This window comes from Brucella anthropi ATCC 49188 (assembly GCF_000017405.1).
Taxonomy (GTDB): Bacteria; Pseudomonadota; Alphaproteobacteria; order Rhizobiales; family Rhizobiaceae; genus Brucella; species Brucella anthropi.
On the sequence record NC_009668.1, the window covers coordinates 1,372,578 to 1,429,958 of the forward strand.

The window sequence follows — 57,381 nt, forward strand, 5'->3', positions numbered from 1 at the left end:
ACCTGCCTGCCGTGTTCGTGCCTGCCGGTCCGATGACCAGCGGCCTGCCGAACGATGAAAAGGCCAAGACCCGCCAGCTCTATGCCGAAGGCAAGGTCGGGCGTGCCGAGCTTCTGGAATCGGAATCGAAGTCCTATCACGGTCCCGGCACCTGCACTTTCTACGGCACGGCCAATTCCAACCAGATGCTGATGGAAATCATGGGCCTGCATCTGCCGGGCGCATCCTTCATCAATCCGGGCACGCCGCTCCGCGACGCCTTGACCCGCGAGGCTGCCAAGCGCGCGCTGGCGATCACTGCCTGCGGCAATGAATATACGCCAGTCGGCGAGATACTGGACGAGCGTTCCTTCGTCAATGGCGTCATCGGTCTGAATGCGACCGGCGGTTCGACCAACCATACCATCCACCTGATCGCCATGGCAGCTGCGGCCGGTATCAAGCTGACATGGCACGATATTTCCGAGATTTCGGATGTGGTTCCGCTTCTGGCACGCGTCTATCCGAATGGCCTTGCCGATGTGAACCATTTCCATGCCGCTGGCGGCATGGGCTTCCTGATCCGCGAACTGCTCGATGGCGGCATCCTGCATGAGGATGTGCGCACCGTGTTCGGCGAAGGTCTGCGTCCTTACGCGATCGAACCGAAGCTGGGTGCTGACGGTACAGTCGTGCGTGAGCCGGTGCCGGAGAAAAGCGGCGACGACAAGGTTCTGGCCAAGATCCATGCGCCATTCCAGCCGACCGGCGGCCTCAAGGTTCTGACCGGCAATATCGGCAATGCGATCATCAAGGTTTCCGCCGTGAAGCCGGAGCGTCAGGTCATCGAAGCGCCCGCCAAGGTCTTCAACGATCAGGCAGAAATGCAGGCCGCGTTCAAGGCTGGCGAGCTGACCGGTGATTTCATCGCGGTGGTTCGCTATCAGGGGCCGAAAGCCAATGGTATGCCCGAGCTGCACAAGCTGATGACGGTTCTGGGCATTCTGCAGGATCGCGGCCAGCGTGTTGCTCTTGTTACCGACGGTCGCCTGTCCGGTGCATCAGGCAAGGTGCCCTCCGCTATCCACGTCACGCCGGAAGCTCTCGATGGCGGCGCCATCGGAAAAATCCGCGACGGCGATGTCATTCGTCTGGATGCCGTGAATGGCACTCTGGAAGTTCTGGTCAATGTGGCCTTGCTGAATGATCGTGGCGAAGACCGTCCCGATCTTTCAGGCAACGAACATGGCATGGGACGTGAATTGTTCCGCGCTTTCCGCCAAATCGCCGGACGGGCCGACGAAGGCGCTTCGGTGTTCTGAAAACAGTCCGAATGAAATTAAGGCAAAACAGCGATTTCAGCTGTTTTGCCTCTCAAACCATCAAAACCGGAATAAAACCGCGCGAAAAGCGCGGTTCAATTGTGTCAAAAAACTGGCTTTTTCACGCCAGCAGTGCGGCAGGCCGCAGTCAGCGTGTTGGCCATCAGCATGGCGATGGTCATCGGACCGACGCCACCTGGAACTGGCGTGATCGCTCCGGCAACTTTTTCGGCTTCCACGAAATCGACATCGCCGACCAGCCGTGTCCTGCCTTCGCCCCGTTCCGGTGCCGGAATGCGATTGATACCGACGTCGATCACCGTTGCGCCCGGCTTGACCCAATCGCCCTTGACCATTTGCGGGCGTCCGACCGCCGCCACCAGAATATCCGCCGTGCGGGCAATCGCGGGCAGATCTTTCGTGCGGCTGTGCGCAACCGTAACGGTTGCATTGGCAGCGAGCAGAAGATTGAACATCGGCTTGCCAACAATGTTGGAGCGACCGATTACCACGGCATTGAGACCCGAAAGATCACGGCCATGGATGCGCTCAATCATGATCATCGCGCCCGCGGGCGTGCAGGGAACGAAAGCCGTTTCAACTTCGCCGGTGCCAAGCTTGCCGACATTGATAAAGTGAAAGCCATCGACATCCTTGTCGGGCGAAATGGTCTGGATCACCCGGCCTGAGTCGATGTGCTTCGGCAGCGGCAACTGCACCAGAATGCCATGAATGGCGGGATCGTTGTTCAAGCTTTCGATCAGGTCGAGAAGCTCCTGCTCCGACGCCGTTTCCGGCAGATCGTGCTGCACCGAGTGGAAACCGCATTCCTTGGCCTTCTTGCTCTTGGAAGCGACATAGACCTGACTTGCCGGGTCTTCACCGACAATCACCACCGCAATGCCGGGCACGATGCCGGTTGCGGCCACGAGCTTTTCGGTTTCGGTCTTCACCGTGGAAACCACATCCTCGGCGAGCTTCTTGCCATCAATCAATTGAGCCATAGCGAGCGCTCCGTTCTTTTGTGATATCGGGCTTAAGTGTCTGGGAGATACACGACATCTTTTTCGTACACATGCCCATAAGCGTCATGATGCCCAATGACAATTGGCGAATGCGCGACAATGCAGGATTTTATGAAGTTTCAGAACGGAAAGTCCTGCGAGAACCGGTCAGGACTTTGCAACACGGGATGAGCGCACATCATCGATGGCACGACCGAGGGCGGCATTTTCCGTGGTGCTGTTGGTGCCTTCATTCTCGGCTTCCCAGCGCGCATTGGCTTCGCGGATAACGGCAGCAAGCCGGGTTTCGCCATAGGGTTCCAGAACCTCGTCCGGCTCGACTTCGCTTCTGACCGACGATCGGGGCTTGCGACCGGCCAGCATCATCGCAAGAAGGCCAAGCAAAAACCCGCCCAGCAATCCAAGGGCGATAATCCCTTGTGGAGAGAGAGTGCGCGGGCTCGGTTCCGCCATCGCTGGCGTAACGATCCGCACTGTCGCAGCAGACCCCGCCGAGGCAGGTTCGCCCCGTGCCGCACGCATCTGCAAATCTTCAAACAGCGCCTGCTTTGCCGCCGCATCGCGTTCCAGCATCTGCAGGCGTGCTTTGTCTTCGTCCGTGGCAGGCGTCGAGCCGAAACCGGCAATGGCAGCTGCTGCCTTTTGCTCGCGTTCGACTGCATTCTTAAGATCGGCCTGTAACACACTACGCTGGCTGGAAATCTCCTTGTCGATTTCCGCTTCGATCTGGTTCGCGTCAGCCCCCTGCCCTGCAGCGCGATAACGTTCCACCAGAACACCCAACGCTCCAGATCGCATGGTTTCAGGCACGCCCTTACCGGCGAGGCTCTCCGCAGTCGCGCCGTTCAGGCTGTTGGCCTCCGCTGCGATGCGCGCTGTCTCGGCCTTGCTGTCGGCGAATTCACGTTGAAGTGCGGCCTTGTTGTCGTCGTCGCCAAAATCCCGACTGACGCGAAAAGCAGTTGCCGCCTGCTGCGCCGCTTCGGCATCCGCCTCCAGACTTTGCAGGCGCGCCGGAAGATCACCATCAGACCCATTCAGTTCCGCGCCACCCTGCAGATGATCGCGAAATGCCTGCACAACGGCATTGGCCAAAAGTGCTGCCATTTCTGGCCTGTCAGCCATAGCCTCGACATTGACCGTGCCGCTGTCGAGTGCCTGTGTAAAATCAAGACGCTGGCGCAGCAATTGCGCACCCGACATCTTTTTGTGTCCGTCCAGGGCCGGAGATTGCTGGTCTTCGGGCAACAATAGGGTCAAGCGAAAGTGCAATTCCTCCAGAAATGAAGGGGCGCCGAGATCGGCTGCACGTTCAATGCGCGCCATCTGTGCGGCGCGCTCAAGCACAGCATTCGAGGCAATTTCACTCCGCCGCTCCGGCGGGAAAACCTGCAAGGATGCTGTCGCGCTATATTGGGGCGGCTCCAGAACAGCATATGCGGTTCCGATAATTCCGCCCAGCATTGTGAAACCCGCCAGAAGCCCCCAGCGACGCTTGCGGCGTGGCAATTGTAGCGGCTTTTCAAGTTTCGGGACGATGGTTGATGTGGGGGCAGCTGGCGCGGGTTGCGTCTTGATCGGTGCACCGTCGAGATTGGCTTGCAGCGCCTCCCGCACGGCATTCATCCGGCCCTGCATATCCGCCTTCGGATCAACTCGCTCGCTCGCTTCAGCGTCTAACAAATCCTGTTTGCGGCGGAGCAACTCCTCGCGGCGCCTTTGATGTTCGCGCTCTTCGTCATTGTCTTCGGTCGCGCGAGCGGATGGCACAGGCACAAGGAATTCCGGCGCATAGGCCAGAAGTGGGCGCGCAGCAGCACGTCTCCTTTCTCCGTCCCTTTCCACCATCGCTCCGTCCCGTTTTTCACCCGTGGCTATTAATCCAGATTAGTATTCATCATGGCAAATAAATCGTTAAAATTGCAATTATATGTATTGATTCATACAGATAAATCAGGAGGCCGTTGTGAGCACCGAAACGGAATACCCGATCGATCCAGAGCGGCTGAGTGGCATAATCCAGTTTATCCAGAATGCAGAGCGGCTGAAAAGCACTTTGCGATCCGGTCATACCTCACAGGGCCGACCGGAAAGCACAGCCGAACATAGCTGGCGGCTATGCCTTCTGGTTACGCTGTTCCACCGTGAGCTGGGCGATTGCGACCGGCTGAAACTCATCAAGATGTGCATCGTCCACGATCTGGGCGAGGCGATTTCCGGCGATGTGCCCGCAATCCACCAATCTGCCGATGACGGGCGAGCCGAGCGCGAAAAAGCGGACCTCATGACGCTGTGTGCCCCGCTGCCGGACGATCTGCGCGCAGAAATCATGGAGCTGTGGGCGGATTACAGCGAAGGCAAATCGACGGAAGCTATTTTTGCCAAGGGCTTCGACAAGCTCGAAACCATGATGCAGCATAATATCGGGCTCAATCCGCCGGATTTTGATTATGCATTCAATCTCGACTACGGCGTCAAGCAGACGGCGCGCCACCCGCTGCTACGCCAGTTCCGCGAAATCGTGGACGCGGAAACCCGGCGCAATGCCGAAAAGCGTTAGAGCATTTCCTGTTTTGATTGCACCATCGGAAATACTCTATCTCTTTGTTTCTACGCATGTCTTTATCCTATCGTTGCGGGATAAAGACATGCTCTAACTCAACGTCGCGAAGTGGCGCAGTGTGAAGGTGATCTGGTAAATCAGCGCGGCGGCGGCGAAAATCGCATGATAGCGCCGGTTATCCCAGAACACCGCAATCAGACTGAACAGGATAAAGCCTGCAACCTGAATCGGATATTCAGTGCCATAGAGTCGGTAGTGATCGGCTCCCTTCAACAACGTATCGATGAAATCGGCCACATAGACCAGCGCCAGAATGCCGAAAAACCACTTGCGCCGGGAAATGAAGTAATCGCGGTAGCCGGTATATTCTTCCATACTGTCGGGGAAGAGCAGCGTGCAGAGCAGGAAATACAATCCGGCATAGAAGATTACGAACAGATACTTCTCGAAAGTCCAGAGCGGAATGGTTCGCAAGCTGAACTCGAACCACCAGAAATGGATGACCGAAAGCAGGATGAAACCCACCCAAGCCAGATGGACCGGGTAAATTTTCTGCTTGCCGGGATGCTGGATAAAGCGTGCCAATCCAGTCAAAAGGCGTGAAACACACAGGCCGAGGATCATGCCTATGATGATGCGGACATGGCCAAAGGCTTCGGCTGGCGGCACACCCGTTGTCAAAGCCGGATCCATTCTTCCCCTCCGAAGCTTCACTCAACTTTGGTTCATATTGGTCGATATATTTTGGGCGATCAATGATTTAACCTCAGAAATTCGTGGATACGCCGCATATACTTGCGCAGCGTAATAAGGCGGGGCTATACCATCGCGGGCCATGTCCAAATGAAATCCAAAGGTGGAACAATCAATATGCATGACACGGTAATTCTGGTCGGTTGCGGCAATATGGGCTTCGCCATGCTGAAAGGCTGGCTCGATAGCGGTATTCTCAAGGCAAAAGACGTTTATGTCGTGGAGCCCACCGAAGCACTTCGCGATCGCGCCGCTGGTGCTGGCGTCCATGCCTTTGCCGATGCTGAAGCCCTGCCCGGCGATCTGAAGCCGCGCATGGTTCTCGTGGCGGTCAAGCCACAGGTCATGGCACAGGTTCTGCCAGCCTATAAGCGCTTCGCACCCGCTGCCACTTTCGTCAGCGTTGCAGCCGGTATTCCGGTCGCCCTTTTTGAAAGCAAGCTTGGTCACGATGCAGCCGTGCTTCGCTGTATGCCGAACACGCCTGCCGCCATCGGCAAGGGGATGCTCGTCACCTACAAGAACACCAATGTGAGCGACGAGAACGAAGTCTTCGTAGGCCGCCTGCTTGAGACATCCGGCAAGGTCGCAAGTGTGGACGATGAAGCGCTGATGGACGTTGTAACCGCCGTTTCGGGTTCCGGGCCTGCCTATGTGTTCCACTTCATCGAGGCGCTGACCGATGCCGGTGTGACCGCCGGTCTGCCGCAGGAAACGGCAGCTTTGCTGGCCATGCAGACGGTGATGGGTGCAGGCGCGCTGGCCGATGCCAGCACGGACACGCCTTCAAAGCTGCGCGAACAGGTGACAAGCCCGAACGGCACCACCGCTGCCGCGCTCGAAGTTCTGATGGGCGGCGACCGCCTCAAGACGCTGGTGGCCGAAGCCGTGGAAGCGGCTCGCAAGCGTTCGGTGGAACTGGGCAAGGCTTAAACCAGAATTCTAGAGCGGTTCCAGTTAAAACGGAGTCGCTGCAACCGCTCTATCTCTTTTTTTTTCGCATGTCTTTATCCCAAAACCGGTTCCCACTTTTGGGGACATGCTCTAGGCACAGCCTCGATAAGCGCTTTGGTAACAGGCGCTTGCGGTGCCGTTATCAGCTCCCGCGTCGGGCGGCATTCAACAATCTGCCCGCGTTCCATCACCGCGATACGGTCCGCCATCTGCGCTGCCACTGCGAGATCATGCGTGATGAAGAGATAGGCTGTCTGTTCGGCTGTCTGTATGTCCCGCAACAGGTTGAGAATGGCGTCGCGCACGGTGACGTCGAGCGCCGAAACAGCCTCGTCCAGCACGATCAGCGACGGAGTAGTTGCAAGCGCCCGCGCAATCGCGACGCGCTGGCGCTGCCCACCGGAAATTTCATGGACGCCGCGCCGTGCCAGTGCTGGATCAAGCCCGACCGTTTGCAAAAGGCTGGCAATATCGCGCTTGAGCCCATGAATGCGTAGCGGTTCGCGTAAGAGATCATAGACGCTCGCACGTGGATTGAAGGCCGAGAGCGGGTCCTGAAACACCATCTGCATGCGCGCACGCTGCTTGCGGAGAACGGCTCGTTTGAGCGCCAGCCAGTCCTCGCCCTCAAAACGGATTGTACCGCTTGCAAGCGAGTGAAGCCGCAAAAGTGCCCGCGCCAGCGTGGACTTGCCGCTGCCAGACGGACCGACCAGCGCCAACGTCTCGCCCGGCTGGATCGTGAGGCTGACACCGTCGAGCGCAAGGGCGTCGCCATAGCGCAAAATGAGATTGTCGGCCTTCAAAAGCGGATCAGCCATGGGCCGCCTCCAGCACCGGCACGGCGGTGATCAGCGCTTTCGTGTAATCTGTTTGTGGGTCTGAAATGATCGTTCGAGCGGGTCCAAACTCCACTAGTTCACCTCGCCGGAAAACCGCGATGCGGTCAGCCAGTCCCGATGCCAGTGCGATGTCATGGGTGATGAAGATCAGCGTCATTCCGTCTGCGCGCACCAGTTCCTGCAGAAGAGAGACAATCTCCTTCTGCACAATGGTGTCGAGTGCGCTTGTCGGCTCATCCGCAATCAGCAGGCGCGGACCGGCAGCAATGGCGAGCGCAATTGCGATGCGCTGTTTCTGCCCGCCCGAAAACTGGTGCGGATAGCGCGAAAAACTTGCTTCGGGTTGCGGAATGTGAACGCGCTGTAAAAGGCTGACTGCCTTGGTTTTCGCTGCTGCTTTGTCGATTTTCGCATGGGCGCGAATGGTCTCGACAAGTTGCGCGCCGACCGTCATCAGCGGATCGAAGCTCGATGCCGGGTCCTGAAACACGAAGCCTATATCGCTTCCCGGTCGCGGCTTTCCATCTGCCCATTCCATATTGCCCGAAATGCGAGCATTGCCCGGCAGGAGCGAGGCCAGCGCCAGTGCCAGCGTGCTTTTGCCCGAGCCGCTTTCGCCAATGATCGCCAGCGTTTCACCGCGCCGGACATCGAGATCGATATTCTCCAGCGCCATTTCACGGCCATAGCGCACGCAAAGCTGCTCCAGCCGGACGATCACCGTCATGACTGCACCTCGCGCCGGGACAAGGCGTTCGTCAGTCCCTCGCCCGCCAGATATACGCCCACAACAGTCAATGCCAGCGCCAGTCCCGGCAGGATCGAAAGCCAGGGTGCGGAACGCAGGACCGTACGCCCCTCGGCGATCATACCGCCCCAGGTGACGCGGTTCGGATCGCCCAGCCCCAGAAAGGACAGAGCCGCTTCAATCAATATGGCGGAAGCGACGATCACCGGCACCAGCGCCAGAACCGGCGGCAGGGCGTTGGGCAGTATCTGGCGGAAAGCGATTTCCATCGGATGCATGCCGATGACGCGAGCCGACGCCACGTAATCGCTTTCGCGGATTGTGAGCACCTGCCCGCGTGTGAGACGCGCAGCCTGCGTCCAGCTTGAAAGCGCAATCGCGGCAATCAGCACCGGCAGTGTCGGCCCGGCAATGCTAACCAGCGCCAGCGCCAGCAGAAAGCCCGGTACGGTCTGGAAGGCTTCGGTAATTCGCATCAGGACTTCATCGACGATACCGCCCGCAAAACCGGCCAGCGTCCCGATGATGCTGCCAAGGATAATTGAGGCCAAGGCAGCAGCCAGCCCAACGCCAAGCGATGTGCGCGCACCATAGAAAAGCTCGGCCAGAACATTGCGTCCCAGCCGGTCAGTTCCGAAAATAAAATCTGTATTGTCAAAGGGTTGCAGCAGCGGCGTTGAGACAATGCTTAAAGGATCGGCGGGAAAGAGTAGCGGAGCGGCAAGTGCTGCCAGCACGAGCAGCACCAGCAGGATTGCACCTGCTATACCCTCACCCGTACTGAAATAACGTTTCACCCCGCTCATACCCCGCCGCCCCCGGTCGCAATACGCGGATCAAGCCAGAGATAGATCAGGTCGATAAGGAAATTGACCACGATCACCATGACGGCGCTGACCAGAATGACGCCGAGCAGAAGCGGCGTATCGCGGCTTGCGACGGCCTCCTGTGCAAGCCGCCCCAGCCCCGGCACGGCGAAAACGCTTTCGATCACCACGCTGCCGCCGAGCATGGATGCGGCCTGCAAGCCCAGCACGGTAACGAGCGGCAGCAATGCATTCCGCGCCACGTGGCGCAGGACAATGTGCGCATGCGAAATGCCCCTCGCCCGCAAGGCGCGCACGAAATCCATGCGCCACATGTCGGCCATGGCGGCGCGCATGACCCGCAGGTAAAGCGCCAGATAAATCACCGCCAGCGACACGACCGGCAGCACCAGATGACGCGCAATGTCGCCTGCCCGCGCCAACCCGTGCTTGCCGGAGGCAATCGTTTCAATGCCGCTCGACGGCAACCAGCGCAGCCTGATTGAAAACAGGATGACCAGCACGAGCGCCAGCCAGAAACCGGGGATCGCATAAAGAACCAGCGATGCCACGGAGAGAAACCGGTCGCGAAAGCTTCCGGGCTTCGCCCCTGCCACAATGCCAAGAAGCGACCCCACGGCAAAAGACAAGGCAGTCGCCGCGCCCATCAAAAGAAGCGTGTTGGGCAAGCGCTCCAGTATAACGTCGAGAATGGGTCGATTGAAACTGACGGACCAGCCGAGATTACCATGTGCAAGGGCTGCCAGATAGGCCCCGAGCCGATACCATATGGATTGATCCAGCCCCCAACGCGCGCGCATTTCGGCAATCGTTGCCGCATCACCGCCGAATGTTACGGCATAAGCGTCGACGGCATCGCCCGGCGCGCTTTCCAACATAAAAAAGCAGCCGACAATGACAATCAGCAGCACCATAATGCTGCCGACCAATCGTTTGCGGAAAAGGGACAGAATCTGTTTCACGATGGCAGGATACAATCAATCGGAAAGGTTCGTCACTGTTCCAGCCACGTATCCGCCCAGTTGGAAACTGCCCAGCGCGGGTTGCTGGAAACATTCTTCACGCGGTCGCGAGCAACGGTGATGAAACCCCATTCCGCAACATTGATGAGCGGCAAATCTGCGTCCACCATCTGCTGGAACTGATGATAGAGCGCCGTGCGCTTTTTCTCATCGATTTCGCGTGCGGCTTTGGCGATCAGCGCATCCAGTTCAGCATTGGCATAGCCGCCCTGATTGGAAAACGGCACGCCTGCCGGGATACCGCCCTCAACCAGAATTGTCGTGGATATGGCCGGATCACCACGATAAACCGTCGGCGCAATGGCCAGATCAAAATCGTGGTCAGTGTAAACTGCCTTCTGGTGCGCGGCGGAATCGTTGTTGACGATGCGCGCATCGATGCCGACTGCAGCGAGCGCCTGCCGCAGATAATCACCGAACTGTTTCGTTTCGTTGAAATAGGGCGCCGGAAGAAGCTTGAGCGTGAAGCGCGTTCCGTCCTTGCCCCGCTCGTAACCAGCCTCGTCCAGAAGCGCATTCGCTTTCGCGACGTCGAACGGATAGGACGGCACGTCATCGGTATAGAACTGGCTGTCATAACGCGGCACAGGACCGGTCGAGGTCTTGGCGTAACCGAGGAAAATTGTCTTCACCACGAAATCGCGATCAATGGCATGGGCGACTGCCTGCCGAACCTTCAGGTTCGCCAGTTCCTTGCGGCGATGGTTGATCTCCACCACGAGCTGGTAGGTCAGCGCTTCATAGCCCTTGGAGATGACCGTGAGGCCCGGAACCTTCGAAATTCGGTCCAGATCGGCGAGCGGCACGGCGGAGAAAGCAGCCAGATCGACTTCTTCGGCCTCCAGCGCGCCAGCCGCTGCGGCGCGATCCGGCAGCACGCGATAGACAATCTCGTCCAGATAAGGCTCACCCTTGCCCCAATAATCGTCGTTGCGCGTCAGCCGGTAATATTCGCCGGTCTTATGTTCGGCATATTTGAACGGGCCGGTGCCTACGAGCTTTTCATTGGCCGGGTTGGCCATGATGTCACTACCCGCGAAGACATGCTTCGGCAGCACTGCCGTCAGCGCCGGCAGGGCATTGCGGATAAGCTGGAAGGGCGTCGGCTCGGAGAAATGGAAAACGGCAGTGAGGTCGTCTGGCGTTTCAACCTTTTCCAGCGCCTTGAACACAACACGGCCCAGGTTTTGCAGCGGTTTCCAGACTTCCATGGCCGAAAATGCCACATCCGCCGATGTGAACGGCTTGCCGTCATGCCATTTAACGCCTTCGCGCAGACGGAACCTCACCGTCAGCCCGTCGGCGGAGCCTTCCCAGCCTGTCGCAAGCCGTGGCGCGAGACCATTTTCGCCCTCGAAGGACGTTTCCGCCAGAGGTTCGATCACCTTGCTTGCGATAAAGAAAACGCCATTGGAGGCCACGATGGCCGGGTTCAGATTACGTGGCTCTGAATCTGCGGCCACAACCAGCCGCCCACCTTTCTGCGCTTCACCAGCCGCATTCGACCGTTGCGGCCAGACGGCGACAGCGGCCAAAGCGGTCGATCCCGCCAGAAAAGCCCTACGTGACAGAACCAGTTGAGCCATATCCATTGCCCCGCAATCACATTTTCATTTGACGACTTTTTATACCAGTCACCCGTAAATGACAGGATCAAAACCTGTTACCGGAACAATAAATATCGAAAAACACTTCGCTTTCCGGCATCTTTAACCGTCAAGTAAAAATGATATTTCAATTATTTGCTAGCTTATTAATGAAGTATTTCAACCTATGCGTTTGAATTATTTTTTCGATTAAACCCAATTTAAAGAAAATCCCCTCTTGCCAAACAGGGCTTCTTCCGTAGATCATGGTTAATTATGTGTTGTCGTATTTCGTGAGCTTCATTTCGACACGGCACGCATAGACCACTGAAGAGCAATTCATGGCTCTTATTTGAATGCATTTGTGCGCCCCATTTCATTCATCTGGCCGCAAATGCCCCCTGAAAGCTGAACCCATTGGAAGAGAGGAAACAGAAATGTCTAGTTTGCTGCCCCCGCTTCATGACGGTCACGCACCGATCTATCTCCATCATGCATTCCAGGATGCGGTCGATGCTTATGAAGATTGGGCTCTGGAAACGACCGAACCGTCCGTTCAGGTCAACGGCAAGGTCACACGGATCAGTGTCATCTTCCGCCGCCTGTGGAACTGCACCGACATGGTGCCGCGCCACACGCTGGAAGCGCTGAGGGATATCGTCCCGACCGGCATCATCCATGCTGAACACTGGAAGGAAACGCCCACATTTGCAGAAGCTGCCCGCATCATGCGTGCTGCTCTGGAAGGGCGCAAGGCACGACGGCTCCCGGTCGTGTGCTGATTTCCTGAAACCCATAAAGGAAACGGGCGGATTTTCCGCCCGTTTTGCATTCAACTGCTGATCCTTCGACAAGCTCAGGAAGAAGTTCGACGGTTCTGGATGAGGGAAGCCGAGCCTATGCAGCCACCAGCGCTTGAGAGCCTGAATCAAAAAGCTGCATGATCACCGGAACGCAGACAAATTGCCATTTGCAGCCACACAGGATGGCTTTTGGAACAGGCTCTAAACAACAGGATCAAGTTTGCGGAAGCGCACGCGGGCGCTGCGTTCGATGGCGGCAACGGTCAGTTCATCCAGTGTCCAGCGGTCACGCAGCATCTGGAGAAATTCCAGTTCTTCCTGCTCCACATGGAGATCGGCAGCAGCGACTTCGACAGCCAGCGCATAGGCCGTATCGTAGAGACGTTCCGGCAGTGCTTCATGGGCAAGGTCGAGAATTTTTTCCAGGCCGTCTTCATCGGCAAGAAGCGCATAGCAATCATTGGCAATCTGCGGCAGGCGCCCGGTATCGAAACCGCGGAAAACCGGCAGGCGCGTCACCACATTGCCGATGGATTCCAGCTCGGCATCGGTCATGGTGGTGTCGGCGGCAGACGTCGTAATCATAATATAGACGAGTGCATCCTGCTGGGTGATCTTTTTCATCGGGTACTCCTGCACAACAATAGCCGGAATCAACTTCAACGGCCCAAATTGTTTTGAAAGTTAGGAAGCCGCATCCCGTTGCGCAAGGAAATTCGGTCGCAACCGTTGACGGACAGTGGTTGCCGCGCCATAGAGCAGTATGCGCCTCCCTTGCGCGCAAGTTTTCAATGAATAAACTTTCTTCACAGGATTAAACCATGACCTCGCACCGCCTTCCCGACATCACGCTGACCCCGGAACTGACCGCGGCGGCTGCGGAAGCGAAAGCATGGCCTTTTGAAGAAGCGAAGAAAATCCTCAAGCGTTATGCAAAGACCGGCCTGCCGGAAACGGTGATTTTCGAGACCGGTTATGGCCCTTCCGGCCTGCCGCATATCGGCACGTTTGGCGAAGTGGCGCGTACCTCTATGGTGCGCCACGCCTTTCGCATCCTGACCGAAGACAAGGTCAAGACACGCCTGATCTGCTTCTCCGACGATCTCGACGGCATGCGCAAAATCCCGGACAATGTGCCGGACAAGGCAGCCCTTGAACCCTATCTGCAGATGCCGCTTTCCGCCGTTCCGAACCCGTTCGGTGGCGACTACAAGAGCTTTGCGGACCATAACAACGCCATGCTGTGCCGCTTCCTCGACACTTTCGGCTTCGATTATGAATTCGCCAGCGCGACGGAATATTACCAGTCCGGCAAGTTCGACGCCGTGCTTCTCAAGGCTGTCGAGCGCTATGACGACATCATGAAGGTGATGCTGCCGACGCTCGGCGAAGAGCGTCAGGCGACCTACAGCCCATTCCTGCCGATCTCGCCGAAGTCTGGTCGCGTGCTTTACGTGCCGATGAAGAGCGTGGATGCCAAGGCTGGCACCATCACGTTCGACGATGAGGACGGCGTTGAAACCACGCTGTCCGTCACAGGCGGCAAGGTGAAGCTGCAATGGAAGCCGGATTTCGGCATGCGCTGGGCAGCGCTCGGCGTCGATTTCGAAATGTTCGGCAAGGACCACCAGACCAATGCGGGCGTTTATGACCGCATCTGCGAAATCCTCGGCGGTCGCGCGCCGGAACATTTCGTCTACGAACTGTTCCTCGACGAGCTGGGCCAGAAGATTTCCAAGTCCAAGGGCAACGGCATTTCCATCGATGAATGGCTGGCCTATGCGCCGACTGAAAGCCTTGCGCTTTACAATTTTCAGAAGCCGAAGACCGCCAAGCGGCTTTACTTCGATGTCATCCCGAAGGCGGTGGACGAATATTTCACCTATCTCTCGGCCTATGAGCGTCAGGAATGGAAGGACCGGCTGAACAATCCGGTCTGGCACATTCATTACGGCAACCCGCCGAAGGTGAACCTGCCAGTCACTTTCGCGCTGATGCTCAATCTGGTCAGCGCATCGAATGCCGAAAATCCGGCTGTGCTGTGGGGTTTCATCTCGCGCCACGTGCCGGGCGTTACGCCGGAAAACAATCCGGAACTCGATGCGCTCGTCGGCTATGCGATCCGCTACTTCAACGATTTCGTGAAGCCGACCAAGCAGTTCCGCGCGCCGGATGATGTGGAACGGGCAGCCCTTGAAGCATTGGATGCGAAGCTCGCAACGCTGCCTGCCGGCACTGATGGCAACGACATCCAGAACGCCATTCTTGACGTCGCCCGTGCCATTGAGCGTTATCAGGACCACACCAAGAAAAGCCCGGAAGGCGGTCCCGGCGTTTCGGTTTCCTTCTTCCAGATGCTCTATGAAGTGCTGATCGGCCAGGAACGCGGACCACGTTTCGGCTCCTTCGTCGCGCTTTATGGCATCGACGAAACCCGCGCGCTGATCAAAAAGGCGCTGGCTGGCGAACTGGCCTAAGTGCCCAGACACGACAGGAAACAGCCCCGGTTTTCCGGGGCTTTTTTCATTGGATGACCGACGTTGCCTTGGCCACATACCCATGCGCTGAACAAGCGCCGGATCTGCGGGCTCTGCGCGGTATCAATACCCTCCGCCGCCCAGCTGCTATCTATCACTCGACCCCAATATGCCTGGGATGATGAGCAACGACGCTTCCTATGCTGAACCAATCCTGTTGATGAGCCATGTTGGCACTCCCGGTCACCTATTCACTTCTGCGCTCCGGCGCCGGAGTATTTCAAAGTAAGTTTAAATATACTCTTGATTGTCATTTTCGACTTTTCTTGTATTAACATATGTTAATCTGGAATAATCTCTATTAAATAATGGCACCGGAATATAAACCAAAGATTATTTGGTAATCCCACCATCATCTGTGATAGGATGTATGGATAGTATCCAATCTTCACACACAGTGCGAGCATCCCTTTACTCCATCGAATGCTAGATTCGATGGACATTCGGAACTGTCGAGAAGACCTCCGACGATTGAAGAAACGGAGCCTGCAGTGTCAACCGAGTTTGAAAAGATACGGCGCACAGTGCGCAGACGTCGGACCATGATCATCGTGGCCAAACATACGCTCGTGCGGACATCCATTGTAAAATTCCTGGAATACGAACTTGCCGATTGTAATGTCGTTGGCATGGCCTCTTTAACAGAACTGGTCAAAGCCAGCAGACGTGACATAGCTCTCATTGCGTTGGATCTGGGAGGCAGGGCGATGGATAGCTCCGCACTGCGGGAAGAGCTCCTCACCGTTGAGAGCCACTTTCAGGGGGCGTCGATTGCTCTTTTTTCCAACAAAGACGATGTTCTGCTGGAGTCACAAGCGATTAAAATGGGCGTGCGAGGGTTCTTTACGTCGTCCCTTCCGGTAGAGATCGCTCTGGCTGGCATTCGGCTGGTGCTTGCGGGAGGCATATTCTGTCCGCATCCGCAGGGCGCTCAGAGTACGATTCAAACAACGATCTCCCTCAAAGATAGGTCAACGACTGAATTGGCCGACGATGGAACCGATAGTGTGAACTACAGCTGGTGCCAGCCAGCCATTACCGGTTTCACACCGCGGGAAGTTGACGTTCTGACTGAGTTGCAGCGCGGTCATTCAAACAAGGTCATTGCTGAGAAGCTCAATCTTTCCGGCAATACCGTGAAGATGCACTTGCAGCATATTATGCGTAAACTACATGTTCAGAACAGAACCGAAGTCGTTCTATTGCTTGGTGCCAAAGCGACTGCCAATGGGAGCGCCATTCAATAGGCGCAGATAATTCAGTTTTCGCGGAAAGCCCGGTGAAAACTGTCCAGCAATGGCCTGACAGCATAAAGTGCGACACTGCTTTCCCCGGTTTCTATCAGGGCCTGCACAGGCATTCCGGGGATCATTTCCACGTCTCCGGCCTGCATCAGTTCATCGTCGGTCACGCGGATCGTCGCGGCATAATAGGGCTGCCCGGTCTGTTTATCGATAAGCCGGTCGGCCGAAACATATGTCACTTGTCCTTCCAGAAGAGGCACGCGTCGCTGATCATAGGGCAAAAGATGCACCTGAGCGTTCAAGCCGGGACGCACAAGGTTGATATCCTCGGGCCGAACATGCGCTGACACGATCATGTTGCCATCCTGCGGCACCAGATCCAGCAACGGCTCGCCTGCCCCGATAACGCCGCCCGTCGTGTGGATGCGCAAATCCATGACAATCCCGTTTTCGGGCGCCTTGATATCTGTCCGGATCAGTTGATCGTTGATCGCGCGGTATCGTTCGCTTAACAGGAAAAGCTGGTTTTCGGTCTCGCGCAGTTCCTTTGCGATCTCGTTTTGGCGATCACTCTCCAGCTTGACGAGATTGGCCTGCGCTTCATTAATCACCTGATAAGCGCGGGACATCTGAGCTATGGTCTCTCCCAGCTGTCCGTCCAGATCAGCTTTCTCGCGTGCGAGATTCAATACGCTCGTTTTGCGCTCGAGCCCCTTTTTCACAAGCGGATTTATCATGTCCAGTTGCTGGCGCGTGATCTCGATGCGGGACGACAAGGCCATTTTTTGCGCCGCCAATCCGGTTATCTCTTCCTTCACCTGCCCCATTTTCTCGTGCGTTATGGCAATTTCAGATCGATAGACGTCGCGACGGGCTTCAAATATTCTTCGTTGTCCGACGACAATGGCGTTGACTGCCGGATTGTGCGGCGCGAGTTGTTCCAGCTCCGGTGGAAACAAAAGTTGCATCTCGTTCGCCTGTTCAGCGACCAGCCGAGCCCGGCTCGCCTGCGCGTCCCACAGCTGGCCCTGAATGCCAACCAGCTCCGTCCTGGGTTTTGTATCGTCCAGCTTGATCAGAATCTGACCGTTGGAGACCAAATCGCCATTGTGGACATAGATCTGCTGAACAATACCGCCTTCCAGATGCTGAATGGTCTTGCGGCTGGATTCCGCTTCGACAACACCCACAGCGACCGCCGCACTTTTAAGCGGTGCGAAAACTGCCCATATTCCGAAGCCTGCAACGAATATCAATACGAGCAGGTTTCCTGTCCAGGCCACGCCGCGCAGCCTTGGCCGTGATGTAAGCGGCGTTGGCAAAGTGTTTTTCCCAGGCAGCAACAGCGGTAAAGACGGGAGCTTCAGCTGTATTGCCCGCAAACGAGCCAGCAGCAGCGAATACTTCAATGCATTTGCTACCTTCGCCGGGAGTTCGATGGGAACGAGGGTCATGACGAGGCATCCCTTACGGTCCAGTTTTCGCGGGGACGCGAAGGAAAGCATCGAAGATTTTCTCGCTATCTCCAAAAGCGCTCACCATACCGTCGCGCATCACAGCGATTTTGTCGGTCACCGGCAGAATGCCCATTCGATGCGTGATGATCACAATTGTAATTTGCCTGCACTTCATGCGCTCTATGGCGTCGAACAACAGCCGCTCACCCTCATAGTCGAGACTGGAATTCGGATCATCAAGGACCACAAGAGGAGGGTTGCCATAGGCTGCGCGCGCCAGTCCCAATTGCTGGCGTTGCGCCCGCAGAAGCAAGGCGCCACCTTCGCCGATATCGGTTTCGTATCCCTGCGGCAGTCGCATGATCGTCTCATGCAGTCCGACGAGTTTGGCAGCCTCGATAACCTTACGCGGATCCGAACCGTCGAGCCGACCGATGACATCTTTGATCGCGCCGCCGAAAAGTTCGATATCCTGCGGAAGATAGCCAATATGGCGGGCATTGTCGCAATGGCGAAGCAGCGAAATATCGATGCCGCCCAGAAGAGCACATCCGCAGGTTGGCCGTGAAACCCCAGCCAGAATTCGTCCGAGAGTCGATTTGCCCGATCCAGAAGGGCCGATCAAAGCAACACAATCACCCGGAGCGACCTGAAACGATACGCCTCGCAGGATGAACCGATCCGATGAGGGGAACCGATAGCCGACATTGTCGAGAACGAGCTGGCCTTTGGGCTCCGGTAGCAGAATGGTTCGCTTGTTGTCTCCGGGTGCAACCAGAGTGAGCATCTTGTTCAGGCGGTTGAATGCGCCGCGCACGAAAGCCAGTGCCCGCCACGCGCCTATGGCGCCTTCTACAGGTGCCAGTCCACGCCCCAGCAACAGACTGGCGACAAAAATAATTCCGGGGTTGCTGTTGTTCTGGAGGACGAGCCATGTCGCGGCTCCCATCATCAAAATTTGCGTCAACGCACGCACCGATTTCGAGAATGCCTGAAGCACCTCTGTTCGACGCGCCACACCGTCCTGAGCCGCCCTGACAGCCTCGGCATCCCGGTAAATGAGGTGAGCTGCGCCATGTTGCATCCCCATCGCGCGGATTACACCGATATATTTGAGAGCCATTGTGAAGCGGGAATAGCTTCGTGCCTGCGCAATATTTGCCTGTTCATTCAATTCGCGCGTCGTGAATTCATTCAACAAGGCCAAAAGCAGCAGGCACAATGCACTGCTCAAGCCGATAAACCCGAGGAGCGGGTGAACCAGAAAAAGCAGCACAAGAAAAACTGGGGCCCAGGGAATATCGAACAATAGCGCACATGATGGGGAATCCAGAAACTGGCGCAAAACGGAAAGGTCACGATAATTTTCAGCGGCTGTTCCGGCATCAGTGCGCGCCGCATATTCGAAGGATGCATTCATGACGACAGGACGCAATTGACGATCGAGCCAGCTACCGATCCGGGAAAGCGCGGCGCGGCGTACGATATCGAGCAGAGACCCGACAATAACGGCTATCGCGATGATGATCGTCAGCATCAGCAAAGTATCAACACTGCGGCTCGACAGAACACGATCATAGATCTGAAGAAGATAGAGGGAGGGAGCAAGCAGAAAAATATTGTAGCCGCAACTATAGGCGAAGACCAAACCGAAGGCACCGGCACACCGACGCAAGGCAGCGACCAATGGGGTCACCGTATAGCGCGCTTGCGTAAATGCCGCTGTCATGTGTCGTCTCCGTCGAGATCTCCATTGTTATCGTAGGTTCACAATACCCATTGGCCTGTGAGGCAATGTCAGCGTATCGGCAATTCCGGGTAAAATGGGGAGCAACGATTTCAACCGTCGCTCCCAAGTCGGATTTCTCGACTACCCAGCAAAAGCCAATTGCCGATCACAGCGGCAAGTGGCTCAGATCGATATCGTGAAAATTGTCGTTAAAGCTGTCGATAAAGTTCGCTATATCGTTGGTCGTCGTAGTGGTTGTTGTGGTCGTCGTTTCCGGATTGGAGTGCACGAGCGCAGAGGAAATATCACCGCCGCGAGCCATGTTCCCATCGCCGCCGTTACCACCGACCCCTGCAAGGATCGTTGCGTGCTGGTCGGCCAGAAGTTCGGTATATTGAACGGCACTGGTGTCCGCCTGACCGGCTGCTACATTGCCGCCGCTCGAAGAACCCAGACTGCCGTTGGAATTCGCGTCGCCGCCAGCACCGCCTGCACCATTGTTGGTGATGTTGGCGAGAAAGCCATTCGTTGCATCGGCTCCGCCGCCATCTCCGGCATGGCCTGCGTCCCAGCTGGCGTTTAACCACGGGGAATCGCCACTATGCACATCAACGGCTGCGCCTGTTACGTTTTGCGTATTGGCCACGACTGCACTTGGATTGTAATTGATATTCCCAAAATTATAGCCATCAGCACCGTTACCGGCATTAGCGTCGCCTGCATAAACGTCACTGAGATGGATTGTGTCGGAAACTCTCGGAATAGGCATCGTTTAATTCCTCCCTGTTGAGCCCCAGCCCTGTTTCGGATTGAACATCAGTCTTGGTGGTCGGCATTCCCAGATAAGAGATTGGTAAAATCGCGTTACCGACCGCGTTCCAAAGAGTGCGCGTGTTGATGTTGCGGGACTAGCTAGAAATTCGGGTACCTACTTTAGGGTGGGCCAGACCGGAATGTATCAAGCGTGAAGAAGGCCAAGAATGTCGTTTGCAAGAAGCGCATCATGGCTTGTGTCGGTCAGATTATCGTAGCCGCCTGAACCACCGATACCGGCAATCTGTAAAGCATGCTGATCGACAAGCAGATGGTCTATCTGCTGGGCATCAGCGGTTCCGCCAGCGGGAACTGCAATATTGATCGGGTGGAAATACCCGATATTCACGTCCACCATACTGCCCAGGGAAACACCGTCACCACCGCTTCCTGCAGCTGTATTGCCGGTGAAAATTGTGTCCGAGGCCATGTTGAAGCCGCCGCCATTACCGCCGATCCCGGCAATCTGCGTGCCGCCCTGATCGAAAATCACGTTGTTTGTCTGGTGCGCCTCTGCATTGCCGCCAGCGGCAGCGACAGCGATATTGATGGGGGAGAAAATCGCCACGTTCACATCGATCATGGTGCCGGCAAAAATACCCGCGCCACCATGACCCGCATAATTATCACCGGTGAAATAATAGGAATTTCCAGCGTCTGTATGTATCGGAGAGGCTGAAACGGACCCGGCGGCATTATGGTCTCCACCCGAGCCTCCAATACCCGCCATCTGGTCCGCGCCTTGCAGGAAGGCAGCGTTGTTGGTCTGGTTGGCAGACGCTACGGAATTGGATCCGCCTGCAACCGCAGCATTGACGGGAGCAAAAACCGCGACGTCAGAGCTGACAAGTCCCCCGAAGAAAACCCCGTCGCCACCGCTTCCTGCATGATTGGAGGTCGCGCCTTCTGTACCTCCGATCACGGCGTTGCCGTTTCCGCCGTCTCCGCCCATTCCAGCCATTTCAACGACATGCTGATTAATCAATGCATTGTTGAACTGGTCCGCGCCCGCCCCGGCTCCCGGACCGGCAATTGCCGTGTTGGACGGAACGAACACAGCGGATGCGTCGCTGCTTATCACACCGACGCTCAGTCCCATTCCACCGCTTCCGGCGGAATTGCCGGTTGTGCCTGAAGCGACACCGAAAGGGAGCCATGTCGGCACGAGCGCCAGATGTCCGGCTGCGGTAGTTAAAGACGTACCTTGAACACCACCTGCAGTGAGGGTCTCGTTGGATATGGGACGTAGTTCATTCATCACCATTTCTCCTCGCCGGCGCCCAATTCCCAATGGTGTTGAGAAATATTCGGCTCCATGGCTATTGTGCCGTCAAATGACGCAAAAGAAGAGCCGGTAATTTGTCTACATCTGTTTGGGTGTAATGCACCCTTCGGGTTCCGTGCGGGTAACTTGAGCTTATATGGATCCGCTGCAGGAAATCCGCTCTGCGCGGACCGCGGCTATACCGACAGCCACCATTTCACATGGCGCGCGACGGTCTGCCCACATTTCGCAAGTGAAACAATTATCTTCATTTGACTTTCTTTTTGTTTTCGATTTTCATTGTTTGGCTTTCACACTCGCAATGGCCGAACGTGTGAACAGGGGGAGGAACATGTCAGTTACGAGTGCGCATGCCCTCTTCTCGGACAGTGGCGATCACGGTGTTCGGCACCATCGCCAAAGCGACAAGCTGCGTGCTTGTCGAAGTCATCCAAACCGAGTTTGTTCAAGCGTTAAAGATCACGGTCGCGCTGCCGCATCTGCTGGCTCGCGCTCATTGAGCGCCGGGTTCGGTGTTGTGTTAAGCTGGATGAGATCCGTTGGGAAACATCCTGTTAACAGCGCCCGGATTGTCGTTGGAACTTGCATGTTTCCTGAGAAAGTGTGGAAGCGGTTCGCAGAACACGGATTGCTCATAAGGGATAAGGCACAGTCCCTGGAAGTTCATATTGAGAGGAATTGCCAATAAGCGCAATAATTCCGACGGTTGGAGGAGGCCTCGGGACATATGCTGGAATTGCGAAATATCTCGAAGACGGTTGGTGGAGCCACCCATATCCATCCGACAAGTCTGGTACTGCCTCGCGGGAGCCTGAATGTCCTGCTCGGACCGACCTTGTCCGGGAAGACCTCGCTCATGCGCCTCATGGCGGGCCTGGACAAGCCAAGTGAAGGCTCGATCCTGTTCGACGGACAGGATGTTACAGGCATGCCCGTGCAGAAGCGCAATGTGGCGATGGTCTACCAGCAGTTTATCAATTACCCGGCTCTGACGGTCTATGAAAACATTGCTTCGCCGATGCGCATCGCTGGCAAGGCACAGTCGGAGATCGACAGCGAGGTTCGCAAGGCGGCGGACCTTCTCAAGCTGACGCCTTATCTGGACCGCACACCGCTTAATCTCTCCGGCGGGCAGCAACAGCGCACTGCAATTGCCCGGGCCATTGTGAAAAAGGCCAATCTCGTCCTCCTCGATGAACCGCTGGCCAATCTCGACTACAAGCTGCGTGAGGAACTCCGTGAAGAGCTGCCGCGCATCTTTGCCGAATCCGGTGCGATCTTTGTTTACGCAACAACCGAACCTTCGGAAGCCCTGCTGCTCGGCGGCAATACGGCGGCACTTTCAGAAGGCCGCATCACGCAGTTCGGGCGCACAATCGATGTCTATCGCCGCCCGCTCGACCTCGTCACGGCACGAACATTTGCCGACCCGCCCCTGAACACAGCACGCATGGTCAAGTCGGGGGATCGTTTCCTGCGCGCCGACCGCCCGGCCATTGCCGTACCAAGCCAATTGGCTGATATAAGCGACGGTCCACTGACGATCGCGTTTCAGCCGCATCATCTGCTGGTCCGTCCGGCGGAAAACGCTACGGTTCCCATTCGGGCCCGCACGCTGGTATCCGAGATCGCCGGATCGGAAAGCTTCATCCATCTCGATTACGAAGGCGACCGCTGGGTCATGCTGGCGCACGGTATCCAGATCGTCGAGCCTGATCGCGAAATCGAGGTCTACCTCGACACGCGACACCTGATGGCATTCGATGAAACTGGCCGCGCGGTTGGCCGCACGGTTGGTTTGGCGGCATAGGAGGGCGACGATGGCACGTATCACTCTCGATCATATCCGCCACGCTTATAATGCGAAGGCGCAAGCCGCAGGCGAATACGCTCTCAACATGGTCAATTACGAGTGGGAGGACGGCAGCGCCTACGCGCTGCTCGGCCCGTCCGGTTGCGGCAAGACGACCCTGCTCAACATCATTTCCGGCCTTCTGCAACCAACTGAGGGGCGCATCCTTTTCGACGGGCAGGACGTAACCGGCCTTGCCACCGAAGACCGCAACATTGCGCAGGTCTTTCAGTTTCCCGTCGTCTACGACACGATGACCGTGTTCGACAATCTGGCCTTTCCGTTGCGCAACCGACGGATGCCGGAAGCGGAAGTGGAACGTCGCGTCAAGGACATTCTGGAAATGACCGACCTCGGCGGCATTGCCGGGCGACGCGCACGCGGACTGACGGCAGATCAGAAACAGAAGATTTCGCTCGGTCGGGGACTGGTACGCGCGAATGTGAACGCAATCCTGTTCGACGAACCCCTGACGGTTATCGATCCGCACATGAAATGGGTGCTGCGCTCACAGCTGAAACGCTTGCACCGCCAATCGGGTTTCACGATGGTCTATGTCACGCATGACCAGACGGAGGCGCTGACATTCGCCGACAAGGTCGTGGTGATGCATAACGGAGAAATCGTGCAGATCGGCACGCCTGCCGAACTGTTCGAGCGCCCGAGGCATACATTCGTCGGCTATTTCATCGGCTCGCCGGGTATGAACCTCATGCCCGCACGGATCGACGGCCAGACTGCCACAGTCGGCGCGCAGGCCATTCCACTGCCCGGCATACCGCAGATTGGTGATGCAAAAAGCATCGAACTGGGCATCCGTCCGGAATTTGTCAGGCTCGGTCGCGAAGGCCTGCCAATCCGCATCGACAAGATCGAGGATATCGGGCGCTACCGCATCGTGCGGGCAGGCTTCGAGGGGCAGAAACTCGCCGTCGTGATCGGCGAGGACGACGAGATACCAGCCGAACCGCGCGTGACCTTCGATCCGAAGGCAATCGGCATATTCGCGGATTCCTGGCGCGTGGGAATGGAGGGCTGACCATGGAAAAAAGCTGGAACAACAAAGCCTGGTTCCTGGTCCTGCCGGTGCTGGTGCTGGTCGCCTTTTCCGCCGTCATTCCGCTGATGACAGTGGTGAATTATTCGGTGCAGGATACGTTCGGCAACAACCAGTTCTTCTGGGCCGGGACGGACTGGTTCGAGCAAATTCTTCACTCCGGTCGTTTCTGGGATGCGCTCTGGCGCAATCTCATTTTCTCGTTCATCGTGCTGGCGATCCAGATACCGCTCGGCATCCTGATTGCGCTCAACATGCCGAAAAAGGGCTTCTGGGTCCCCGTCTGTCTGGTCACCATGGCATTGCCCCTGCTGATCCCGTGGAACGTGGTCGGCACGATCTGGCAGGTTTTCGGACGCAGCGACATCGGCCTGCTCGGCTATTACGCCAATTGGCTGGGGCTGGACTACAACTACGTCAACGATCCGTTCGACGCCTGGGTGACGATTATCATCATGGACGTATGGCACTGGACCAGCCTCGTGGTGCTGTTGTGCTATGCAAGTCTCGTATCCATTCCGGATGCCTATTATCAGGCAGCCAGAATCGACGGAGCTTCGCGGTTTTCAGTGTTCCGTTACATCCAGCTGCCGAAGATGAAGCGCGTTTTGCTGATCGCCGTCCTGCTCCGTTTCATGGACAGTTTCATGATCTATACCGAGCCCTTCGTGGTGACTGGCGGCGGACCGGGCAATTCGACAACATTTCTGTCGATCGATCTGGTCAAGATGGCGCTGGGTCAGTTCGATCTTGGACCGGCGGCGGCGATGTCGTTGATCTACTTCCTCATCATCCTGCTGCTGTCATGGGTGTTCTACACCGTCATGACCAGCCACGATCAGGAGGTGTGAGATGAACGCCATACAGGGAACTTCCGTGGGCAGTGCACCTGCAATTGCACCGATCTCAAACGCCGTCCGACAAAAATCGAGCAGACGTGATAGGCCGCGGTTCGGCTGGCTGATACCGACAATCTATATCGTTCTGCTTCTGATACCGATCTACTGGCTCATCAATATGAGCTTCAAGACCAATCAGGAAATCCTGACGTCGCTAACGCTCTTTCCGCATGAGCCAACATTGCAGAACTATCGCGCCATCTTCACCGACTCCGCCTGGTATTCGGGTTACATCAACTCGATCATCTATGTGGTCATGAACATGGTAATTTCGGTTTCGGTGGCGCTGCCTGCAGCCTATGCCTTCTCGCGCTACCGGTTTCTGGGCGACAAACACCTGTTCTTCTGGCTCCTGACCAACCGCATGGCGCCTCCGGCGGTGTTCGCCCTGCCGTTCTTCCAGCTCTATTCGGCATTCGGGCTCATCGATACGCATATCGCAGTCGCACTGGCGCATTGTCTGTTCAACGTGCCGCTGGCGGTGTGGATTCTGGAAGGCTTCATGTCGGGCGTACCAAAGGAAATCGACGAGACAGCCTATATCGACGGCTATTCGTTTCCAAAGTTCTTCGTGAAGATCTTCATGCCCCTGATCGCATCCGGCATCGGCGTGGCAGCCTTCTTCTGCTTCATGTTCTCATGGGTGGAATTGCTCATCGCCCGCACGCTCACGACGACAGACGCGAAACCCATTGCAGCCACGATGACACGCACCGTTTCTGCTGCCGGTATGGACTGGGGGCTGCTCGCTGCGGCAGGTGTTCTGACCCTGATACCCGGTGCGTTGGTGATCTGGTTTGTCCGCAATTACATCGCCAAGGGCTTTGCCCTGGGGAGGGTATGACGATGTTTCATATGCCCGACTTCTCATGGATGGCCTGGACCTGGCAGACGGCGGCGTTTTTCTGCGCCATAGCATTTCTGCTGCTGGGCATGGGCGTGTGGGAATATATCTCGCCCGGCGGCTCGCCGCGCAACGGTATCCTGCGCTTCGAGACAACACGCGGCGACCGCCTGTTTATCTCGCTGCTCGGCAGCGCATTCATCAATCTGGCATGGCTCGGGCTGGTTGGTCCGAACCTCTGGTGGGCTCTTGCCATTTCAGTGGTCTACGCCATCGGCGTATTCCGCTTTGTGTGAGAAATCCGGAGCGGAAACCTTCCGCTCCGCGCAAAATGGGCTCGGGGGACAAACCGCGCCCGGAAGTCGATATGCAATGCACTCGCAAGCTTTGGGAGGATCAACATGCGACGGCATCTAATGACGACTACAGCACTTATCGTGCTGGCAATGACAGGGGCAGCTTCAGCGGGAATGGATGAGGCGAAGCAATTTCTCGACAAGGAAATTGGCGACCTTTCATCCCTGTCGCGCGCCGATCAGGAAAAGGAAATGCAGTGGTTCATCGATGCGGCCAAGCCTTTCCAGGGCATGGATATCAAGGTCGTTTCGGAATCGCTGACCACCCATGATTATGAATCGAAGGTGCTGGCGCCCGCATTTACCGCCATCACCGGCATCAAGGTCACGCATGACCTTATTCAGGAAGGCGACGTCGTCGAAAAAATTCAGACCCAGATGCAGACCGGCCAGAATCTTTATGACGGCTGGGTCAACGACTCCGATCTGATCGGCACGCACTGGCGCTATCAGCAGGTCCGCAACCTCACCGACTTCATGGCCAATGAAGGTAAGGATGTCACCAATCCGGGCCTCGATCTGGACGATTTCATCGGCAGCAAGTTCACGACGGCTCCGGACAAGAAGCTCTACCAGCTTCCCGACCAGCAGTTCGCAAACCTCTACTGGTTCCGCTACGACTGGTTCAACGACGAGAAGAACAAGGCCGACTTCAAGGCCAAGTACGGCTACGATCTTGGCGTACCAGTCAACTGGTCTGCCTATGAAGACATCGCCGAGTTCTTCACCGGTCGCGATGTCGACGGCAAAAAGGTCTACGGCCATATGGACTATGGCAAGAAGGACCCGTCTCTCGGCTGGCGCTTTACCGATGCGTGGCTTTCCATGGCTGGCAACGGTGACAAGGGACTGCCAAACGGTCTGCCGGTCGATGAATGGGGTATCAAGGTTGATGATCAGTCGCGTCCGGTCGGCTCATGCGTAGCCCGCGGCGGCGACACCAATGGACCAGCTTCGGTCTACGCCATCCAGAAATATCTCGACTGGATCAAGGCCTATGCTCCGGCAGAAGCTCAAGGCATGACCTTCTCCGAATCCGGCCCGGTTCCGTCGCAGGGCAACATCGCCCAGCAGATTTTCTGGTACACGGCTTTCACCGCCGATATGGCCAAGCCCGGCCTGCCGGTCGTGAACGAGGATGGCACGCCGAAATGGCGTGTTGCCCCCTCCCCGCATGGCGTCTACTGGAAGGACGGCATGAAGCTTGGCTATCAGGACGTGGGTTCCTGGACCCTCATGAAGTCCACCCCGGATGACCGGGCCAAGGCTGCCTGGCTCTATGCGCAGTTCGTGACGTCCAAGACGGTCGATGTGAAAAAGAGCCATGTGGGTCTGACCTTCATCCGCGACTCGTCCATCCATCATCAGAGCTTCACGGATCGGGCACCGAAGCTCGGCGGTCTGGTCGAGTTCTATCGGTCGCCGGCCCGCGTCCAGTGGTCGCCAACCGGCACCAACGTGCCTGACTATCCAAAGCTGGCTCAGCTCTGGTGGCAGGCGATCGGCGATGCATCGTCGGGTGCAAAAACGGCACAGGAAGCGATGGATTCACTTTGCGCCGAACAGGAAAAAGTTCTCTCGCGTCTGGAACGTGCGGGGGTACAGGGCGACATCGGACCGAAGCTCGCCGAGGAACATGACATCGAGTACTGGAACAAGGATGCCGTTTCCAAGGGTAACCTCGCTCCTCAGCTGAAGATCGAGAACGAAAAAGAAAAGCCGGTTACGGTCAATTACGATGAACTGGTCAAGAGCTGGCAGAAGTAAGCCTTGCGCATAAACACTGTCGGGAAATCCGTGGGATGACACGACAGGCTGAACATTGAACCGCATTGCGTACATTCATTGCGCAATGCGGTTTTCATATCAACTTGAGGACAAGAAGAAGGGCGGCAGGTAATGCCGCCCTTTTGTATTTTGGTCACAATCAGCCACGCTGTGAATCGAGCTGTTCGTGGTTCTTTTCGACGTCCTGCGCCTTCAAGTAGCTTTCGATGAGAAGCTGGTAGGGAGGGAAAATCTTGGTGTAGACATTGGCCCATTCCTGCGCATCGTCACGATGCCATGTCTTCTGGAGTTCCGAAGCCACCGCAGCCGTATCCATCGGCACGACACCGGCCTGAACAACACGAGCGAGCGTAATTTCCTGCGCCATCTTGGAATAGGTTCCGGATGCGTCCACCACGGCGAAAACCTTATAACCGTCCTGAACGGCACTGATTGCCGGGAAGGCCATGCAAACGCTGGTGATGGTGCCTGCGATGATCAGGGTCTTGCGGCCCGTGGCCTTCACGGCAGCAACGAAATCCGGATTGTCCCATGCGTTGATCTCGCCACGGCGCGCTACATATTTGGCATGAGGGGCGTTCTCATGAATCTCGGGGATCAGCGGACCATTGGGGCCCTGCGGCACGGATGCCGTGGTGATGACCGGCATCTTGGTCAGCGTGGCCATCTTGGCAAGCGCGGTCGCATGATTGCGCAAAACAGGCATCGGCATGTCTGCGACGGTCTGAAACAGGCCGCTCTGATGATCGATCAGAAGCATGACGGCGTCGTTGGGGTCGATAACCGGACGCTGGCCGTTAAAGTTAGCTGGGCTGCTCATTTTAAGTCTCCTTCTTCAGGCTTGGACGTATTCAGGGCCGAAAGCATTTCCGGTCCGGGGATACCCGTGGTTCTTACTGACGCTACGGGAATGGATCAGGCAGGAATGGCGCCGAATTTCCCTGTTCGGAAATCCGCGAAAGCATCCTGCAATTCTTCATTTGTGTTCATGACGAAAGGGCCACGCATGGCGACAGGCTCTTCAAGCGGTTCGCCGCTCAGCAGAAGGACGGTTGCGTCGCTGTCAGCCGTAACCTCGAAACTGCCACCTTTTCGGTCGAGCAGAACGAATTGCGCATCCCGTGCCGATCTGTTGCCGTTGACGGTGATCGTTCCGCGCAAGATTGCCAGGCCGGTCGTATGTTGATCGGGAAGATCAAACACAACGCTTCCGCCCTGTTTCAGGCGCAGGTCCCATAGATCAATCGGCGTGAAGGTGCGTGCTGGTCCGGCATGTCCGGCATAGTTCCCGGCTATGACACGGACAATTCCAGCTTCATCCGGCAGGGCCACGGTCGGAATATCCCGATCGAGCACCGTCTGGTAAGCGGCGGGCGCGGACTTGTCCTTGGCAGGCAGGTTGACCCAGAGCTGCACCATTTCCAGCGTGCCTCCCTGTTCGGTAAACGCCTTCGAATGGCGCTCCTCGTGCAAAATCCCGGCGGCAGCAGTCATCCATTGTACATCACCGGGACCGATCATGCCTCCGCTTCCAGTGGAATCGCGATGTTCAACTTCGCCCTGATAGACAATGGTCACGGTTTCAAAACCGCGATGGGGATGGCTGCCAACCCCGCGCGGGGTTGCCGTGGGTGCAAACTGTTCCGGCCCGGCATAATCAAGATGCAAGAAGGGGCTGATGTGTTCGCCCATTGTCGCATGGGAAACCATGGAGCGAACCGGAAATCCATCACCCACCCAATGGGGCGATGAGCTGCTGTAAATGCCGATAACCTGTCTCATCTCGATCTTCCCGATTTATTTCGTTGCCTTGCAGACACTGAATTGACTGTCTGAGAGCAAAATAAATCTGGAACAAATTGACCGGTAGATCGAAGTTCAGGCTATACTGTCCTGAAAACAGGACAATGAAAGGCCCGGCCATGGCTGATCTCAACGATATGCGGTTTTATGTGGAAGTCGTGGAGCAAGGCGGCTTTTCCGCTGCCTCCCGAAAACTGGATATGCCGCGCTCCAGGCTGAGCCGCCGGATCGCCCTGCTGGAAGATGATCTCGGTGTCAGGCTTATCCAGCGCACCACCCGACAATTTGCCGTGACGGATATCGGCCAGGAATTTTATCGCCATTGTCTGGCGATGATGGTTGAGGCCGATGCTGCGCTGGACGTGATCGACAGAATGCGCACGGAACCGCAAGGCACGGTGCGGGTGAGTTGCCCGGCATCGGTCATTTATTTCCAGGTCGGTGAAATGATCGCCCGTTTCATGGCGCGATACCCAAAGGTGAAAATACATCTGGAAAGCACAAACCGGCGCGTGGATGTTATCCGCGAAGGCTTCGATCTCGCTATCCGCGTCCGCTTTCCACCGCTCGAGGATAGCGATCTCGTCATCCGCAAGCTGGCGGAAAGCGAGCAACGACTGGTGGCAAGCCCTGTATTCGTCAAGGAGGGATGCAACGCCGTCCCCGCCGACCTCGTCGACATGCCCGGCCTTGCCTGGGGATCATCCCACAACAGTTTTGAATGGAACCTGCTTGGTCCGAACGGCACCACGGCTGAAATTCCCTATCAACCGCTGCTGATCACGGAAGATATGGTTGCGCTGCGGCTGGCCGCTCTTCAAGGCATCGGCGTTTGCCAGTTTCCCACAATGGTTGTCCGGGATGATATAAAGACTGGGCGGTTGGTTGATCTTCTGCCCGACTGGGCACCCCGCAGCGGCATCATCCATGCTGCTTTTCCCTCGCGGCGTGGCCTGCTGCCTTCAGTGCGCGCACTTCTCGATTTTTTGGTCGAAGAGTATGCCGCTCTATCCGCAAGCGAACACAGGTCATGACGACCCAGAGACCTTCTCCAACGTATGGTCTACCGCTGGCTAAAGAATAGTTTCGTCGATAGCCTTGCGTTGAACAGCGCATTCCCGCGCCAGAAAGTCGATCAGGGTACGCACCGAAGGCAGCAAGCCACGCCTGGATGGAAATACTGCATGGACGATGCCCGCAGCCGGGCGCCATTCGGGCAAGACAGGCACCAATGTGCCTGCGGCAAGGTCACGCCAGATCATCATGGTTGGCAGCTGCACGATCCCGGCACCGTCGAGCGCGGCATCGCGCAAGGCAGCCATGTCATCAGTCAGGAAGCGGGGACGGTGCGGAATGACTGCCCGCTCGCCATTGTGCTTTTCAAGCCGCCATTCATAATTATGGGAGGCTGATGTCCATGCAAGGCTTGGTAGCCCCACCAGATCAGCCGGTGTGGTCACAGGTTCATTGAGGAAACCGGGTCGCGCGACCAGATACTGCGAACTGTCGTCCAGTTTGCGCATCAGAAGGTCGGTTTGCTCCAGCGGCGGAAACCGTACGCGGATGGAAACATCGAAACGTTCGCCGATCACGTCAACACGGCGATTGGTGCTTTCCAGATGCAGGTCCACCTTCGGATAGGCTGTGAGAAACTTGGCAAATAACGCCCCGAACTGGAATGAAATCAGCGCTGTCGGGCAGCTTAACCGAACCACGCCTTGCGGCTCGTCGCGATGTTGCGCGATGAAAGCAGTGGCAGCTTCCGCTTCAACCAGAACTGCCAGACAGCGGCGATAATATTCACGCCCGATATCGGTGACGGAAAAATGGCGCGACGAGCGCTGGATCAGGCGGACGCCCAACCGTTCCTCCAGAATCGCGATACGGCGGCTCAGTTTCGATTTTTGCAGGCCGATGGCGCGGCCTGCCTGTGCGAAGCCGCCATGATCAACCACCTGCACAAAGTAATAAAGGTCGTTCAGGTCTTCCATCGTTCCATTAATAGAACGCAGCGTCGATTTTGACAATCTTTTGCGCTTTTCGTTGCTGAGATAGCTTTCATTCATTCCACCAACGCCAAACGTTACACGAATATACGGGTGGCGATCTATCCTCTGACTTCCTGAAAGGAAACGTCGATGACCAAGCCATATGTACGCCTCAACAAGGATGATGTTGCTGTTCTTCTCGTCGATCACCAGACTGGCCTGCTGTCGCTGGTACGAGATTTCGACCCGGACAAGTTTAAGAACAATGTGCTGGCGCTCGCCGATCTCGCCAAGTATTTCAAGCTGCCGACTGTTCTGACCACCAGTTTTGAAAACGGCCCGAACGGCCCATTGGTGCCGGAGCTGAAAGAAACATTCCCCGATGCGCCCTATATCGCTCGCCCCGGCCAGATCAACGCCTGGGACAATGAGGAATTCGTCAAGGCGGTGAAGGCTACCGGCAAGAAGCAGCTGCTCATCGCTGGTGTCGTGACCGAAGTCTGCGTGGCTTTCCCGGCATTGTCCGCTATCGAAGCCGGTTTCGACGTCTTTGTCGTCACTGATGCGTCGGGCACCTTCAATGAAGTGACCCGCCATTCGGCATGGGACCGCATGAGTGCAGCCGGTGTGCAGCTGATGACCTGGTTCGGCGTTGCCTGTGAACTGCATCGCGACTGGCGCAACGATATTGAAGGTCTGGGTACGCTGTTTGCAAACCACATTCCAGATTATCGCAACCTGATCACCAGCTACAACACAATGACGTCCGGCAAATAAGCCGTCGCGACAATTCCGGTAAGCGAGCTTTGCTTGTCGGTTGGAGCATTGCAAGAGAACGCCGGGTTATAGCCCGGCGTTTTTTGTCATTTCTGATGAGTCAGGCCTGGGAGACTGTTATCGCTTCGCGCAGAACGGAGCGCAGCCAGGCGACAGCCGGATGCGCCCCGAAAGTATTGTGCGACAGCATGTTGATCTGAGTGGCTGGCAACGGATAGGGTGCCTCATGCAGAACAAGACCGTAAGTATCTTTGTAGGTTTCCGCGACACTGCGCGGTAACAGGGCGATCATATTGGTCGCCGCGACAAGCGGCGGTACGGCAAGAATGAGGGAAACCGTTGCGCCAATACGGCGTGACAGACCGACCTCCCGTAGCAGCCCCTCAAGAAATGGCGGATTGCTGGTTACAAACGCGCGCTCGAGACCTTCCTGTTCTTGCATGCCGGCAGCTTCCATTGCCGCGCGGCCTGACAACAAGACATCAATGTGTGGATAATGCCCGAGTGTTTCAATTGTCAGCGGGCCGGAAGAAGCCGGATGGTCTTTGCGCATGATCCAGACATTATCGACAGATACCAGCGTCTCCCGCCTGAATCGGCTGGGAATGCGTCCGAAAGCACCGACAACGAGATGCAGGGTTCCGCGATCCAGTTCTTCGACCAGATTGAGATCATTGAACAATCGAAGCCAAAGCCGGATACCCGGCGCTTCCTTTTCGAGTCGCTCCATGACGGCAGGAAAGAGCGTGCCGATATAGAAATCGGAAGTGGCGACCACAAAGCTCATATCCGCCGTGGCGGGATCGAACTGAACTGGTGAAAGTGCCGCTGATATGTCGGCAAGAGCCGAACGCAGCGGCTGCGACAGCTCTTCGGCGCGTGGCGTCGGATGCATGCCCTGCGGGCCGCGCACGAACAGTTCGTCTGACAGAATATATCGCAATTTTCCGAGTGCGTGACTGACTGCCGACTGGGTGAGATTGAGCCTCTCCCCGGCCTTGGTCACGTTCCGCTCTTCCATCAACGCGTTGAAGACACGGATCAGATTGAGGTCGATATTATGAATGCTGCTCATAATTCAAATTATAACAAATCATTTCAATCATGAAAGGAGGCATACCATATTCGCTCCATCAAACGGCTTTGATTTTCACAAGCCAAAACAAAGTCCCAAGGAGACAGAAAATGAAAAAGATCGTTTTTGCTATTACCGCAATTTTTCTCAGCACCGGTGCCGCTCTGGCTGAAAACCCGTTCGTCGGCCAGCCGGAAGCCATGGCCGCACAGGACAAGGCATTTGTTCTGCCCGGACGGGATGTGAACTCTTCGTTCCTCAAGCTCGACTTCACCAGCACGGCGGCGATCGTTCCTGCAAAAGAGGTCACAGAGAACGGCTCGGCACATCGCTTCGGCGATGCTTCACCTTCCAGCTTTCAGAACTAACGATACTCATCCCATGTCGAAACTGAAGGCGAAGCCGCGGCTTCGCCTTTTGGTTCTCACAGTCGGATATCAATTCAGACAATCAACTCAGGAACTGCGTGTTATGAACAAGCCAGTTGTTCTCTTTCAGCAGCCAGCTCCGGTCAAGGACAAGCCGGAGCCCCTCAAAGCAGCAGGAAAGCCCCGCCGCCGGGCCTATCTCAGTCTTGCCCGCGCATCTGTGATTGTCGCTGGGATCGGTCTTGCCATCGTCATTCCGCTTGGCTGGGGAAGCTGGGTGGCAGGCATGACCAACCAGACGACCGACAATGCCTATCTGCGTGCCGACACAACACCGGTCAGTGCTGAGGTTGGCGGGCGTATCGTGCATTTACTGGTGGAGGATTACCAGCACGTCAAAACTGGACAACTGCTGATGCAGATCGACCCGACCCAGTATCAGGCACAGGTGGATCAGGCCGGAGCTAGCGTAGCCGCCGCACAGGCCGCAATCCGTAATGCGCAGAGCAACATCACCTTGCAGCAGCGTGTGATCGAACAAGCAGAAGCCGGACTGGCGGCGCTCAACGCCGACCGCGAGCGCGTCGTCAGTGAAGGTCACCGACAGACATCTCTGACGAAAGACGGCTGGTCGACAGCGCAAAAGCTGGAAGCCGCGATTGCCGACGTCAAACGCATCGAAGCGCAGATTGCTGAAAAACAGGCCGAAATAGCAGCCGAGCGTCAGAAGCTGGACGTTCTTGCCACCCAATCCGACCAAGCCCAGGCTGAACTGTCCAATCAGCAGGCTGCATTGCGGCTCGCGCAGATCGACCTGGATCGTACCCATATCACAGCACCGATGGATGGTGTTGTGGGTGTCAGCGGCGCGCGCGAAGGACAATATGTACGGGCCGGGTCGCAACTCGTTTCAGTCGTGCCTGTCTCGAAGCTCTATATCGTCGCCAATTTCAAGGAAACGCAGCTGGCCAAGTTCAGGCCGGGTCAGGTTGTCAGCGTGACGGTCGATACATTCCCGGGCAAGGAACTGCGCGGTTATGTGGAGCGGTTGTCACCGGCAACCGGATCGGAATTCAGCCTGCTGCCACCGGACAACGCGACCGGCAATTTCACCAAAGTGGCCCAGCGCGTTGGCGTGCGCATCGCGCTTGAACAGAATGGTGAACTCGACGAACTGCTTCGCCCGGGCATGTCGGTCGTGGCAACCGTGCATACAGACCAGAGCATTGAGACGACAGCCAGTCTCATCAAATAGCTAATTGGGCCGCTTGCCGCGAAACTTCGTTTGAGACGGCAGGCGGCAGGAGCCGAAAAGCCATGTCCACCGCTACGACCGTTCGGGGTTCTGCCCAATCGCGCCCCACAAGCCTACCCAACATGCGGGCTTTGATCGGCGTCGCCGCCGTCCTGCTTGGCACGACGACATCCCTGTTGAACTCGCGCCTCACCGATATCGGGCTTGCCGATATTCGTGGCGCACTTGGTGTTGGCATGGATGAGGCGAGCTGGCTGACGACGGCTTATGTCGTTGCCGAAGTGGCCGCCATACCATCCGCCGTCTGGCTGCGCTCGATCCTCTCGCCCGCTCGCGGGGTCATGATCGGAGCACTCATCTTCACGATTGCATCGATGCTGGCGCCGTTCAGCCCCAATCTCCAGACGCTTATCAGCATTCAGGCGATACGCGGCCTGAGTGCAGGTATCCTGATGCCGATGGCTTATGCCGTGATCATGCGGCATTTGCCACAGCATCTGCGGCTTTACGGCTTGTCGCTCTATGCGCTGGCTTCGTCACTTACACCAAACCTTGCTGTCAGCATCGAGGGATGGGTGATCACTCACTTGTCTTGGCAATATCTGTTCTGGATCAACATTATACCCGGCAGTCTTACACTGCTGGCGGGAGCCTACGGGCTTGCCAACGATCCTATCAAATTCCTGCGCTTCCGCAGACATGACGGTTTCGGTCTGCTGGCACTGTCTTTCGGGCTGGCTGCATTGGTTACGGCACTCGATCAGGGCAACCGCCTCGACTGGCTCGGATCGGGATTGATCGTGGGTCTGCTGGCGTCGGCCTTGTTCTTTCTGAGCATTTATCTCATCCATGCATTGTGGCATCCAGATCCGGTGGTCAGTCCGCGTCTGCTTGCCAGACGGAATATTGGCTTCAGTCTGTTCCTGATGTTCGCCATGCGCATCGGGTTGATGACCTCTGCTTATCTGCTGCCGCAATACCTGATCCGTATTCAGGGCTATCGCGCGCTGGAAAGCGGCACGATGTTCTGGGTCTCTGTTCTGCCGCAGATCGTTCTGACGCCATTCGTCGCCTGGCTGACCTACAGGATGGATCCGCGCAGTCTGGCAGCATTCGGGCTGATGCTGTTCGGCGCAGGTGTTCTTATGCTGTCCGGTCTCACGCATCTGTGGACCTCGGATCAGATATTGCCTTCGTTGTTCGTGCAGTCCATCGCCGCACCATTCACCGCCATACCTCTGATGGTTCTGATAACGGAAGACATCAGCGTCAGGGAAATACCGTGGATTGCGTCCCTTGTTCATATCGTTCGCACGGTTGGCACAGCCATCGGTCTTGCTGCGGTCAGCACATTTACACGCGTGCAGGAGCAGTTGCACTCCAATCTGCTTGGCCTGCATCTGGAACGGGGCGCTGCGGATGTGCAGGGCCACATCGACCGAACCGCAGCCATGCTGGAAGCTCACAACAGCGATCCGACGAGAGTGACTGCCCAAGCCACGGCCATGCTCGCCAGAACCGTTCAACGGGAGGCTTTCGTGCTGGCCTACAGCGACATGTTCGTCATGATCGGTCTTGCCATTGCTCTTGCAGCGCTCGCAACACTCTTCATGCGCCAGCCAAAGCTGCCAGGAAAATTCCTGTGATACCGGCTGTATCTGCTGCAGTTCCCGCTTCAACGCAAGCAACCGTCCTATTTATAGGACATTGAGTACCGAAATCCGAACTACACAGCGTTGCGCCCGACAGCTACTTACAAAGGCATCGAAGCGATCACTGTATTCACGCTTCACGGCTAAATCTCGACAAGGAAATGGACATGAGAAAGTTCGTACTGCCCCTCTTAGCCTCGTTGCTGTCAGTCTCGGCTGCCCAGGCTGCGGATTACAAACTGGACCCAACACATACAAAAGCTGTTTTCTATATTGATCACTTCAATACATCGACAAACAGCGGCGGTTTCTATGAAATCAACGGCGATATCTCGTTCGATCCTGAAACCATGGATGGGAAGATGGATATTTCAATTCCCGTCAAGACGCTGAATACAGGCATGGCCGCATTTGATAAGCACGTGACAGGTGCTGACATGCTGGACGCGGAAAAGTTCCCGACCATTGAGTTCAAGTCGACCAAGTGGAATTTTGACGAAGACAAGCTGGTATCAGTGGATGGCGATCTGACCATGAAGGGAAAGACACTGCCAATCCAGCTCACGGCCACCAAGTTCGGTTGTTACCAGAGCCCGATCTTCAAGGCAGAAGTCTGTGGTGGCGATTTTGAAGCAACTATCGATCGCACCCAGTGGGGCGTGGACTTCCTTGTAAAAGAAGGCATGGCCAAGATGGTCAAGCTTGAAATTCAGGCTGAGGCTATCAAGCAGTAAATCAACTGCCCTGACCACGCATATAGTTCTTCGTCCCCATATGGCAGCCAGCGAGCCAAACGGCTCGCGTGGCCATGGGGACAATTTAGTGTCGATCAACCCGCCGCTTTAAACGTCGCGTCGGCGTTTCAGCTGAGGAACAATTTGACGAGCAGCGGCACAACGAGTGACGTTGCAATAGCGTTCAGCGCCATGGCAATCCCGGCGAAGAGCCCAGCCGTCTCATCGACATCGAAAGCACGTGCAGTTCCGATACCGTGCGACGTCAGCCCAACAGCAAATCCACGTGCGGCGTAGTCCCTTATCCGCATGGCATTCATGAAAGGGGTGACGACAAGTGCGCCGATGATACCGGTAAGTACGACCAATACCGCGGTTAGCGACGGTGTGCCGCCAAGTGTGGAAGAGATCGCCATGGCAACCCCGGCAGTTGCGGATTTTGGCAGAAAAGAAATCAGCACTTCATTGGAGAGATTGGCCCATTTGCCCATCACCACAATGGAAAGAACCGCAAAGAAGGAGCCGACGACCAGCGCTGCTCCCATTGGGATCAGCGCTTGCCGCACCTGATGCCATTGGCGGAATAGAGGCACGGCGATGGCTACTGTGGCTGGACCGAGCAGGAAGTGGATAAACTGGGCTCCTTCAAAGAATCGTCCATAGGGAACATCAAAAATCACAAGCAGACTGGAAAGCAGCACGATGGAAATCAGTACAGGATTGGCCAATGGATGGCGCTTCAGTCGAACGGAAATATGCGTCGCCACGATCCATGCGCATAATGTGAGAGTGAGCCACAGCAAAGGTGATGCTGAAAGGTAAACCCATAGTTCCAGTGGATGTTTCATGACGCTACCTCCGCCCCATGAAGCGTTGCACAAGAATGAAGGTCCAGACCGTCACCGCCAATGTGAGAATTGCCGAGATCACCACAATAGCCAGAATTGCCGTGGCTTGCCCCTGAATCTGGCTCCACATAGCCACCACTCCGACCCCCGCCGGGACAAAAAGCAGGCCGAGATTACCGAGAAAACCATCGGCCGCCGTTTCTGCTTCGGCAAAGATACCCCAGTCGAATATCTTGCACAGTTGCATGGCAACGAACAGAAGCACGAGCCCCACAACGGGGCCCGGTATAGGAAGCCCGCTCGTGAAGATAAAGCTTTCGCCAAGCAGCTGAAACAACAATAGCAGCGCTATACCCTTGATCATGAAGGCTTCATCTCCGGTTCAAATCTCAAGAGCCAAGGTAACCGACCGGCCATCCTACCGTCTATACGGTCGGCAGTGATAGTGTTTCTGATTTGCAAGAACATATGCTCGCCGAGCCGGCCCCGGAGCTTTGCTCCCGGCACAGGCACGTCCAAGGTCGGCGGCGTGCAGCACCACAGTCCAACCGGAAATTCAATATACGGGGTGCCGCCCGAGGCGTTTCTACCGAAGGATCATTGCGCGCGGCGCACGGTTTCCGATGGGAGATAGCCGAAGCGCTGTCGGTAATCCGCTGAAAACAAGCCCATATGATTGAAAGCCCAGGCCATGGCGATACGCGTGATATCCCCCGGCCCGGCGTGGCCGCGGACAAGCTCTGCATGCACCTTGTCCAGCCGCATGTTCTTGAACACGCCGAGCGGCGTGTTGCCCCGGACACTGCGAAATGTGCGGTGCAAGGTACGTGCACTGGTGCCCGTTGCATCGACAAGCTCCTGCAAGGTCAGCTGCTTGTCGAGATTGTCGAGCATGAATTTTTCAGCACGCTGGACATAGCTTGGAACCGCACTCGTCAGCGGCCTTGCGCGCGGCTGCGTGTCGAGCGCCGCCGCAAGCGATGCCATCAGGCTGTCTTCGAGCCGCTCCGACAGACCGCCATGGAAGAATGCTTCCTTATCCTTCTCGATCTCGTTTATGACGAAATGCGCCAGCTGATAGAAGGCATGACCCACTAGAGTATCGAAGGATACGACGCGCTTGTTATGGGTAAACTGTTCGATGAATTCCTTGCCCCCCAGAATATCGATCTGGGTATCGTTCAGGCTGAAGATCAGCATGCGCGTGGAAGGGTGAAATTCGAGATCAATCGCCGAATGCGCGTCGACCAGCTGGGCATTCATGCCGGACTGATACAACAACTCGTCACCGCGCCGGTCGCGCGAGACGAAGATGCCCTGCAACGGAACCTGCAACAAAGTCATGTCGTTATGCGCTTCAACTTCGATGCGGGCATGGCCGCCAATGCGGATCGCAGTCAGGCCGAAGGGACGCATGCGCCCATGTGAAACTTCCGTCCGGTAGGTCCGGCTGGATTTCTTCGAGATGCGGCAAGGCCTGAGGAGACCCGACATGGTGTCCTGGAACGAATCGATGGACGGCGAAAGCCTGTGCATATAGCTCGTAGTCGGCATCACGATATTCCCCGTATCTCATTTAGAGAGCATTTTATTTTAAGATTAAAGTATCACGCTGGAGCGAGAGCGCAAGCGCCACGAAAATTTTGCACGAAAGCGCGTTTCTGGCGGTTTCCTGTTAGGAATGGCGTTTTGGTGATAGACAGCATTGTTCCCGCTTTTATCGTTGGTCCCAGGCGCCAAAGAGCAGCCACGAAAAAGGGAACCGCGAATGAAAGCGATTATCGTCGGAGGGGGCATCGGTGGCCTCACGATGGCATTGATGCTGCACGCACGAGGCATTGACTGCCAGATTTTCGAAGCAGCACCGGAAGTCCGTGAACTGGGCGTTGGTATCAATGTCCTTCCGCACGCCATCCGCGAACTGGCTGAAATCGGCCTTCTGCCCGCGCTGGACGCCACCGGCATCCGCACCCGAGAGCTGATTTACGCTACACGGCAGGGCCAGGAAATATGGCGCGAGCCCCGCGGCGTCGATGCAGGCTATGATGTGCCCCAGTTCTCAATCCATCGCGGCTATTTGCAGAAACTGCTTTATAATGCCGTCATCGAACGGCTTGGACCGGATGCCGTCATCGCGAACCAGCGCTGCGTGGGCTACACCCAGAACGAGGGTTCTGCCACGGTTCATTTTGCCGAAGGTTCAAAAATTACCTCGGCAACTGCCGACATCATTATCGGCGCGGACGGTATTCATTCCGTCATTCGACATCAGATGTTCCCGAACGAAGCCGGTCTCAAATGGAACGGCGTCATGATGTGGCGCGGCGCTGTTGAAAGCGATCCGTTCCTTGACGGTCGCACCATGATCGTGGCTGGCGGCTTTACGTATAAGCTGGTGCTTTACCCGATAGCCAAGGGCACCACGCCCGGCAAGATTCTCAACAACTGGGTCGTCACCTATCGTCCCGGCGCCGACGGATCGCCTGCGCCGAAGCGCGAGGACTGGAGCCGTCGCGGCACGCATGAAGAGCTGATGCCCCATGTCGAAAAATTCGGCATCAATGTCGTGGACCTTGCCGCTTTGGTGCGCGCAACCGATACATTCTTCGAATATCCGATGTGCGACCGCGACCCCGCCCGCTGGTGGACGGATGGCCGCGTGGCGCTGATCGGCGATGCCGCCCATCCGATGTATCCGGTGGGGTCGAACGGCGCGAGCCAGGCGATCATCGACGCACGCACGCTTGCCGACCACCTTGCCGCTGCGGAGCACGGTCGCGCGGCGCTGGCGGCCTATCAGGCAATCCGGCTGCCCGCGACGGCGGAAATCGTCCGGCTCAACCGGCTGGGCGGCCCGGAAGGCGTCATCGATGAGGTTGAACGCCGCGCTCCATCCGGTGTTGCCGATCTGGACGGCGTCATCAGCTTTGCCGAGCGCGAGGCAATCGTTCGCGGCTATGCCGCAAAGGCTGGCTTTTCAACACAGCAAGTCAATCGGGGAGTGTCTCGGGCCTCTGCCTGAAACCTGCGTCTGAATATTTTTTAACGCGCATCTTTTCCGAAAACCGTTTCACACTTTTCGGGGTGCGCTCTAATGAAAGGGAATTAGAGTGACTGTTCTTCAAGCTGGCGTGACCAAATCCGGTTCCTCCGTGGACGGTGTTGTCTGGCATATTCTCGGTCAGACCTATGTGCCCAAGCATGTCTGCGAAAGCTCCATGTCCTGGCACGCAACCTTCCCTCCCGGCACTTTCGTTCCGCCACATATCCACACCACGCAGGAAGAATTCATCTACGTGCTGGAAGGACGCTTCGACCTGCTTCTCGACGGCAAGGAAGCCGTTGCCGAAGCTGGCGATCTCGTCTGCCTGCCACGCAACGTGTCGCACGGTATTTTCAACAAGACCGAGCAGCCAGTGAAGTGCGTTTTCTGGGTTTCGCCGACTGCAAAACTTTGGGATCTGTTCGTTCGCATCGACAATGTCGGTGATCCTGCTGAAATAGTTCGCATTGCACCGGCACACGAGGTTGAATTTTTGCCCGCTCCAGCAGAATAATGCATCCGCCCGGCAGAAGTATGGGAGTACATCTGCCGGGTATCAGAGCATTTCCAGCAAAAGTGTGAAGCGGTTTTGCACCGGATAATGCGAAAGAAAAATAAGACAAAGCAGAACGCTGCAATCGAGGTGGAACAATGAAAATTTCGACGAAAGCGGCCTTCGCGCTGCTCGCCGCAACCATGTTGAACGGAACCGCGCAGGCCGAAGAAGGCAAGATCAAGATCGGTTTGATCTATACGCTGAGCGGGCCAGCGGCCTTGCTGGGCGAACAATCCCGCGACGGTTTTCTGCTTGCCATGGACAAGCTGGGCAACAAGCTCGGCGGCCTCGATGCTGAAATCATCATTCAGGACGATGAGCAGAAGCCGGATATCGGCGTCAACAAGGTCCAGCAGATGATCCAGCGCGACAAAGTGGATTTTGTCGTAGGCCCCATCTTCTCCAATGTCCTGAACGCTATCGTCAAACCAGCGACCGATTCCGGCACGTTTCTGATCTCGACCAATGCAGGCACGTCCAATCTGGCCGGCAAGGATTGCAACCCCAATCTGTTCGTCACCTCCTATCAGAACGACCAGATGCATGAAGTTTCCGGCAAATATGCCGAAAAGCAGAACTACCAGCGCGTCGTGCTGATCGCCCCGAATTATCAGGCTGGCAAGGACGCTCTGGCCGGTTTCAAGCATTCCTACAAGAACGAAGTCGCGCAGGAAATCTATGTGCCGCTTGGCCAGCTCGACTATTCGGCAGAACTCGCCCAGATCGCAGCCGAACAGCCTGACGCGGTCTATGCTTTCCTGCCCGGCGGCATGGGCGTAAATTTCGTCAAACAGTATCGTCAGGCCGGTCTTGAAGGCACCCCGTTCCTTTCGGCATTCACCGTGGATGAGACCACCCTGCCCGCGCAGCAGGATGCGGCAGTTGGCTTCTTCGCCGGTTCGAACTGGGCGCCGGATCTTGATTCCGCACCAGCCAAGGAATTTGCCGCCGCCTATGAAGCCAAATTCAAGCGCATTCCGGCGACTTTTGCGGTGCAGGCTTATGACGCCGCCATGCTGATCGATGCGGCCGTCAAGCAGGTCAACGGCAATATTGCCGACAAGGATGCCTTGCGGGCCGCCATGAAAGACGCGAAATTCACCTCGCCGCGCGGTGAATTCAGCTTTGGCGACAACCACTTTCCGATCCAGAATTTCTACCTGACCAAAGTCGTCAAGCGTGACGACGGCCAGTTCGCCACGTCCTACGTTGAAACGGTCTTCAACGATTACAAGGATAATTACGCAGCTGAATGCAAGATGTAACCCGGTGGAAGGCGGGTGCTCCGATGAGCCCAGTCCTCTCAATTTCCAAGTCTGAAACAGTTCACGCCAGTTTGTCTGGCGTGAAACGGACTTCAGTACAACGAGTTCCGGACGTCCCCCATGCTCAATCTTTTTCTGCTGCAGTCCCTTAACGGGATTCAGTTTGGCATTTTGCTCTTTCTCGTCGCAGCCGGTTTGACACTGATCTTCGGCGTCATGGACCTCATCAACCTGGCGCATGGCGTTCTTTATATGGTCGGCGCCTATCTGACTGCGACTTTCACTGCCATGACAGGCAGCTTCTTTTACGGCATCCTGATCGCCCTGCCCGTCACCCTTGTCATCGGCATTGTGTTGGAAGTGCTGGTCTTTCGACGATTATACGAACGCAGCCATCTCGATCAGGTTCTGGCTACATTCGGGTTGATCCTGATAGTGAACGAACTCGTGAAGATCATCTGGGGCGCGGCTCCGCTCAGCGTGCCGATGCCGGATTCCCTATCCGGTTCCATCCAGCTCTTTGGCAACCTGCGCTATCCCGTCTATCGCCTGCTGATCATCGCCGCTGGCCTCGCCACGGCGGCAGGTCTTTATGTCCTCGTCAATCACACGCGCATCGGCATGTTGCTGCGTGCCGGAGCGACCAATGGCGACATGGTTTCGGCTCTCGGCATCAATATACGCCGCCTGTTCATGGTGGTCTTCGGACTTGGCGCGATGCTTGCAGGCTTTGCCGGTGGCATGATCTCCCCCATTCTCTCCGTTGATCCAGGCATGGGCGATTCCATCCTGATCCTCACATTCGTCGTCATCGTGATCGGCGGCGTCGGTTCCGTGCGCGGTGCTTTCGTTGCGGCCATCACCGTTGGCCTCGTCGATACGCTTGGCCGCACCTTCGGGCCGATGCTGCTCCGCAACCTGCTCGATCCGGCCGCTGCCTCCCAGATGGGCCGCACGCTGGTGCCGATGCTCACCTATATTCTTATGGCAGCCGTGCTCTATTTCCGTCCGACAGGTCTCTTCCCGGCGCAGGGAGGAACCCGATGAGCGAGATTACCCATAACAGCACCCGCGATACCGCCATGCCGGAAACGGCAAAGAGCCGAACCTCGCCTTTGCTGGATGCGGGCCCGTGGCTGGTCTTCGCCGCCTTTGCAATCGTTCCGCTTCTCGCATCCGTATTGAACGACAGCTTTCTTCTCGTGATCGTGACACGCATCATGATCTTCGCGCTAGCCGCGCTTTCGCTCAATTTCATCATGGGTTACGGCGCGCTCGTGTCCTTTGGTCATGCCGCCTATATCGGGATCGGCGCTTATGCAGTCGGCATCCTGTCCAGCTATGGCATCGACGATCTGATCCTCCAGCTGGTTGCGGCCATCGTTGTTGCGGCGTTCTTCGCCCTCGTCACCGGCTATATCTCGCTGAGAACCAGCGGCGTCTATTTCATCATGATCACGCTGGCCTTCGGGCAGATGGCCTTCTTCTTCATGGTTTCCCTGTCAGCCTTTGGCGGCGACGATGGAATGACGCTGTCCACCCGCTCGACGCTGTTCGGCAATATGCTGCTTTCCAGCAATCTGGTGTTGTTCTACTTCGTGCTGGCGGTTCTGATGGGCGCATTTTTCATCTTCCGCATGCTGGTGCATTCACGGTTCGGTCGTGTGCTGCGCGGAACGCGGGACAATCCGGTACGCATGCGCGCCATCGGTTTCTCGCCCTTCTCGTTTCAGCTCACCGCCTATGTCATCGCCGGTGTGGCAGCGGCCATTGCCGGTGTTCTGCTCGCCAACCAGATCCAGTTCGTTTCGCCTGCCTTCATGAGCTGGCAGCGTTCTGGCGAACTGATCGTCATGGTCGTGCTGGGTGGAATGGGCACGCTGATCGGCCCGGTCCTCGGCGCAACCGCCTTCATCGTGCTGGAAGAGGTGCTGGCGCATTTCTCAGAGCACTGGAAACTCGGCCTTGGTCTTTTCCTTGTTCTCGTCGTGCTTTTCAGTCGCGACGGTATCGGCGGGCTGCTCCGCAAGCTGCGTGGAGGTTCCGATGTCGGATGAACTGCTTCAGGTGCGAGACCTGCACAAAAGCTTTGGCGCGCTCAAGGTCACAGACGGTGTGAACCTCACCGTCAAACGCGGTGAAATTCATGCGCTGATCGGCCCAAATGGCGCCGGAAAGACGACATTGATCCACCAGCTTTCGGGCAATCTCAAAAGCGACCGCGGTTCGGTCATCTTCGATGGCCGTGACATTTCCGGTCTGCCTATGCCCAATCGTGTCCATCTCGGCCTTGCACGTTCGTTTCAGATCACCTCTGTTCTTGAAGGTTTCAGCGTGCTTGAAAATGTTGCGCTTGCCGTTCAGGCACGATCCGGTTCGAGCTTCCGCTTTTTTCAGGCGGCAAACAAGGAGGTCCAGATCAACGAACAAGCCATGACAGCGCTTGCCCGCGTGCGGCTCGACGACCGCGCCCATCGCCGGGCCGGAGCGCTGTCGCACGGCGAAAAGCGCCAGCTTGAGATTGCCATCGCGCTCGCCACCGAAGCGCAGATGCTGTTGCTTGATGAGCCACTGGCTGGCACCAGCCATGAAGAATCCGTAGTGCTGGTCGAGCTGATGCGCGCATTACGTCAGACGCATACGCTGGTTCTGATCGAGCATGACATGGATGCCGTTTTCTCGCTGGCGGATCAGGTGAGCGTCCTCGTCTACGGATGCGTCATCGCGTCCGGAACACCCGCTGCCGTACGCTCTGATCCGGACGTGCGCGCCGCCTATCTCGGCGAAGAGGAGGCCGCGTGATGCTGAAGGTCGAAGGACTCCAGAACGCCTATGGCCAGTCTCGCATTCTCTTCGGCATCGACTTTGAAGTCAGTGCAGGAGAAGTCGTCACGATCCTCGGCAGAAACGGCATGGGGAAAACGACGACCATCAAGTCGATCTTCGGCTTGCTGCCGCCCAAGGGCGGCAAGGTGTTCGTCAATGGCCATGACGTTACCGGCAAACCGCCCTACGCAATTGCCCGCGAGGGGCTTGGTCTCGTCCCGGAAGGACGGCAGATATTCCCGACGCTCAGTGTCGAAGAGAACCTGCTGGCCACCCGGCGTTCGGAAGCGCGTTCATCCAAATGGACGCTGGAAAGCATCTATCGGATGTTCCCACGCCTGAAGGAGCGGCGGCGCAACATGGGCAACCAGCTTTCCGGCGGTGAGCAGCAGATGCTGGCGGTTGGTCGCGCCCTGATGACCAATCCGAAAATGGTCGTGCTGGATGAGGCGACGGAAGGCCTGTCGCCGCTCATGCGCGAAGAGATCTGGTCCTGCCTGCGCAACATCAAGGATGAAGGCGAGGCAATCCTTGTCATCGACAAGAATGTCGATGCGCTGGCGCGCTTCGCAGACCGTCATGTGGTCATCGAAAAGGGCCGTGTGGTGTGGAGCGGCGACAACGCCGCCCTTTTGACCACCCCGGACATCAAAGAACGTTACTTGCACGTTTGACCCAGCAGTCGAACGCAAACTGGCATTGACAGGAGACGAGCATGCACCCCAGCGCTCATGTGGACACATTCGTTCTGGATAATCTCCCGGCTGCGGAATTTCTACCGGATATCATCAACCTCGACGCACTCGGCTACCCGGAACAGCTCAACGCCACCTACGAACTGGTGGATGCACATCTTGCAAACGGCAAAGGCGACCGCATTGCACTGCAGGCGCCGGGCGTACGCTGGACCTATAGCGATCTCGCCGCAATGATCAACAAGATCGCCAATGTGCTGACCGACAAGCTCGGCATGAAAACAGGCAATCGCGTGATGATCCGCTCGGGCAATAACCCGACCAAGATTGCGCTCTATATGGCGATCATCAAGGCGGGCGGCGTTGTGGTCGCGACCATGCCACTCCTGCGCGCCCGTGAACTGGTCCAGATCATCGACAAGGCCGAAATCAGCATTGCATTTTGCGATCACGCGCTGATCGGCGAGATGCAGAATGCCGTGGCACAGACCGATTTCATCAAAACTCTGGTGACCTGGGAGGGCAATGCTGGCGGGGAACTTGGCGCATTGCTGGCCGGTGCATCCAGCGATTTCGATGCGGTCGCAACACGGGCCGACGATCCATGCCTGCTGGGCTTTACATCCGGCACCACCGGCTTGCCGAAAGCGACGATCCATTTCCACCGCGACCTGCTGATTGTCTGCGACTGCTATGCACATCATATATTGAACGCGACCGAAGATGACATTTTCATCGGCTCGCCGCCGCTGGCGTTCACGTTCGGTCTTGGCGGGCTGGTCCTGTTTCCCTTCAGGATCGGCGCTTCCACGGTGCTGCCAGCAAAGACAGCACCGCACGATCTGGCCGTGGCTATCGGAGAATATAAACCGACTGTCTGTTTCACCGCGCCGACGGCTTACCGAGCCATGCTTTCCAAGATCGATCAGTACGATCTTTCTTCCCTGCGCAAATGTGTTTCAGCTGGTGAAGCCCTGCCGCTCCCTACTTTCGAAGCGTGGAAGCGCGCGACCGGGCTTTCGCTGGCCGACGGCATCGGCGCGACGGAAATGCTGCATATCTTCATCTCCGCGCCGGAAGACGACATCAGACCCGGAGCGACTGGTAAACCCATCCCCGGTTATGAAGCACGTGTCATCGATGACAATGGGCAGGAATGCCCGCCCGGCACCCCCGGACGACTTGCCGTTCGCGGACCGCTCGGCTGCAAATATCTGGCCGACGCGCGCCAGACCAAATATGTCGAGAACGGCTGGAATATCACCGGCGACACCTATGTCATGGATGCGGACGGCTATTTCTGGTATCAGGCCCGCAACGACGACATGATCGTTTCCGCTGGATACAACATCGCCGGACCGGAGGTCGAAGCCAGCTTGCTTGCCCATCCCGCCGTGGCGGAATGTGGCGTGGTGGCTGCTCCAGATGAGGAACGAGGCTGCATTGTCAAAGCCTATGTCGTGCTGAACGAAGGATATCATGGCGACACGAACTTGCAGGAAACACTGCAAAGCCACGTCAAAAGCGAACTCGCGCCTTATAAATACCCCCGCGTGATATGCTGGGTTTCAAGCCTGCCCAAAACAGAATCCGGAAAATTGCAGCGATCCGCCCTGCGCGCGCAGGCGGCAACCGAAGCCCGCGCCTGACGTGCGGCTTCAAGCATGAAATACGCAGGAGACTTCTGTGCTGCACGACTACGATACCGCTTACGACAATATGAAGGCCATCAGCGATTCCGCCACCTATCCGCCGCGCTGGACGGAACTGGCATCCGGCTTTCGCGAGAAGATGCGCGATCAGGGTCGCTTGATCCCTGACATCGCCTATGCCGACGGCGCGCGGAACCATTATGACCTCTTCCTGCCGGAAGGTACGGCCAAGGGCACACTTGTTTATGTCCATGGCGGCTATTGGAAGGGACTGGACAAAAGCTTCTGGTCGCATCTGGCGCAAGGCGCGCTTGCGCGCGGCTATCGCGTGGCCATGCCAAGCTATACGCTGTGCCCCGAAGCGCGCATTTCCGGTATCACACGGGAAATAGGGCGCTTCCTCGACCATCTGGCGCAGGAAGTGGACGGTGATATCGCCTTGACCGGCCATTCCGCCGGGGGGCATCTGGTCAGCCGCATGGCGTGCGAAAATGCGCCCATTGCCGCCGCAACGGCGGAACGGATAAAGCGTGTTCTTTCTATCAGCGGGCTGCACGATTTACGCCCGCTTCTCAAAACCGCGATGAACAATATTTTCTCTATGGACGAGGCTGAAGCTGTCGCGGAGAGCGCGGCACTCCAGCGCCCGCGTATAGATATTGCCGTTCATTGCTGCGTCGGCGGCGATGAGCTGATGGAGTTCAGACGACAAAATGCGCTGCTGGCAAACATCTGGTACGGGTTGGGGATAGAAACCAGCGCTTGGGAAATCGACGGCACCCATCATTGCAATGTGATCGATACGCTGTGCGATCCCAAAAACCGCGCCGTTAAATTCCTCTGCCCTTAGTAACGCGGAAAGCGTTTTCAGAAATGCTCTATGGGAAGGCCGCGCCGTTCCTGTCCCGACAGGACAAATCCGACCGGCTCGGCTTTCCTCCCACCGCTCATGCGGTTGATCAGAACGGCCACTTCGGTTCTGTTACGAACACCGAAACGCTTGATCAGGTCGTCGACATAATCCTTCACCGTATGGGGCGAAAGCTCCAGATGTCGCGCAATCTGCTTGTTGGTATTGCCAGCTGCAAGCAACCGGGCGACCGTCGATAGGCGCGGCGACAAGCTGGTCAGATTGGCGTTGGGCGTCTTCGCCGGACGCGCTTCCTGAATGTTGCGCAAGGCAAGCGCCGACGAACGGCACAGCAGCGAAACCTGTTCTTCGAGCTGTGTTGCGTGCATCTCGAAACCGGCGGCATAGATCAGCGCCTGTATGTTGTCGCCGACGTAAACCGGACAGCACAAGTTATCGTTGTAGTTCCATCGATAGAGCAGCGTTCGCATCAGCGGCACATTTCCCGCCGCATTCTGGGGCAATCGCGAGCCCGCAATCGCGCCAGCATTCTGCACCACTGCCGCAATCATCGGATCCGAATCCGCAAGCCCATTCTGATATTCAAGAAGAAAGCCGGTGGGTGTGTTGATGCTGTGAAAAAGGCGCGGCCGATTATTCTCCAGCAAATAAATTCCAAGCGATCGAACCCGCAGGACATTCGCGGCAAAATAATCACAAGCTATTGTAAAATCGTCATAATTACGGCTCTCCGCAACGGAAAGCGCTGCAGATATCCGCTCGTCTGTCGATAATATTTGCCTGGGCATTCTCTCTCCCGAGTTCCCAAGCCCCCCATCTGGGGGGAATGTCCGTTCCCACTCTTATCCGTATCATTCCTGCTTATAACCACTAAATCAAGGGGAACTAACTTGGATACCAGCGTGCACCGGACTCACACGACCGACAACTATTCCGCAGTCCTTCAGGGCTTCAATGATCGCCTTCAAGCGATTCTACCCTTGATTGAAGAAAAGGCGGAAGAGGCAGAGACACTCGGACGGATGCATGACGACGTCGTGGACGCCATGCGCAAGGGGGGCTTCTACACAATGCTGTTTCCCAAGGAAGTCGGCGGCGCGGAATTGCGCCCAATCGATGCCATGAGATTAATGTCCGCGCTTTCCTATGCCCACGCATCATCGGGCTGGTGCACGATGGTCAACAATATGGAAGGCACCACCATGGCGATCTACCTCGACGACGAGGGGATTGCGAATGTCTTCAAGGACGGCGTCGATGTCACCATTGCAGGCAATGGCGTGCCGCGCGGCTTTGCCCGCAAGGTCGATGGCGGCTACATGATCCGCGGCAACTGGGCTTATGGAAGCTCCATCTTCCACGCGGAATGGATTCATTCCGGCTGCTTCCTTCTCGATCCCAAGGACCCGAGCGGAAAGGCACTTCTTAAAGACGAAACCGGCGCACCGCAGATCATCGTCGCACATCACCCGCGCTCGACGATCCAGCTGCTTGGCAACTGGGATGTGCTGGGCCTGCGCGCCACGGGCAGCTTCGACTACACGCTGGCAACCGATGAAGACCTCTTCGTGCCGGATTCAATGACCTATAGTTTCACGCAGTCCGCACCGAAGCGCGGTCAGACACAGGGCCATCTCGGGCTGGCAGGCTACAGCGCCCTCACCCATACAAGCTGGGCCATCGGCGTCGGTCGCCGGATACTCGACGAACTCGCCAAGGTGATCCGTCAGCGACAGGATCCGTTCGGCAAGAGCGCAGACAGCGCCAGCCTGCGGTTCCAGTTTGCCAATGCCGAAGCCCGTTACCGGGCCGCACGGGCGCTGGCCATGGAAACATGGGAAGACGTCTCGCAGACCACCGCATCCGGCGGCGTCCCGTCCCTCGACCAGATGACGATGGTGAAGCTCTCGCTGCGCTATATGCACGACATCGTTTCAGATGTGGCGACATTCGCGCATCGTGCGGCTCGTGGAGCCTCGCTGCACAACACGGCCATGCAGCGCTTTTATCGCGATATCCATTCCGGCACCCAGCATATTTTGCTCGCCGACCAGATCGTCGAGGAATGCGGCAAGGGGCTACTTGGCCTTTCAGGCGCCGATGCGCGATGGACCGTTTTCGGCATCAGCGAAAACTGAGACCGGCCATGGCGCGAAATATTGTCAGCTTCGTCGGGTGTGATCGCCCGACGAAAGTTCACCGGCTAACCCAGGCGATTGCCGCAAGGCTGGAAGCGGAAGACGATGTGTCGGTCACGCATCTGGACCTGTCGCATGCCGGGTCGAACCTGTTCACGGTCAATCGCAAGGCACTGGACCGGCAATCCGAAAGCCTCATTTCAGAGATCGAGCATTGCGATGCGTTGATCGTCGGTTGCCCTGTTTATCAGGGAAGCTATCCCGGTCTTTTCAAACACGTGTTCGATCTCGTCCATCCGCTCGCGCTGCGCGGTCGCCCGACCGTGCTGTGCGCAGTGGGCGGCGGGCATCGTCATGCGCTGGTCGTTGAACATCATCTGCGTCCGCTCTTCGGCTTTTTCGAAGCGGGAACCGTCGCAACGGGCATCTATGCCTGTTCGGCGGACCTGGAACCGGATGGGCTTCTGCCCCCGGCCTTGGAAGCGCGGATCGACAGCGCTGTCGATCAGATGAAAAAGCAATTGGTCCAGTCACACCAAGCCAGCGGCATAAGGTGGAAAGATGTTGAATTACTCGAGCAGTTTTGAAAAACGCACGGTCGTAATCCGAGGCAAAACCGTCACCTATCTTGTGAAGGGTGAAGGTAAGGATGTGGTCTTTCTGCATGGAACCGGGACATTTCCCGGCTTTGACAGCCTGGCCGACATTGCTTCGCGAAACCGGCTCATCATCCCGTTTCATCCGAATTTCGGTGAAAGCGACGACGACGCCGATATCGTGCAGATCGGCGACTATGTGCTCCATTACATGGATTTCTTCGATGCACTCGCACTGGATCAATTCAGCCTTGGCGGCTTCTCACTTGGCGGCTGGATTGCAGCAGAATTCGCGATAAGACAGCCGGAAAGGCTTGCCGCGCTGTTTCTCGCCGCACCTGCCGGTCTTGATCTTCCAACAATCCCTCTCCCCGATCTGTTTCAGGTCGCGCCTGCCGATATCCCAGCCCATCTCACGCATGATCCGGCAGTTGCGCTCCGCTATTTCCCGACCGAGCCCGACAGCCGGTTCGATGCGGCGCTCGGACGCGAAATGGGTGCGCTGGCGCGGGTCCACGCAACGGACGGACGCGGCAATAAAACGCTTGGCCATTGGCTGCACCGGCTTCACATGCCGACCCTGATCCTCTGGGGCGAGGAAGACAGGGTCATCCCCGTGCAATATGCCGAAGAATGGCAGCGCGGGACCGATGAAGCACGGCTGGAGAAACTCGGCGCGACCGGACATTTGCTGTTTGAAGAGGCGCCAGCTGCGGCGACACTTGTGCGCGATTTCCTGTCTACGGTCTGATATCCGACTTCAAACATTGGGCACCGCACGCTCCCGCGAGGAAGCATCATAACTTTGCAGGTAAAAATAAGGGGAACCAGACCATGCAATGGGAAAGCCTATCGGACTTCGATCAATCCAGAATAAAGCGCTGGCAATGGGGAATGCTGGCGCTGGCGCTTTTATGCGAAATGTTTCTCGCCGCTGACTGGTACGCCTTTGCGGCAGTGATACCGTTCATTTCAGAAACGCTCCAGCTTGATTCCGCGCAGGCCGGTCTGGCACAGGGGATTTTCGCACTGACCTATGGTCTCGGCATGATTGTCTGGTCGCAATTGAGCCGTCGCATGAATGCGCGGTCGTTGCTGCTGATCGGTCTGTTCTGCACCGCCATCGGCATGGTGGCGCAAGTCTATGTGCAAACCTACGCCCAGCTGATTGCGTTGCGCCTGTTCATCGGTTTCTTCGATGCCGCAATCTTCCTCGGCAACATGAAACTCATCATTGGCTGGTTCCCGCAGAAGCGGCGCGGCAGCATGATCGGCTTGATCCTCGCGGCCTATAGTCTTGCAATCACGCTGGACTTTGCGATTGGCATTCCGCTTTCCATCACCTACGGCTGGCGCACCTTCTTTGCCATTCTTGCCATCGGAACGCTGGCGACGGCGGCTGCCGTGCTGCTCTTCACCCGCAACAATCCGGCTCATATCGGCTATAAGGATTTCCGCTGGGAACCGGAAAAGCAGCAAACCTCCACGGCGTCTCTGGCCAGCATCTTCCGCTCGAAATGGATTATCGTCGGCAGCCTCGGCATTTCGGCCTGCACGATGGCCATTGCCGGAACCGCCACCTGGGTCATTCCCGGATATATTGCCGTGCATCAGATGCCGGTGGAAGACGCCGCCCTAATCGGCACCTTGATGGGACTGTCGCAGGTCGTGTTTCTCGTCATCGGCGGTTACGCCGCCGACCGCCTGAACAAAACAGGGATGATCAAGTTCGGAACCGTGCTTGCCGTCCTCGTCGCGGCAATGTTCACCGTCGGCATGGCCATACCGCTTGGCTTCGGCTGGCTCATCCTGATGGCGCTCCTGAGCGGCATGGCACTTTTCGGCGGCGGTGCGATCTTCGCCTTTCTCAGTGAAAAATACCCAGAAGAGCTGGCAACAGCAGCGGTTGGTTATGCCGAAATCTTCGCCATCCTTGCGACGTTCATTTCGCCCTGGGTCATGGGCGTGGTCATCAAGGTTTCGGGCGGGTCCTTTGTCAGCGCCTTCCTGACCTTCGCGATCATGGAAGCGATCATTCTGGTTATCGTTCTTGTAGTCACCCGCGAGAGTTTCAGCCTCAACGACGATAAGGTTGCCATTGCCACCAGCGGCAACGGCATCTCGGGTGAGGCCTCCCGCCCCTGATCCAGAAACAGCAGCGGATGCGATTGCAAGATCGCATCCGCCTTTTTCTCTGGCATCTTTCCACAACCGATATTAACACCGATGAGAGCGCCTTGTTGCGCCTGATGCCTCACCGCATCGGGCGCATGACTATTGTAACCATGATCTAAAGTGAGGGAATTCATGGAGGAACGCTTCTCAGGTACGGTTCTGGCTTCCGAACATCAGGAGGAGAACCCCGCGCGTTCGCTGGGCGAAATCGGCCTGAACAGTTTTGCGCCCTACCTGATGAACCGCCTGATGGCACGCTACAATGCGAACCTTGCGGAGGCGCTGAAAGGCCGCCAGATCACGACAGTCAAATTGCGAACGCTGGCTGTCCTGAGTGTCACGCCTTCGGCGACGATCAATGAGCTTGCGGTCTTTACCGTGACCGAACAATCAACGATGAGCCGCACGCTCGATTCCCTTGAAGAGCAGGGTTACATCCGCCGTCAGGCGCGTGCAGAAGACATGCGCATTCGCGATATTTCGATGACCGAAGAAGGCCGCAACATTTTTAACGAAGCATGGCCGGTCATGTATGATCTGCTGTTGCAATTGTTTGAAGGCATCGATGAAGACGAGCATCGCGCCTTTGTCGGCACCTTGCAGAAAATGCTGCGGAACATCCGTAAAAACGAACTTTGATATTATGTTCGATAATAGGCCGATCCGCTCTTGGGAGCGGATCGGCTTTTTGTGGCTTAGTCCGTCGAGCGTGACGGGATCAGCGCGGTTGCCACAGCGGCCAGTGCAGCGACAATGGCGAAGATATAGAAGTTCCATTGCGGACCGACATTAAGGCTTGCGATCAATCCGCCCAGCAGCGGACCTGACAACGCTCCAATGCGTGAGAAGCTCAGCGCCCAGCCGGTTCCGGCAGAACGGATCGAGGAATCGAGCCGCTGGGCCAGAAAGCCTGTCAGAACCAGCGACGCGGACACGGTGCCAAAACCGGCAATCGCGACAAACACATAGTTCATCAGCAGCGAGCCCTTGAAGGCGAGCGCCACAATGCCAAGCGCGCCCAGCGCATAGGAGCAGGCAACCGTGCGGCGCACGCCAAAGCGATCCGCCCATGTGCCCAATACAATACCGCCAATCGCCGAGCTGAGGCTGAAGACGGCGAGAAACAGCAGGCTGTTGCCAAGATCATAGCCATTCTTGCGCATGATCTGCGGCAGCCATTGCGCGAGACCATAGACCAAGAGCAGCCCCATGAAGAGCGCGATCCAGAAGCAGGCTGTTTCGAACGCCTTTTTCGGGGAGAAGATTTCACTGAAAACAGTGCGCCAGCCGACCTTGCCATGCTTGCGGACAATTGCCGCCGGAACGCCGACGCCCATGCGCGCTGCCGTCTTGCGCGCTGCATCATGCTTACCGCGCTGGACCAGCGATTCCACGCTTTCCGGCAGGAATGCGAGGAAGATCGGAACAAACAGCAGCGGGATTGCGCCGATCAGAACGATGGTGCGCCAGCCATGGACTTCCAGAAAGCCACGACCGCACAAGGCGGCGGCAAGCAATCCCATTGAATAACCCGAATACATGAGACCGTAGTTGAAGCTCTTCTTCTTGATCGGGGAATATTCCACCGTCAGCGCGGCGGCGACCGGAATAATCCCGCCAAGCCCGATGCCGGAAATGAACCGGCTCAATCCGAAGATGAAGGGTGTCGGCGCCATGGCGCTGACGATCATGCACAGCGAAAACAGGGTGATACAGGCGACGAATAGCGGTTTGCGCCCATGAAACTCGCTCAGCGTGCCCGCAAGAATGCCGCCGATCAGCATGCCGATCACCGTATAGCTGCCGATAGCGCCAAGCTCTATCGGCGTCAGTTGCCAGACCGGATCGACCGACAAGGCGGGCAGAATGGCTCCGATGACGCCGACATCATAGCCTTCAGCAAAAATCGCAAGCCAGCACAGGCCGACGACGAGCAGGCTTTTGCCTGCCGATATTTCCTTTCCGGCAACAGCCGGCGCATCTATGCTCTGCGCTTGAGACATAGTCCTTCCCCTTTTTTCTTTGAAATAGCGGCGCGCTTCTCTCAGAGCGTCGCGATTGTTTTCAGCGCGCCATCAAGCGCGATACCCTGTTCGTCCAGCAAGGCTGCCTGCCGCAGGCGCCGCAACCAGGCCGCGCCGTCGTCCCGCTCGGTCAGAACAGGCAAGGCGGACAGAACGCGGTCGAATTTCGACAGGCCACGCGAATGCGTGTCGGAGTAGCCCTTGACCAGACGGCGGCAGGCTAGAACTTCAACTGCGAGATCGTAATTCTTTGGTAAGGTGGCCAGCGCCTGCGCCAGCCAGGCTTCGCGATGTTCAACCTCGCGCTGATGGCGCAGGCTGCCGCGTCGAAAACGTCGCAGGCCAGACACGACATAAAGCCCGGTGAACCAGAACAATGTTCCCGTATTCACCCGGCGACCCTTGCTGATGCGCTTGTCGAGCCAGGCAAAGAGTTTTGGTCGATTTTCGATCCAGGCGCCGATGCCTTTCGGCAAAGTGCCGCACACTTCTTCCATGCGCGGATGCATATATTCGGTCGTATAGGCAATCTGGTCTTTCTTGAGGCCGATTTCCTTGCGCACCCGCTCAAACCGCGAGCCGCGCACCTTGATTTCGGCCACCCGGACCACATCGTCATAGGCCATGGCGATAGCCACATATTTTGCCGCCTGCTCGGTGAAGGCAAAGCCGTGAGCCGTGCCGCCATTATCGCGATCGGCCTTGAGCAAGGCAGCGCAACGGGTCAGATATTCATCCGCATAGGCCGGGTCCTG

56 protein-coding genes (2 of these 56 running past the window's edge) are annotated in these 57,381 nt (G+C 56.9%); 33 read left to right on the plus strand and 23 right to left on the minus strand.

What is annotated here, in order from left to right:
* Positions 1–1,301 carry the 3' portion of a phosphogluconate dehydratase gene (gene edd, locus OANT_RS20420; protein WP_012093299.1) on the plus strand. 523 nt of this gene lie to the left of the window's left edge, so only the last 1,301 of its 1,824 coding nucleotides appear in the window; the start codon falls outside the window, past its left edge; its stop codon occupies positions 1,299–1,301.
* Positions 1,302–1,405: 104 nt separating this feature from the next.
* Here edd and folD read toward each other — a convergent pair whose 3' ends face one another.
* On the minus strand, positions 1,406–2,305 hold the full coding sequence (gene folD, locus OANT_RS20425; RefSeq protein ID WP_012093300.1) for a bifunctional methylenetetrahydrofolate dehydrogenase/methenyltetrahydrofolate cyclohydrolase FolD: 900 nt from the start codon (positions 2,303–2,305) through the stop codon (positions 1,406–1,408).
* 168 nt (positions 2,306–2,473) lie between these two features.
* Positions 2,474–4,174 carry a GumC domain-containing protein gene (locus tag OANT_RS20430; protein ID WP_012093301.1) on the minus strand — a complete coding sequence of 567 codons (1,701 nt, stop codon included), beginning with the start codon at positions 4,172–4,174 and terminating at the stop codon, positions 2,474–2,476.
* Between the two features lie 118 nt (positions 4,175–4,292).
* Between OANT_RS20430 and OANT_RS20435 the strand changes: the two genes are divergently transcribed.
* Complete coding sequence (locus OANT_RS20435; protein WP_012093302.1) at positions 4,293–4,886, plus strand: HD domain-containing protein; 594 nt, start codon at positions 4,293–4,295, stop codon at positions 4,884–4,886.
* A 93-nt stretch (positions 4,887–4,979) separates the two neighbouring features.
* On the opposite strand, the gene OANT_RS20440 is transcribed toward OANT_RS20435, so the two are convergent.
* Complete coding sequence (locus OANT_RS20440) at positions 4,980–5,582, minus strand: hypothetical protein (RefSeq protein WP_010659149.1); 603 nt, start codon at positions 5,580–5,582, stop codon at positions 4,980–4,982.
* Positions 5,583–5,759: 177 nt separating this feature from the next.
* On the opposite strand from OANT_RS20440, the gene proC reads away from it, so the two are divergent.
* Positions 5,760–6,575, plus strand: a complete 816-nt coding sequence (gene proC / locus OANT_RS20445) for a pyrroline-5-carboxylate reductase (protein ID WP_040128629.1) — start codon at positions 5,760–5,762, stop codon at positions 6,573–6,575.
* Positions 6,576–6,649: 74 nt separating this feature from the next.
* On the opposite strand, the gene OANT_RS20450 is transcribed toward proC, so the two are convergent.
* Genes OANT_RS20450 through OANT_RS20470 form a run of 5 tightly spaced genes read right to left on the minus strand, consistent with a single transcriptional unit; the run spans position 6,650 to position 11,621 of the window.
* Positions 6,650–7,417 carry an ABC transporter ATP-binding protein gene (locus tag OANT_RS20450; RefSeq protein WP_012093304.1) on the minus strand — a complete coding sequence of 256 codons (768 nt, stop codon included), beginning with the start codon at positions 7,415–7,417 and terminating at the stop codon, positions 6,650–6,652.
* Positions 7,410–8,165 carry an ABC transporter ATP-binding protein gene (locus OANT_RS20455; protein ID WP_012093305.1) on the minus strand — a complete coding sequence of 252 codons (756 nt, stop codon included), beginning with the start codon at positions 8,163–8,165 and terminating at the stop codon, positions 7,410–7,412. Before OANT_RS20455 ends, OANT_RS20450 begins: the two co-directional genes overlap by 8 nt.
* Positions 8,162–8,992 carry an ABC transporter permease gene (locus tag OANT_RS20460; protein ID WP_012093306.1) on the minus strand — a complete coding sequence of 277 codons (831 nt, stop codon included), beginning with the start codon at positions 8,990–8,992 and terminating at the stop codon, positions 8,162–8,164. The genes OANT_RS20455 and OANT_RS20460 overlap by 4 nt, the downstream gene beginning before the upstream one ends.
* Positions 8,989–9,990 (minus strand): ABC transporter permease, encoded by a 1,002-nt coding sequence (locus OANT_RS20465; RefSeq protein WP_012093307.1) that lies wholly within the window; start codon positions 9,988–9,990, stop codon positions 8,989–8,991. Before OANT_RS20465 ends, OANT_RS20460 begins: the two co-directional genes overlap by 4 nt.
* A gap of 17 nt (positions 9,991–10,007) precedes the next feature.
* Positions 10,008–11,621, minus strand: a complete 1,614-nt coding sequence (locus OANT_RS20470; protein WP_012093308.1) for an ABC transporter substrate-binding protein — start codon at positions 11,619–11,621, stop codon at positions 10,008–10,010.
* 437 nt (positions 11,622–12,058) lie between these two features.
* Between OANT_RS20470 and OANT_RS20475 the strand changes: the two genes are divergently transcribed.
* Entirely contained in the window at positions 12,059–12,403 is a 345-nt protein-coding gene (locus OANT_RS20475) for a BRA0787 family protein (RefSeq protein WP_010659156.1), read from the plus strand.
* A 222-nt stretch (positions 12,404–12,625) separates the two neighbouring features.
* On the opposite strand, the gene OANT_RS20480 is transcribed toward OANT_RS20475, so the two are convergent.
* A complete protein-coding gene (locus OANT_RS20480) occupies positions 12,626–13,048 on the minus strand; it encodes a tellurite resistance TerB family protein (protein WP_010659157.1) in 423 nt (140 codons plus the stop codon).
* Positions 13,049–13,245: 197 nt separating this feature from the next.
* Between OANT_RS20480 and OANT_RS20485 the strand changes: the two genes are divergently transcribed.
* On the plus strand, positions 13,246–14,901 hold the full coding sequence (locus OANT_RS20485) for a lysine--tRNA ligase (protein ID WP_012093309.1): 1,656 nt from the start codon (positions 13,246–13,248) through the stop codon (positions 14,899–14,901).
* A 602-nt stretch (positions 14,902–15,503) separates the two neighbouring features.
* The gene (locus OANT_RS20490) at positions 15,504–16,208 is read left to right on the plus strand and encodes a LuxR C-terminal-related transcriptional regulator (protein WP_049768438.1); all 705 of its coding nucleotides are present in this window, start codon (positions 15,504–15,506) and stop codon (positions 16,206–16,208) included.
* Positions 16,209–16,219: 11 nt separating this feature from the next.
* On the opposite strand, the gene OANT_RS20495 is transcribed toward OANT_RS20490, so the two are convergent.
* From OANT_RS20495 to OANT_RS20510, 4 genes are all read right to left on the minus strand, one after another.
* Complete coding sequence (locus tag OANT_RS20495; protein ID WP_012093311.1) at positions 16,220–17,659, minus strand: HlyD family type I secretion periplasmic adaptor subunit; 1,440 nt, start codon at positions 17,657–17,659, stop codon at positions 16,220–16,222.
* 13 nt (positions 17,660–17,672) lie between these two features.
* Positions 17,673–19,391 carry a type I secretion system permease/ATPase gene (locus OANT_RS20500; protein WP_012093312.1) on the minus strand — a complete coding sequence of 573 codons (1,719 nt, stop codon included), beginning with the start codon at positions 19,389–19,391 and terminating at the stop codon, positions 17,673–17,675.
* Between the two features lie 166 nt (positions 19,392–19,557).
* Positions 19,558–20,160 carry a hypothetical protein gene (locus OANT_RS20505; RefSeq protein WP_012093313.1) on the minus strand — a complete coding sequence of 201 codons (603 nt, stop codon included), beginning with the start codon at positions 20,158–20,160 and terminating at the stop codon, positions 19,558–19,560.
* A 189-nt stretch (positions 20,161–20,349) separates the two neighbouring features.
* Positions 20,350–21,462: a hypothetical protein gene (locus OANT_RS20510; protein ID WP_012093314.1), complete on the minus strand. Its 1,113-nt coding sequence runs from the start codon at positions 21,460–21,462 to the stop codon at positions 20,350–20,352.
* A 377-nt stretch (positions 21,463–21,839) separates the two neighbouring features.
* Between OANT_RS20510 and OANT_RS26775 the strand changes: the two genes are divergently transcribed.
* The 7 genes from OANT_RS26775 to OANT_RS20540 all read left to right on the plus strand — a co-directional run bounded on the left by OANT_RS26775 (position 21,840) and on the right by OANT_RS20540 (position 28,264).
* Entirely contained in the window at positions 21,840–21,989 is a 150-nt protein-coding gene (locus OANT_RS26775) for a hypothetical protein (RefSeq protein WP_155269240.1), read from the plus strand.
* A gap of 227 nt (positions 21,990–22,216) precedes the next feature.
* Complete coding sequence (locus tag OANT_RS20515) at positions 22,217–23,299, plus strand: ABC transporter ATP-binding protein (protein ID WP_010659163.1); 1,083 nt, start codon at positions 22,217–22,219, stop codon at positions 23,297–23,299.
* A gap of 10 nt (positions 23,300–23,309) precedes the next feature.
* Complete coding sequence (locus OANT_RS20520; protein ID WP_012093315.1) at positions 23,310–24,380, plus strand: ABC transporter ATP-binding protein; 1,071 nt, start codon at positions 23,310–23,312, stop codon at positions 24,378–24,380.
* 2 nt (positions 24,381–24,382) lie between these two features.
* On the plus strand, positions 24,383–25,249 hold the full coding sequence (locus tag OANT_RS20525) for a carbohydrate ABC transporter permease (protein ID WP_010659165.1): 867 nt from the start codon (positions 24,383–24,385) through the stop codon (positions 25,247–25,249).
* 1 nt (position 25,250) lies between these two features.
* Positions 25,251–26,141: a carbohydrate ABC transporter permease gene (locus OANT_RS20530; protein ID WP_012093316.1), complete on the plus strand. Its 891-nt coding sequence runs from the start codon at positions 25,251–25,253 to the stop codon at positions 26,139–26,141.
* A gap of 2 nt (positions 26,142–26,143) precedes the next feature.
* Entirely contained in the window at positions 26,144–26,437 is a 294-nt protein-coding gene (locus OANT_RS20535; RefSeq protein ID WP_012093317.1) for a DUF2160 domain-containing protein, read from the plus strand.
* A 105-nt stretch (positions 26,438–26,542) separates the two neighbouring features.
* On the plus strand, positions 26,543–28,264 hold the full coding sequence (locus OANT_RS20540; protein WP_010659168.1) for an ABC transporter substrate-binding protein: 1,722 nt from the start codon (positions 26,543–26,545) through the stop codon (positions 28,262–28,264).
* A 160-nt stretch (positions 28,265–28,424) separates the two neighbouring features.
* On the opposite strand, the gene OANT_RS20545 is transcribed toward OANT_RS20540, so the two are convergent.
* The gene (locus OANT_RS20545; RefSeq protein WP_012093318.1) at positions 28,425–29,105 is read right to left on the minus strand and encodes a hydrolase; all 681 of its coding nucleotides are present in this window, start codon (positions 29,103–29,105) and stop codon (positions 28,425–28,427) included.
* A gap of 95 nt (positions 29,106–29,200) precedes the next feature.
* A complete protein-coding gene (locus OANT_RS20550) occupies positions 29,201–30,067 on the minus strand; it encodes a pirin family protein (protein ID WP_012093319.1) in 867 nt (288 codons plus the stop codon).
* 140 nt (positions 30,068–30,207) lie between these two features.
* Between OANT_RS20550 and OANT_RS20555 the strand changes: the two genes are divergently transcribed.
* Complete coding sequence (locus OANT_RS20555) at positions 30,208–31,122, plus strand: LysR family transcriptional regulator (protein ID WP_192799363.1); 915 nt, start codon at positions 30,208–30,210, stop codon at positions 31,120–31,122.
* A 39-nt stretch (positions 31,123–31,161) separates the two neighbouring features.
* On the opposite strand, the gene OANT_RS20560 is transcribed toward OANT_RS20555, so the two are convergent.
* On the minus strand, positions 31,162–32,079 hold the full coding sequence (locus OANT_RS20560; RefSeq protein WP_012093321.1) for a LysR substrate-binding domain-containing protein: 918 nt from the start codon (positions 32,077–32,079) through the stop codon (positions 31,162–31,164).
* Positions 32,080–32,226: 147 nt separating this feature from the next.
* Here OANT_RS20560 and ycaC point away from each other — a divergent pair, with 147 nt between their 5' ends.
* Positions 32,227–32,853 (plus strand): isochorismate family cysteine hydrolase YcaC, encoded by a 627-nt coding sequence (gene ycaC, locus OANT_RS20565; RefSeq protein WP_012093322.1) that lies wholly within the window; start codon positions 32,227–32,229, stop codon positions 32,851–32,853.
* 100 nt (positions 32,854–32,953) lie between these two features.
* On the opposite strand, the gene OANT_RS20570 is transcribed toward ycaC, so the two are convergent.
* The gene (locus OANT_RS20570; RefSeq protein WP_012093323.1) at positions 32,954–33,928 is read right to left on the minus strand and encodes a LysR family transcriptional regulator; all 975 of its coding nucleotides are present in this window, start codon (positions 33,926–33,928) and stop codon (positions 32,954–32,956) included.
* 110 nt (positions 33,929–34,038) lie between these two features.
* Between OANT_RS20570 and OANT_RS20575 the strand changes: the two genes are divergently transcribed.
* The 4 genes from OANT_RS20575 (at position 34,039) to OANT_RS20590 (ending at position 37,937) form a co-directional block, all read left to right on the plus strand.
* Positions 34,039–34,296, plus strand: a complete 258-nt coding sequence (locus OANT_RS20575; RefSeq protein ID WP_012093324.1) for a hypothetical protein — start codon at positions 34,039–34,041, stop codon at positions 34,294–34,296.
* 103 nt (positions 34,297–34,399) lie between these two features.
* Positions 34,400–35,551 carry an HlyD family secretion protein gene (locus OANT_RS20580; protein ID WP_012093326.1) on the plus strand — a complete coding sequence of 384 codons (1,152 nt, stop codon included), beginning with the start codon at positions 34,400–34,402 and terminating at the stop codon, positions 35,549–35,551.
* A gap of 62 nt (positions 35,552–35,613) precedes the next feature.
* Positions 35,614–37,197, plus strand: a complete 1,584-nt coding sequence (locus OANT_RS20585; protein ID WP_012093327.1) for a DHA2 family efflux MFS transporter permease subunit — start codon at positions 35,614–35,616, stop codon at positions 37,195–37,197.
* 173 nt (positions 37,198–37,370) lie between these two features.
* Positions 37,371–37,937 (plus strand): YceI family protein, encoded by a 567-nt coding sequence (locus tag OANT_RS20590; RefSeq protein WP_012093329.1) that lies wholly within the window; start codon positions 37,371–37,373, stop codon positions 37,935–37,937.
* Between the two features lie 128 nt (positions 37,938–38,065).
* Here the strand turns inward: OANT_RS20590 and OANT_RS20595 are convergent, their stop codons facing one another.
* From OANT_RS20595 to OANT_RS20605, 3 genes are all read right to left on the minus strand, one after another.
* Positions 38,066–38,785: an LrgB family protein gene (locus tag OANT_RS20595; protein ID WP_012093330.1), complete on the minus strand. Its 720-nt coding sequence runs from the start codon at positions 38,783–38,785 to the stop codon at positions 38,066–38,068.
* Between the two features lie 4 nt (positions 38,786–38,789).
* Positions 38,790–39,149: a CidA/LrgA family protein gene (locus OANT_RS20600; protein ID WP_012093331.1), complete on the minus strand. Its 360-nt coding sequence runs from the start codon at positions 39,147–39,149 to the stop codon at positions 38,790–38,792.
* Positions 39,150–39,382: 233 nt separating this feature from the next.
* Positions 39,383–40,339: an AraC family transcriptional regulator gene (locus OANT_RS20605; protein ID WP_010659176.1), complete on the minus strand. Its 957-nt coding sequence runs from the start codon at positions 40,337–40,339 to the stop codon at positions 39,383–39,385.
* 214 nt (positions 40,340–40,553) lie between these two features.
* On the opposite strand from OANT_RS20605, the gene OANT_RS20610 reads away from it, so the two are divergent.
* The 9 genes from OANT_RS20610 (at position 40,554) to OANT_RS20650 (ending at position 49,672) form a co-directional block, all read left to right on the plus strand.
* Positions 40,554–41,807, plus strand: coding sequence for a flavin-dependent oxidoreductase (locus OANT_RS20610; protein WP_012093333.1), 1,254 nt, complete (start codon positions 40,554–40,556; stop codon positions 41,805–41,807).
* Between the two features lie 88 nt (positions 41,808–41,895).
* Positions 41,896–42,342, plus strand: coding sequence for a cupin domain-containing protein (locus OANT_RS20615; protein WP_010659178.1), 447 nt, complete (start codon positions 41,896–41,898; stop codon positions 42,340–42,342).
* 137 nt (positions 42,343–42,479) lie between these two features.
* Positions 42,480–43,649, plus strand: coding sequence for an ABC transporter substrate-binding protein (locus OANT_RS20620; RefSeq protein WP_010659179.1), 1,170 nt, complete (start codon positions 42,480–42,482; stop codon positions 43,647–43,649).
* A gap of 120 nt (positions 43,650–43,769) precedes the next feature.
* A complete protein-coding gene (locus tag OANT_RS20625) occupies positions 43,770–44,696 on the plus strand; it encodes a branched-chain amino acid ABC transporter permease (protein ID WP_010659180.1) in 927 nt (308 codons plus the stop codon).
* Positions 44,693–45,706 (plus strand): branched-chain amino acid ABC transporter permease, encoded by a 1,014-nt coding sequence (locus OANT_RS20630; protein WP_012093334.1) that lies wholly within the window; start codon positions 44,693–44,695, stop codon positions 45,704–45,706. The genes OANT_RS20625 and OANT_RS20630 overlap by 4 nt, the downstream gene beginning before the upstream one ends.
* Positions 45,696–46,451 carry an ABC transporter ATP-binding protein gene (locus tag OANT_RS20635; RefSeq protein WP_012093335.1) on the plus strand — a complete coding sequence of 252 codons (756 nt, stop codon included), beginning with the start codon at positions 45,696–45,698 and terminating at the stop codon, positions 46,449–46,451. The genes OANT_RS20630 and OANT_RS20635 overlap by 11 nt, the downstream gene beginning before the upstream one ends.
* Complete coding sequence (locus OANT_RS20640; RefSeq protein WP_012093337.1) at positions 46,451–47,149, plus strand: ABC transporter ATP-binding protein; 699 nt, start codon at positions 46,451–46,453, stop codon at positions 47,147–47,149. The genes OANT_RS20635 and OANT_RS20640 overlap by 1 nt, the downstream gene beginning before the upstream one ends.
* Positions 47,150–47,190: 41 nt before the next feature.
* The gene (locus tag OANT_RS20645; protein WP_012093338.1) at positions 47,191–48,819 is read left to right on the plus strand and encodes a benzoate-CoA ligase family protein; all 1,629 of its coding nucleotides are present in this window, start codon (positions 47,191–47,193) and stop codon (positions 48,817–48,819) included.
* A 37-nt stretch (positions 48,820–48,856) separates the two neighbouring features.
* Positions 48,857–49,672, plus strand: coding sequence for a hormone-sensitive lipase (locus OANT_RS20650; protein WP_012093339.1), 816 nt, complete (start codon positions 48,857–48,859; stop codon positions 49,670–49,672).
* 17 nt (positions 49,673–49,689) lie between these two features.
* Here the strand turns inward: OANT_RS20650 and OANT_RS20655 are convergent, their stop codons facing one another.
* Positions 49,690–50,244: a response regulator transcription factor gene (locus OANT_RS20655; protein WP_231771544.1), complete on the minus strand. Its 555-nt coding sequence runs from the start codon at positions 50,242–50,244 to the stop codon at positions 49,690–49,692.
* Positions 50,245–50,595: 351 nt separating this feature from the next.
* Here OANT_RS20655 and OANT_RS20660 point away from each other — a divergent pair, with 351 nt between their 5' ends.
* From OANT_RS20660 to OANT_RS20680, 5 genes are all read left to right on the plus strand, one after another.
* Positions 50,596–51,831: an acyl-CoA dehydrogenase family protein gene (locus tag OANT_RS20660; protein ID WP_012093341.1), complete on the plus strand. Its 1,236-nt coding sequence runs from the start codon at positions 50,596–50,598 to the stop codon at positions 51,829–51,831.
* An 8-nt stretch (positions 51,832–51,839) separates the two neighbouring features.
* Positions 51,840–52,418 (plus strand): NAD(P)H-dependent oxidoreductase, encoded by a 579-nt coding sequence (locus OANT_RS20665; RefSeq protein WP_012093342.1) that lies wholly within the window; start codon positions 51,840–51,842, stop codon positions 52,416–52,418.
* The gene (locus tag OANT_RS20670) at positions 52,393–53,178 is read left to right on the plus strand and encodes an alpha/beta fold hydrolase (protein WP_012093343.1); all 786 of its coding nucleotides are present in this window, start codon (positions 52,393–52,395) and stop codon (positions 53,176–53,178) included. Before OANT_RS20665 ends, OANT_RS20670 begins: the two co-directional genes overlap by 26 nt.
* 83 nt (positions 53,179–53,261) lie before the next feature.
* A complete protein-coding gene (locus OANT_RS20675; RefSeq protein WP_012093344.1) occupies positions 53,262–54,572 on the plus strand; it encodes an MFS transporter in 1,311 nt (436 codons plus the stop codon).
* Between the two features lie 162 nt (positions 54,573–54,734).
* The gene (locus OANT_RS20680; protein WP_010659191.1) at positions 54,735–55,241 is read left to right on the plus strand and encodes a MarR family winged helix-turn-helix transcriptional regulator; all 507 of its coding nucleotides are present in this window, start codon (positions 54,735–54,737) and stop codon (positions 55,239–55,241) included.
* 56 nt (positions 55,242–55,297) lie between these two features.
* Here the strand turns inward: OANT_RS20680 and OANT_RS20685 are convergent, their stop codons facing one another.
* Together OANT_RS20685 and OANT_RS20690 are read right to left on the minus strand one after the other, a co-directional pair.
* Positions 55,298–56,605 (minus strand): MFS transporter, encoded by a 1,308-nt coding sequence (locus tag OANT_RS20685; RefSeq protein ID WP_012093345.1) that lies wholly within the window; start codon positions 56,603–56,605, stop codon positions 55,298–55,300.
* Between the two features lie 41 nt (positions 56,606–56,646).
* Positions 56,647–57,381 carry the 3' portion of an indolepyruvate oxidoreductase subunit beta family protein gene (locus OANT_RS20690; RefSeq protein WP_012093346.1) on the minus strand. The gene runs 816 nt beyond the window's last position, so only the last 735 of its 1,551 coding nucleotides appear in the window; its start codon lies beyond the right edge, outside the window; it ends in the stop codon at positions 56,647–56,649.

Coding starts and splice junctions, on each gene's coding strand:
- folD (WP_012093300.1), bottom strand. CDS start 2,305: ATGGCTCAATTGATTGATGGCAAGAAGCTCGCCGAGGATGTGGTTTCC.
- OANT_RS20430 (WP_012093301.1), bottom strand. CDS start 4,174: ATGGTGGAAAGGGACGGAGAAAGGAGACGTGCTGCTGCGCGCCCACTT.
- OANT_RS20440 (WP_010659149.1), bottom strand. CDS start 5,582: ATGGATCCGGCTTTGACAACGGGTGTGCCGCCAGCCGAAGCCTTTGGC.
- proC (WP_040128629.1), top strand. CDS start 5,760: ATGCATGACACGGTAATTCTGGTCGGTTGCGGCAATATGGGCTTCGCC.
- OANT_RS20450 (WP_012093304.1), bottom strand. CDS start 7,417: ATGGCTGATCCGCTTTTGAAGGCCGACAATCTCATTTTGCGCTATGGC.
- OANT_RS20455 (WP_012093305.1), bottom strand. CDS start 8,165: ATGACGGTGATCGTCCGGCTGGAGCAGCTTTGCGTGCGCTATGGCCGT.
- OANT_RS20460 (WP_012093306.1), bottom strand. CDS start 8,992: ATGAGCGGGGTGAAACGTTATTTCAGTACGGGTGAGGGTATAGCAGGT.
- OANT_RS20470 (WP_012093308.1), bottom strand. CDS start 11,621: ATGGCTCAACTGGTTCTGTCACGTAGGGCTTTTCTGGCGGGATCGACC.
- OANT_RS20475 (WP_010659156.1), top strand. CDS start 12,059: ATGTCTAGTTTGCTGCCCCCGCTTCATGACGGTCACGCACCGATCTAT.
- OANT_RS20480 (WP_010659157.1), bottom strand. CDS start 13,048: ATGAAAAAGATCACCCAGCAGGATGCACTCGTCTATATTATGATTACG.
- OANT_RS20485 (WP_012093309.1), top strand. CDS start 13,246: ATGACCTCGCACCGCCTTCCCGACATCACGCTGACCCCGGAACTGACC.
- OANT_RS20490 (WP_049768438.1), top strand. CDS start 15,504: ATGATCATCGTGGCCAAACATACGCTCGTGCGGACATCCATTGTAAAA.
- OANT_RS20495 (WP_012093311.1), bottom strand. CDS start 17,659: ATGACCCTCGTTCCCATCGAACTCCCGGCGAAGGTAGCAAATGCATTG.
- OANT_RS20500 (WP_012093312.1), bottom strand. CDS start 19,391: ATGACAGCGGCATTTACGCAAGCGCGCTATACGGTGACCCCATTGGTC.
- OANT_RS20505 (WP_012093313.1), bottom strand. CDS start 20,160: ATGCCTATTCCGAGAGTTTCCGACACAATCCATCTCAGTGACGTTTAT.
- OANT_RS20510 (WP_012093314.1), bottom strand. CDS start 21,462: ATGAATGAACTACGTCCCATATCCAACGAGACCCTCACTGCAGGTGGT.
- OANT_RS26775 (WP_155269240.1), top strand. CDS start 21,840: ATGCCCTCTTCTCGGACAGTGGCGATCACGGTGTTCGGCACCATCGCC.
- OANT_RS20515 (WP_010659163.1), top strand. CDS start 22,217: ATGCTGGAATTGCGAAATATCTCGAAGACGGTTGGTGGAGCCACCCAT.
- OANT_RS20520 (WP_012093315.1), top strand. CDS start 23,310: ATGGCACGTATCACTCTCGATCATATCCGCCACGCTTATAATGCGAAG.
- OANT_RS20525 (WP_010659165.1), top strand. CDS start 24,383: ATGGAAAAAAGCTGGAACAACAAAGCCTGGTTCCTGGTCCTGCCGGTG.
- OANT_RS20530 (WP_012093316.1), top strand. CDS start 25,251: ATGAACGCCATACAGGGAACTTCCGTGGGCAGTGCACCTGCAATTGCA.
- OANT_RS20535 (WP_012093317.1), top strand. CDS start 26,144: ATGTTTCATATGCCCGACTTCTCATGGATGGCCTGGACCTGGCAGACG.
- OANT_RS20540 (WP_010659168.1), top strand. CDS start 26,543: ATGCGACGGCATCTAATGACGACTACAGCACTTATCGTGCTGGCAATG.
- OANT_RS20545 (WP_012093318.1), bottom strand. CDS start 29,105: ATGAGCAGCCCAGCTAACTTTAACGGCCAGCGTCCGGTTATCGACCCC.
- OANT_RS20550 (WP_012093319.1), bottom strand. CDS start 30,067: ATGAGACAGGTTATCGGCATTTACAGCAGCTCATCGCCCCATTGGGTG.
- OANT_RS20555 (WP_192799363.1), top strand. CDS start 30,208: ATGGCTGATCTCAACGATATGCGGTTTTATGTGGAAGTCGTGGAGCAA.
- OANT_RS20560 (WP_012093321.1), bottom strand. CDS start 32,079: ATGGAAGACCTGAACGACCTTTATTACTTTGTGCAGGTGGTTGATCAT.
- ycaC (WP_012093322.1), top strand. CDS start 32,227: ATGACCAAGCCATATGTACGCCTCAACAAGGATGATGTTGCTGTTCTT.
- OANT_RS20570 (WP_012093323.1), bottom strand. CDS start 33,928: ATGAGCAGCATTCATAATATCGACCTCAATCTGATCCGTGTCTTCAAC.
- OANT_RS20575 (WP_012093324.1), top strand. CDS start 34,039: ATGAAAAAGATCGTTTTTGCTATTACCGCAATTTTTCTCAGCACCGGT.
- OANT_RS20580 (WP_012093326.1), top strand. CDS start 34,400: ATGAACAAGCCAGTTGTTCTCTTTCAGCAGCCAGCTCCGGTCAAGGAC.
- OANT_RS20585 (WP_012093327.1), top strand. CDS start 35,614: ATGTCCACCGCTACGACCGTTCGGGGTTCTGCCCAATCGCGCCCCACA.
- OANT_RS20590 (WP_012093329.1), top strand. CDS start 37,371: ATGAGAAAGTTCGTACTGCCCCTCTTAGCCTCGTTGCTGTCAGTCTCG.
- OANT_RS20595 (WP_012093330.1), bottom strand. CDS start 38,785: ATGAAACATCCACTGGAACTATGGGTTTACCTTTCAGCATCACCTTTG.
- OANT_RS20600 (WP_012093331.1), bottom strand. CDS start 39,149: ATGATCAAGGGTATAGCGCTGCTATTGTTGTTTCAGCTGCTTGGCGAA.
- OANT_RS20605 (WP_010659176.1), bottom strand. CDS start 40,339: ATGCCGACTACGAGCTATATGCACAGGCTTTCGCCGTCCATCGATTCG.
- OANT_RS20610 (WP_012093333.1), top strand. CDS start 40,554: ATGAAAGCGATTATCGTCGGAGGGGGCATCGGTGGCCTCACGATGGCA.
- OANT_RS20620 (WP_010659179.1), top strand. CDS start 42,480: ATGAAAATTTCGACGAAAGCGGCCTTCGCGCTGCTCGCCGCAACCATG.
- OANT_RS20625 (WP_010659180.1), top strand. CDS start 43,770: ATGCTCAATCTTTTTCTGCTGCAGTCCCTTAACGGGATTCAGTTTGGC.
- OANT_RS20630 (WP_012093334.1), top strand. CDS start 44,693: ATGAGCGAGATTACCCATAACAGCACCCGCGATACCGCCATGCCGGAA.
- OANT_RS20635 (WP_012093335.1), top strand. CDS start 45,696: ATGTCGGATGAACTGCTTCAGGTGCGAGACCTGCACAAAAGCTTTGGC.
- OANT_RS20640 (WP_012093337.1), top strand. CDS start 46,451: ATGCTGAAGGTCGAAGGACTCCAGAACGCCTATGGCCAGTCTCGCATT.
- OANT_RS20645 (WP_012093338.1), top strand. CDS start 47,191: ATGCACCCCAGCGCTCATGTGGACACATTCGTTCTGGATAATCTCCCG.
- OANT_RS20655 (WP_231771544.1), bottom strand. CDS start 50,244: ATGATTGCGGCAGTGGTGCAGAATGCTGGCGCGATTGCGGGCTCGCGA.
- OANT_RS20665 (WP_012093342.1), top strand. CDS start 51,840: ATGGCGCGAAATATTGTCAGCTTCGTCGGGTGTGATCGCCCGACGAAA.
- OANT_RS20670 (WP_012093343.1), top strand. CDS start 52,393: ATGTTGAATTACTCGAGCAGTTTTGAAAAACGCACGGTCGTAATCCGA.
- OANT_RS20675 (WP_012093344.1), top strand. CDS start 53,262: ATGCAATGGGAAAGCCTATCGGACTTCGATCAATCCAGAATAAAGCGC.
- OANT_RS20680 (WP_010659191.1), top strand. CDS start 54,735: ATGGAGGAACGCTTCTCAGGTACGGTTCTGGCTTCCGAACATCAGGAG.
- OANT_RS20685 (WP_012093345.1), bottom strand. CDS start 56,605: ATGTCTCAAGCGCAGAGCATAGATGCGCCGGCTGTTGCCGGAAAGGAA.